The sequence below is a fragment of the Romboutsia sp. 1001216sp1 genome (assembly GCF_039841805.1).
Lineage (GTDB): Bacteria > Bacillota > Clostridia > Peptostreptococcales > Peptostreptococcaceae > Romboutsia_C > Romboutsia_C hominis.
The window spans coordinates 22,434-63,045 of sequence record NZ_JBDPHA010000014.1 but is presented as its reverse complement, the minus strand read 5'-3'; the positions used below and the strand labels follow the sequence as shown (position 1 = coordinate 63,045).

31 protein-coding genes, 2 rRNA genes and 2 other annotated features are annotated in these 40,612 nt (G+C 31.7%); all 33 genes read left to right on the top strand.

Annotated features, from left to right (window positions below; genetic code table 11):
• Positions 1-79: ribosomal RNA gene (locus ABHC41_RS12375) — 23S ribosomal RNA — on the top strand; the annotation flags it as partial.
• Between the two features lie 58 nt (positions 80-137).
• Positions 138-254: ribosomal RNA gene (gene rrf / locus ABHC41_RS12370) — 5S ribosomal RNA — on the top strand.
• 408 nt (positions 255-662) lie between these two features.
• A complete protein-coding gene (locus ABHC41_RS12365; RefSeq protein ID WP_166506175.1) occupies positions 663-4,100 on the top strand; it encodes a pyruvate carboxylase in 3,438 nt (1,145 codons plus the stop codon).
• A 564-nt stretch (positions 4,101-4,664) separates the two neighbouring features.
• Positions 4,665-6,596 carry an elongation factor G gene (locus ABHC41_RS12360; protein ID WP_271894337.1) on the top strand — a complete coding sequence of 644 codons (1,932 nt, stop codon included), beginning with the start codon at positions 4,665-4,667 and terminating at the stop codon, positions 6,594-6,596.
• A 231-nt stretch (positions 6,597-6,827) separates the two neighbouring features.
• Complete coding sequence (locus ABHC41_RS12355) at positions 6,828-9,281, top strand: ATP-dependent Clp protease ATP-binding subunit (RefSeq protein WP_195238544.1); 2,454 nt, start codon at positions 6,828-6,830, stop codon at positions 9,279-9,281.
• Positions 9,282-9,448: 167 nt separating this feature from the next.
• Positions 9,449-10,822 carry a DNA repair protein RadA gene (gene radA / locus ABHC41_RS12350; protein ID WP_092921740.1) on the top strand — a complete coding sequence of 458 codons (1,374 nt, stop codon included), beginning with the start codon at positions 9,449-9,451 and terminating at the stop codon, positions 10,820-10,822.
• A gap of 2 nt (positions 10,823-10,824) precedes the next feature.
• Positions 10,825-11,895 (top strand): DNA integrity scanning diadenylate cyclase DisA, encoded by a 1,071-nt coding sequence (gene disA / locus ABHC41_RS12345; protein WP_166506178.1) that lies wholly within the window; start codon positions 10,825-10,827, stop codon positions 11,893-11,895.
• A gap of 106 nt (positions 11,896-12,001) precedes the next feature.
• On the top strand, positions 12,002-13,087 hold the full coding sequence (locus ABHC41_RS12340) for a PIN/TRAM domain-containing protein (protein WP_166506179.1): 1,086 nt from the start codon (positions 12,002-12,004) through the stop codon (positions 13,085-13,087).
• A gap of 99 nt (positions 13,088-13,186) precedes the next feature.
• Positions 13,187-13,870 (top strand): 2-C-methyl-D-erythritol 4-phosphate cytidylyltransferase, encoded by a 684-nt coding sequence (gene ispD / locus ABHC41_RS12335; protein WP_195238542.1) that lies wholly within the window; start codon positions 13,187-13,189, stop codon positions 13,868-13,870.
• A 13-nt stretch (positions 13,871-13,883) separates the two neighbouring features.
• Complete coding sequence (gene ispF, locus ABHC41_RS12330) at positions 13,884-14,363, top strand: 2-C-methyl-D-erythritol 2,4-cyclodiphosphate synthase (RefSeq protein ID WP_092921748.1); 480 nt, start codon at positions 13,884-13,886, stop codon at positions 14,361-14,363.
• A 135-nt stretch (positions 14,364-14,498) separates the two neighbouring features.
• Positions 14,499-14,705 (top strand) — a binding site (T-box leader).
• Between the two features lie 70 nt (positions 14,706-14,775).
• Positions 14,776-16,491: a proline--tRNA ligase gene (locus tag ABHC41_RS12325; RefSeq protein ID WP_166506180.1), complete on the top strand. Its 1,716-nt coding sequence runs from the start codon at positions 14,776-14,778 to the stop codon at positions 16,489-16,491.
• 320 nt (positions 16,492-16,811) lie between these two features.
• Positions 16,812-18,293: a glutamate--tRNA ligase gene (gene gltX, locus ABHC41_RS12320; protein WP_166506181.1), complete on the top strand. Its 1,482-nt coding sequence runs from the start codon at positions 16,812-16,814 to the stop codon at positions 18,291-18,293.
• Between the two features lie 376 nt (positions 18,294-18,669).
• The gene (locus tag ABHC41_RS12315) at positions 18,670-18,825 is read left to right on the top strand and encodes a hypothetical protein (protein ID WP_166506182.1); all 156 of its coding nucleotides are present in this window, start codon (positions 18,670-18,672) and stop codon (positions 18,823-18,825) included.
• Between the two features lie 138 nt (positions 18,826-18,963).
• Entirely contained in the window at positions 18,964-20,361 is a 1,398-nt protein-coding gene (gene cysS / locus ABHC41_RS12310) for a cysteine--tRNA ligase (protein ID WP_166506183.1), read from the top strand.
• A 2-nt stretch (positions 20,362-20,363) separates the two neighbouring features.
• Positions 20,364-20,759, top strand: a complete 396-nt coding sequence (locus tag ABHC41_RS12305) for a ribonuclease III domain-containing protein (RefSeq protein ID WP_166506184.1) — start codon at positions 20,364-20,366, stop codon at positions 20,757-20,759.
• Between the two features lie 134 nt (positions 20,760-20,893).
• Entirely contained in the window at positions 20,894-21,652 is a 759-nt protein-coding gene (gene thyX / locus ABHC41_RS12300) for an FAD-dependent thymidylate synthase (protein ID WP_166506185.1), read from the top strand.
• 12 nt (positions 21,653-21,664) lie between these two features.
• Entirely contained in the window at positions 21,665-22,399 is a 735-nt protein-coding gene (rlmB, locus tag ABHC41_RS12295; protein WP_166506186.1) for a 23S rRNA (guanosine(2251)-2'-O)-methyltransferase RlmB, read from the top strand.
• Position 22,400: 1 nt separating this feature from the next.
• A complete protein-coding gene (locus ABHC41_RS12290; RefSeq protein ID WP_166506187.1) occupies positions 22,401-22,928 on the top strand; it encodes an NYN domain-containing protein in 528 nt (175 codons plus the stop codon).
• Between the two features lie 61 nt (positions 22,929-22,989).
• On the top strand, positions 22,990-23,637 hold the full coding sequence (gene sigH / locus ABHC41_RS12285) for an RNA polymerase sporulation sigma factor SigH (RefSeq protein WP_166506188.1): 648 nt from the start codon (positions 22,990-22,992) through the stop codon (positions 23,635-23,637).
• A gap of 69 nt (positions 23,638-23,706) precedes the next feature.
• Positions 23,707-24,900 carry an elongation factor Tu gene (gene tuf, locus ABHC41_RS12280; RefSeq protein WP_092921788.1) on the top strand — a complete coding sequence of 398 codons (1,194 nt, stop codon included), beginning with the start codon at positions 23,707-23,709 and terminating at the stop codon, positions 24,898-24,900.
• A 219-nt stretch (positions 24,901-25,119) separates the two neighbouring features.
• Entirely contained in the window at positions 25,120-25,269 is a 150-nt protein-coding gene (gene rpmG / locus ABHC41_RS12275; protein ID WP_092921766.1) for a 50S ribosomal protein L33, read from the top strand.
• Positions 25,270-25,291: 22 nt separating this feature from the next.
• Positions 25,292-25,516: a preprotein translocase subunit SecE gene (secE, locus tag ABHC41_RS12270; RefSeq protein ID WP_092921768.1), complete on the top strand. Its 225-nt coding sequence runs from the start codon at positions 25,292-25,294 to the stop codon at positions 25,514-25,516.
• Positions 25,517-25,531: 15 nt separating this feature from the next.
• A complete protein-coding gene (nusG, locus tag ABHC41_RS12265; protein ID WP_092921769.1) occupies positions 25,532-26,074 on the top strand; it encodes a transcription termination/antitermination protein NusG in 543 nt (180 codons plus the stop codon).
• Positions 26,075-26,110: 36 nt separating this feature from the next.
• Positions 26,111-26,536 carry a 50S ribosomal protein L11 gene (gene rplK, locus ABHC41_RS12260; RefSeq protein WP_021121982.1) on the top strand — a complete coding sequence of 142 codons (426 nt, stop codon included), beginning with the start codon at positions 26,111-26,113 and terminating at the stop codon, positions 26,534-26,536.
• Positions 26,537-26,612: 76 nt separating this feature from the next.
• Positions 26,613-27,311 (top strand): 50S ribosomal protein L1, encoded by a 699-nt coding sequence (gene rplA, locus ABHC41_RS12255; protein ID WP_092921771.1) that lies wholly within the window; start codon positions 26,613-26,615, stop codon positions 27,309-27,311.
• 52 nt (positions 27,312-27,363) lie between these two features.
• Positions 27,364-27,494: a sequence feature (ribosomal protein L10 leader region), on the top strand.
• Positions 27,495-27,540: 46 nt separating this feature from the next.
• Positions 27,541-28,044 (top strand): 50S ribosomal protein L10, encoded by a 504-nt coding sequence (gene rplJ, locus ABHC41_RS12250; protein ID WP_092921773.1) that lies wholly within the window; start codon positions 27,541-27,543, stop codon positions 28,042-28,044.
• Positions 28,045-28,122: 78 nt separating this feature from the next.
• Positions 28,123-28,485, top strand: a complete 363-nt coding sequence (gene rplL, locus ABHC41_RS12245; RefSeq protein WP_092921776.1) for a 50S ribosomal protein L7/L12 — start codon at positions 28,123-28,125, stop codon at positions 28,483-28,485.
• Between the two features lie 241 nt (positions 28,486-28,726).
• Positions 28,727-32,431, top strand: a complete 3,705-nt coding sequence (locus ABHC41_RS12240) for a DNA-directed RNA polymerase subunit beta (protein WP_092921778.1) — start codon at positions 28,727-28,729, stop codon at positions 32,429-32,431.
• Positions 32,432-32,474: 43 nt separating this feature from the next.
• Positions 32,475-35,963: a DNA-directed RNA polymerase subunit beta' gene (gene rpoC, locus ABHC41_RS12235; RefSeq protein ID WP_092921780.1), complete on the top strand. Its 3,489-nt coding sequence runs from the start codon at positions 32,475-32,477 to the stop codon at positions 35,961-35,963.
• A gap of 297 nt (positions 35,964-36,260) precedes the next feature.
• Entirely contained in the window at positions 36,261-36,683 is a 423-nt protein-coding gene (gene rpsL, locus ABHC41_RS12230; protein WP_092921782.1) for a 30S ribosomal protein S12, read from the top strand.
• 125 nt (positions 36,684-36,808) lie between these two features.
• Complete coding sequence (gene rpsG, locus ABHC41_RS12225) at positions 36,809-37,279, top strand: 30S ribosomal protein S7 (protein ID WP_092921784.1); 471 nt, start codon at positions 36,809-36,811, stop codon at positions 37,277-37,279.
• 49 nt (positions 37,280-37,328) lie between these two features.
• Positions 37,329-39,395: an elongation factor G gene (gene fusA / locus ABHC41_RS12220; RefSeq protein ID WP_092921786.1), complete on the top strand. Its 2,067-nt coding sequence runs from the start codon at positions 37,329-37,331 to the stop codon at positions 39,393-39,395.
• 81 nt (positions 39,396-39,476) lie between these two features.
• Positions 39,477-40,612: elongation factor Tu (gene tuf, locus ABHC41_RS12215; protein ID WP_195238532.1), on the top strand; the 1,136-nt coding region annotated here is incomplete at its 3' end.

Below are 40,612 nucleotides of genomic sequence, written 5' to 3'. Positions count from 1 at the left end.
TACCTGGTTGATAGGTCGAAGGTGTAAGTGCAGTAATGTATTTAGCTTATCGATACTAATAGGTCGAGGACTTGACCAAAATCATTAACTAAATGATATACAGTTTTCAGAGTATTAACTCTAAAAGATAAAGATTATGTGGTTATTATAGCAAAGAGGATACACCTGTTCCCATACCGAACACAGAAGTTAAGCTCTTTAGCGCTGATGGTACTTGGGGGGCGACCCCCTGGGAGAGTAAGACGTAGCCACGTAATCTTTTTTTTATGTGAAAAAATAGTAATATTTATATTTTAAAGCATATAATAAAAAATAAGTCTTTATAAAAATCAATACTAAGCTATACAATATTTCCAAAATCATTTATTTAATGCAAATGCGATAAATTTGCTATATTAAATGATATCTAAACAAACGATTAGTTCAAAATATGCATCAATTCCAATAAATTTCTATATTAAAAATAAAAAAATTTAAATACTTAATAATATAATCTAAACCGCCTTAACTAAAGTTAGGTATTTTTTGTTATATAAGATAAAAGTTATTTATTTAAATGTATTTATATTATTTATTAAGGACTTCAAGTAAACGTATTTAAACATTAAATAACATAGTTTATAATCTTTAATATTAAAAGAAAAAGGGAGGGGATTAGGATTATGTTTAAAAAATTTAATAAAATCTTAGTTGCTAACAGGGGAGAAATAGCTATAAGGATATTTAGAGCCTGCTCTGAATTGGGAATAAAGAGCGTGGGGATATATAGTAAAGAAGATAAATATAGTTTGTTTAGAACAAAAGCAGATGAATCTTATTTAATAGGAGAAGATAAAGGTCCAATAGACGCATACCTAGATATAGATAGTATTATAGAATTAGCTAAGAAGAAAAATGTAGATGCAATTCATCCAGGATATGGTTTCTTATCTGAAAATCCAGAGTTCGTAAAGAAGTGTGAGAAAAATGGAATAACATTCATAGGTCCATCAGCAGATATAATGAATATGATGGGAGATAAAATAAATTCAAAACGAATAGCAAAAGAGGTGGATGTAGCTACTATACCAGGAATAGATGAACCAATCAAAGATGTTAAAAGAGCCAAAGAAATAGCTAAAGAAATAGGATATCCAATAATGCTTAAAGCTTCTAACGGCGGTGGCGGTAGAGGTATGAGGGTTGTTTATAACGAATCAGATTTAAGTATAGAATATGAAACAGCATGTAGTGAATCAAAAAAAGCTTTTGGTGAAGACATGATATTCATAGAAAAGTATATAGCTAATCCTAAACATATAGAGGTACAGATATTAGGGGATAAGTATGGAAATATAGTACATTTGTATGAAAGAGATTGTTCAGTACAAAGAAGACATCAAAAGATAATAGAATATTCACCAGCATTTTCTCTAGGCGATAAATTGAGAGAAAATATATGCAATGACGCAGTTAAAATAGCTAAGCATGTAGGATATATAAATGCAGGTACTTTAGAATTTTTAGTAGATGATAGTGGAGAATACTATTTTATAGAAATGAACCCAAGGGTTCAAGTAGAACATACGGTAACTGAAATGGTAACCGGTATTGATATAGTGCAAAGTCAGATATTAATTGCTCAAGGATATAGGTTGGATAGTGATGAGATAAATATAAAATCTCAAGAAGATGTAAAACTAAGAGGATATTCTATTCAATGTAGAATAACAACAGAAGACCCTAAAAATAGATTTATGCCAGATACAGGCAAAATACAAGTATATAGAACTGGCTCAGGATTTGGTATTAGACTAGATGGAGGTAATGGATTTGCAGGGGCAAATATAAGTCCATACTATGATAGTCTACTTGTAAAGACTATATCTTGGGATAGAACATTTAAAGGTGCAATAAATAAAACTATAAGATCTATCAAAGAATTTAGGGTTAGAGGTGTTAAAACTAATATAGGATTTTTGGTAAATGTATTGAATAATCCTATATTCGTAGAGGGAAAATGTAGCACCAGATTTATAGATATTAATCCAGAATTATTTGAGATAAGAGAAAGTAAAGATAGAGGTACAAAATTACTTCAATTTATAGGGAATACAGTAGTAAATGAAAATAAATGCGAAGATAAACCTTCATTTGATTCAATATATCAGCCTAAGATAAATAAAGATATAATACTTAATGAAGGAAGTAGGGATCTGTTTAATAGATTAGGTAAAGAAAAGTATATGGAATCTATTAAAAATGAAAAGAAACTATTGCTGACAGATACAACTATGAGAGATGCACATCAATCATTACTAGCTACAAGACTTAGAACATATGACTTATTAAAAGTAGCAAAACCAACTAATGAGTATATGAAAGATTTATTTTCTATTGAGATGTGGGGCGGAGCAACCTATGATGTTGCATATAGATTCTTAAAAGAATCTCCATGGATTAGACTACAAAAACTTAGAGAAGAGATACCTAGTGTATTATTCCAAATGTTATTTAGAGCATCAAATGGAGTTGGATATAAAAATTATCCAGATAACGTAATTGAAGAATTTATAAAACAATCAGCAGAACAGGGAATAGATGTATTTAGAATATTTGACTCTCTAAATTGGGTGGAAAATATGAAGCCATCTATATCAACAGCTTTAGAAACTGGAAAAATAGTAGAGGCTAGTATATGTTACACAGGAGATATATTAGATCCAACAAAGAATAAATATAATTTAGAATATTATATAAGAATGGCTAAAGAGCTAGAAGAATTAGGTACAGATATAATATGCGTAAAAGACATGGCAGGCTTACTTAAGCCATATTCAGCATATACTCTTATAAAAGAATTAAAAAATAATGTCAATACTCCTATACATCTTCATACACATGATACAAGTGGAAATGGTATTGCAACTTGCCTTATGGCATCTGAGGCAGGGGTGGACATAGTGGATGGAGCATTAGAAACTATGGCAGGTTTAACTAGCCAACCATCACTAAACGCTATTGTAGAAGCACTTAAAAATACTGAAAGAGATACTCAGATTAATTTATATGGATATGAAGAAATAGGAAACTATTATAAAGATTTAAGAAAAATATATTCTAGATTTGAAAGTGATTTATCAAATCCTTCTGCTGAAATATATAAATATGAGATACCAGGAGGACAATATACAAATCTAAAACCACAAGCTGATAGCTTAGGACTGTCAAATAAATTTGATGAAGTAAAAGAAAAGTATAAAGAAGCAAATGAAATATTGGGAGATATTATAAAAGTAACTCCATCATCTAAAGTAGTAGGAGACCTTGCTATATTTATGGTAAAAAATAAATTAGATAAGAATAACATAATAGAAGAAGGTGAAAAATTATCATTTCCAGATTCTGTATTAGACTACTGTAAAGGAATGATAGGTCAACCAGAAGGAGGAATACCAAAAGATATTCAAAGGGTAGTATTAAAAGGAGACACTCCGATAGAAGAAAGACCTGGTAAATTAATTCCAAAGGAAGATTTTGAAAGTATAAAAGCTGATTTAGATAAGAGATTCAAAATGAATACAAATATAAGAAATATATTAAGTTATACTTTATATCCAAAGGTATATGAAGATTACCTAAAACATCTGCAACTATATAATGATATATCAAAGCTAGATAGTCATGTGTATTTCTATGGATTAAATAAAGGTGAAGAGTGTGAAGTAGAGATAGAAGAAGGTAAAATACTTACTATAAAGTTAGTAGATATAGGTGATGTTAAAGAAAATGGAAATAGAACAGTATCATTTGAATTAAATGGTATGATGAGGGATATAGATATAAAAGATAATAACTACTCTGGGAACATAAAAGATATAATAAAAGCTGATATGAATGACCCTATGCAAATAGGAGCTAGTATACCTGGAAAAGTAGTTAAAATTTTAGTTAAAGAAGATGATGAAGTAAAACAAAATCAACCAATGATTATTATAGAAGCAATGAAAATGGAAACTATAATAGTTGCTAAAGCAGATGGTATTGTAAAATCAATAAAAGTTGAAGAAGGGGAATTAGTAAGAGATAAGCAATTACTTATAACTATGAAAGATAAATAAAAAATTCGCTTAACTCATATAAAACAATACTTAAGAATTTCTAATATAAATTAAATGGATTAAAATATGAAGATATTCTTCTTTAAAGTTAGTTTGTAATAATATGATAAGCTAAAAAGAACTTATGCCTAAAAGGCATAAGTTCTTTTATTTATCGAAAAATAGAAGAAATAATTGTCAGCATAAGGACATAATCAATTGAATAAATTAAACTTCGATAAATAGATAAAATGTATATCAATAGTGAAATATGAGAAAAAATATTATTAATATACTGCATTAGAATTGTATAAATAATAAGTGGAATTATATATAGATTATTGAATATATATATATAAAATAAAATTTATTATTAAATATGAAATTACAGTAAAAGAGAGGAAAGAGGTAATAAGTATAGAATTAATGACTAAGACCTTAAGTACTAACTATTTCTTGGGAAATACTTATATCACCACCTAGAGTTAAGATGTTTACATACTTATTATCAAAAAATAAAATTTAGTTATGTAATTATAGTGAAATACTCAAAGTAATTTATAAATTATAAAGGTAGGTGCTTATATGAAAATTTACGATAGTAGTAATATAAGAAATATAGCAATACTAGGTCATAGTGGATGCGGGAAGACAAACTTAATTGAAGCCATAGCATACACATCAAAGTTAACTAGTAAAATACCGAGAATAACTGATAAAATGAATATGACATACAGTATAGGATTAACTCCAGTAGAGTATAATGACTATAAATACAATCTATTAGACACACCAGGTTACTTTGACTTCTGTGGAGAAGTAATATCATCTCTTAATGCAAGTGATGCAGCTATAATAGTTATAGATGCAACAACTGACGTCCAAGTGGGAACAGAAAAATCATTAGAATTAACTGAAAACATGCCAAAAATAATGTTCATAAATAAAATTGATAATGAAAAATCTAGATATAAAGATACACTAGCTATGCTTAGAGAGAAGTATGGCAATAAAGTAGTACCAATGATTATACCTATATATAAGAATAAAGAATTTATAAAATTACATAATGTTTTTGAAAATATGGATGGATTAGATGGAGAATTTAAGCAAGAAGCTATGAGTGTAAAAGAAGCGTTAATGGAGCTTATAGCAGAAACAGATGATGAGTTATTAGATAAGTATTTTAGTGGAGACGATTTAAGTGATGCAGATATACAAAAAGGTATAACTATAGGTATGCAAAGAGGAGATATAATTCCTGTTATATGTGGTTCAACGATAAACAATATAGGAACAGCTGAAATATTAGAAACTGTTTCAAAATATTTGCAGCCAAAGTACTCTAATATAGAGGCTAAATTTAAAGGGCAAGTATTTAAAACAATAGTAGACCCATTCATAGGAAAAATGTCTTATATAAAGGTAACTCAAGGTAAAATAAATAAAGACTGTGAATTATTTAATTTGAATAAATCAGAGAAAGAAAAAATATATAATATATATACTATGAAAAATGGAGACCTTATAGAGCTAAGTGAGGCTAGATGTGGAGATATAATAATTGTAACAAAAGTAAATTCACTTCAAACTGGCCACACTGTATCTATAAGTAAGGATGAATACGAATTAGAAGATATAAACTTACCAAAGCCACAAATATATTATGCAGTGGTTCCTAAAAATAAAGGAGATGAAGATAAGATAGGTTCTGCATTAAATAAAGTGGTTGAAGAAGACCCAACTATTAAGTGGTATAGAAATCCTGAGACAAAACAAGTATTAATAGGAGGTCAAGGGGAACTCCATATAAATACTATAAAAAATAAGATTAAGTCAAAGTTTGGTGTAGATATTGGTTTAGAAGATATAAAAGTAGCTTATAGAGAAACTATAAAAGGAAAAGCTGAAGTTCAAGGTAAGCATAAAAAGCAGTCAGGAGGTCATGGGCAATACGGAGATGTCAAAATTAAATTTGAAAGAAGTAATTTAGATTTTGAGTTTGCTGAAGAAATATTTGGTGGATCTGTACCAAAACAATATATCCCAGCAGTAGAAAAAGGTATAAAGGATTCCATGGTAAAGGGAGTTTTAGCAGGTTTTCCAGTTACAAATATAAAAGCAACTTTATATGATGGGTCATATCATGATGTAGACTCATCAGAAATGGCATTTAAATTAGCAGCAGGTATAGCATTTAAGAAGGGTATGGAAGAGGCTAAGCCAGTTTTACTAGAGCCTATAATGAAGTTTAAGATAACTGTTCCAGAAGAGTATATGGGGGATATAATGGGGGATATAAATAAGCGAAGAGGAAAAATACTTGGAATGGAATCTGATGAAAAAGGAAAACAAATAATATATGCAAATGCTCCACAAGCAGAAACTTTTAAATATGCAATAGATTTAAGGGCCATGACTCAGGGAAGAGGTTATTTTGAGATGGAATTAGAAACATATGAAGAAGTTCCAGCTCAATTAGCTCAAAAAATAATAGAGTTGGAAAATAATAAATAAAATTTAAGGCTCTAGATTGCTCATCTAGAGCCTTAAATTTTTTAGAAAGTACAAGTTAAACCTTGGAACAATAATGAAAAAAATGCATATAAATTAGATTAAATATACATTTAGTAGATGTGTATTATGAAGTAACTGAATGATATTAAAAAGGTTGACTATAATTAATTACTAAATTAATCAAATATAGATAGCATTAAGTAATTATTATAATAGAGAGGAGGGTAAAGTTTGTATTTTAACAGATTTACTCAAAGGGCAAAGAGATCAATAGATATAGGTATAGAAAGTGCACAAAGATTGGGTCATAAAGTGGTAGGTAGTGAACATATCTTATTTGGCTTAATAAAGGAAAAGGAAGGAATAGCAGGAAAAGTATTAATGCAGTTAGGACTAACAGATAGCATAATCAAATCAAAAATAATTGAAGTAAAAGGCAACGCTAATGAGCCAGTAGAAGATGTAACATTAAGTCCAAGGAGTAAACAAATATTAGAGCTCTCTGGTATGTTTGCTAATAAGTTAAGAACTAATTATATAGGAACAGAGCATATTTTGTTAGCGATAGTTCAAGAAGGCAATGGTACTGCTATGAAAATATTAAACTTAGAAGGTATTGATGAGAGAGCTATTGTGCAGTTAATAATTGATATGATGGGATTAGAGGAGTACTCAATACAACAAGAAAAAGAAGAAAAATACACAGTTAAGGTACAGGAGGAATCCCTAAAACTTTTAGATAAATATGGTAAGAATCTTGTAAATTTAGCTTCCAAAGGTAAATTAGATCCTGTAGTTGGTAGGGAAATTGAAATAGAGAGAGTTATACAAATATTAAGTAGAAGAACAAAAAATAACCCAGTTGTAATAGGAGATCCAGGGGTAGGAAAAACTTCTATAATAGAAGGGTTAGCTATAAACATAGCAGAAGGAAATGTGCCTGAAACTTTAAAAAATAAAAGCTTATATACTTTAAATATGGGTTCTATGTTAGCAGGTGCAAAATATAGAGGTGAATTTGAGGATAGAATAAAGCAAGTTATAGATGAAGTTATAAAAAATGGCAATGTAATTCTATTTATAGATGAAATACACACAATAATAGGTGCAGGTGCAACTGGAGAAAGTACAATAGATGCATCAAATATACTTAAACCGGTGCTATCAAGAGGAGAACTACAAATTATAGGAGCAACGACAATAGATGAATATAGAAAGCATATAGAAAAAGATTCAGCTCTTGAAAGAAGATTTCAACCTGTAGTGCTTAAAGAACCATCTAGAGAAGAAAGTATAAAAATTTTAGAGGGTATTAGATATAAATATGAAGATTTTCATAAAGTAAAAATAAGTAATGAATCTTTAGTTGCAGCAGTAGATTTATCTATAAGATATATAACTGATAGATTTTTACCAGATAAAGCTATAGATTTAATAGATGAAGCTGCATCAAGAGTTAGGTTAAAAATAGGTAAATCATCAGTTAAAATTTTAGGATTAGAAGAAGAAATCGAAAGCATAGATAAGGAAAAAGACAAAGCAGTAATGTATCAAGATTTTGAGAAAATTGATAAAATAAAAAAACAGCAAGAAAATTTGAAGAAAGAACTTAAAGAAGTAAAACAACAATGGAATGCTATGGGAAAATATACAGAAGTAGTTAAACCAGAAGATATTGCAGAAGTTGTAGAATTATGGACCAGTATACCTGTAAATAAAATAGTAGAATCTGAATCTAGCAAATTATTAAGGTTAGAGAAAATATTACATGAAAGAGTGGTTGGTCAAGAGCAGGCAGTGAAGTCAATTTCGAGAGCTATAAGAAGGTCAAGAGCAGGATTAAAAGATCCAAATAGACCAATTGGATCTTTCTTATTCTTAGGTCCTACAGGAGTAGGCAAGACAGAATTATCAAAAGCCTTAGCAGAAGTGCAATTTGGAGATGAAAATAAGATAATAAGACTTGATATGTCTGAGTATATGGAAAAACATGCAGTATCTAGACTAATAGGGTCACCACCAGGATATGTAGGTTATGAAGAAGGTGGCCAATTAACAGAAAAAGTAAGGAGAGATCCTTACTCTGTAATTTTACTTGATGAGATAGAAAAAGCGCATATAGATGTATTTAATATTTTATTGCAAATATTAGATGATGGAAGACTAACAGATTCCAAAGGTAGAACTGTAGACTTTAAAAATACTATAATAATAATGACTTCTAATGTAGGGGCAACAAAAATAAGCTCTCAAAGAATATTAGGATTCTCTACAAATAGAAATAAAGAGGAAAAAGTCAAGAGTGATTATGAAAATATGAAAGAATGTATAATGGAAGAAGTTAAACAAAAATTTAGACCTGAATTTTTAAATAGAATAGATGATATAATAGTATTCCATTCACTAACAGAGGAAGATTTAGATGAAATAGTAAAATTAATGACAAAAGAATTAGCATCGAGGTTGCAAGCTATGAACATAAACCTAAATATGACCGAAGAATCCATAAGATTTATATCAAAAGTTGGATTAGACTTACAGTATGGTGCAAGACCACTAAAAAGAGCCATACAAAAAGAGATAGAAAATCCACTTTCAGAAGTAATACTAAAAGGAGACATACGAGGTGGAAATGTTGTTATAGCAGAGGTAGAAAATAATAAGATAGTATTTAAGTGCAAATAGTAGTAATATATATAATAAGGGGGAGAGTATTCCCCTTTATTTTTATAAGCAAAAAATATTAGTATAATATATAGGTATATTAGCTATAAAGGATTTTAAAGATTCTACATAATATTATATAGATATGCTAAAATTATATAGACAAAAAGAATTTAAGGGTGAATTATATGGCAAAAATAAAAACAAAATATGTATGTCAAGAATGTGGGTATGAAACTTCAAAATGGTTAGGGAAATGCCCTGAATGTACAAAGTGGAATACTTTCGTAGAGGAAATTGAGCAAAAAGGAAGTAAAAAAGAAGTTTTCATTATAGATAAATCATCATCAAGACCAGTAAGTATAAATTCTATACAAACTAAAGAAGAAGAAAGATTTTCAACGTGTATAAATGAATTGGATAGAGTGTTAGGTGGAGGTGTTGTAAAGGGGTCATTAGTTCTTGTTGGAGGAGACCCAGGGATAGGTAAATCTACACTACTAATACAAGTTTCAAGCAATGTTGCAAACTCAGGAAAAAGAGTACTTTACATATCAGGAGAAGAGTCTGAATCTCAAATAAAAATGAGAGCTCAAAGGTTAGGTATAAGTTCAGATAATCTGTATATATTCGCAGAGAATAATTTAAGTATAATAGAAGCTCATTTAGAAAGTATAAATCCAGAACTTATCATATTAGATTCTATTCAAACTGTTTATAGCCCAGAAATATCATCAGCTCCAGGAACTGTTAGCCAAATTAAAGAAGGTACATCTAAATTCATGAAAATTTCTAAAAAAATGGGTATATCAACCTTCGTAGTTGGGCATGTAACAAAAGAAGGTTCATTGGCAGGTCCTAAATTATTAGAGCATATGGTGGATACAGTTTTATATTTTGAAGGAGAAAGATATAATACATATAGATTAGTAAGAGCTGTAAAGAATAGATTTGGTTCGACTAATGAACTAGGTGTCTTTGAAATGAGAGATTTAGGTTTGGTAGAGTTAGAAAATCCATCTAAGATACTTATATCAGAAAAGCCAAAAGATGTGGCTGGTTCTGTAATAATATCTACAGTAGAAGGGACCAGACCAATGCTTTTAGAACTGCAAGCATTAGTATCCCCAACTAGTTTTGGTATTCCTAAAAGGACAGCTACAGGGGTTGATTATAATAGAGTTGCTATGTTATTAGCTGTTTTAGAAAAGAGAGTAGGATTGCAAATTCAAAATCAAGATGTGTATTTAAATATTGTAGGGGGTATAAAAATAAATGAGCCTTCAATAGATTTAGGTATAATAATTGCCGTTGCATCAAGTTTTAGAAACATTGAAGTTGATGAAAAAATAGCAGTAACAGGAGAAGTAGGTTTAACAGGAGAAGTAAGAGCAGTTAGCTATATAGAAAAGAGAATAGCTGAGTGTAAAAAATTAGGATTTTCAAAAATGGTTATACCAAGAAGTAATTATGATGCAGTAAAAGATGTTAAAGGTATAGAAATATGGCCAGTTGATAATTTAAGACAAGCTATAAATATAGTACTAGGGGGTAATAAATAATAATGGAAGATATCTTAAATAATAAGAATGTATTACACGCATTAAAAATGATATCTCCTGGAAGTCCATTAAGACAAGGTTTAGAAAATGTACTAAAAGCTAAGACCGGTGGTTTGATAGTTATATCAAATGGAGAAGATACAATGAAGGTTGTAGATGGAGGATTTAATATAAATGCAGATTATTCACCTGCATATTTATATGAATTAGCAAAAATGGACGGGGCTATAGTACTTAGTCAAGATGTTAAGAAGATATTATTTGCAAATGCACAATTAATACCTGATTATTCTATTCCTACATCTGAAACAGGGACAAGACATAGAACAGCAGAGAGAGTTGCAAGGCAGACAGGTTCTATAGTTATTGCTATATCTCAAAGAAGAAATGTAATAACTGTATACAGAGGAGATCAAAAGTATGCGCTAGAAGAAATATCAAAAATATTTACAAAAGCTAATCAAGCATTACAGACTTTAGAAAAATATAAAGCAGTATTAGATCAAGCTGTAGCAAGCCTAAATGCATTAGAATTTAATGATTTAGTAACTATATACGATGTAGCAATTGTACTTCAAAAAATGGAAATGGTTATGAGAATTACAAGTATAATAGAAAAATATATTATAGAGCTTGGGCAAGAAGGAACACTAGTCAGAATGCAGTTAGAAGAATTAGTTGGAACAACTAAAATTGACCAAAAACTTATACTAAAAGATTATAGCAAAGAAGATATAGACATAAAGTTATTTAAAAAGAAAATAAAAACATTATCTCCTGAAGAATTAGTAGATTTAACTAATATGGCTAAACTTTTAGGTTATAGTGGATTCTCTGAAAATATGGATATGGAGATAAGACCAAGAGGGTATAGAGTATTAAATAAGATACATAGATTACCATCAACTATAATTGAAAATTTAGTAAATTACTTTGAAGATTTCCAAGAAATACTAGATGCATCTATTGAAGATTTAGATGATGTAGAGGGGATAGGTGAAATAAGGGCAACATATATAAGAAATGGACTAATAAAAATGAAACAATTAGTATTACTAGATAGACTTATATAATTTATTAATAAGGATTTAAGATATATTTAAGGACTTTGTTGTTGAATAAATATGGTATTATAGATTATAATAAAAAAATATTAAGTATTAATCCGGGGGTGAAGAATTGATACCAAAAGTGATAAGATTTATAACAAGCATACTGGGGTTTGCTCTAGGTATGACTACATATGCAACTTTAATGAAAGCATTTCCGGCACTTAAATTTGGTGCAGAGATATATGGTTTAATTGCATCTGTTTCAGTTGGGATAGTTGTAGGAATCATATTCTATGCAATAGAGCCGTGGTTTACTGATAAATTTAAGGATATTGCTAAGGTTATGGATAAAGAAATATCAAAATATCCTCAAACAGATATATTACTAGGATCTATAGGTCTTATAGTTGGGTTCGTAATAGCTTACTTAGTAAGTGGTATAATGAGCACAATACCTATAATCGGAGGATTCTTAGCTTTTATTACATATGGGTTTATGGGCTACTTAGGTATAAGAGTAGCATTAAAGAGTAAAGATGACTTATTTAACTTAGGAAAGTTAAGCAAAATTTCAGGATCTATGAAAGATAAAGGATCTAAGAAGGAAATAAACAGGGTTATACCACCTAAAGTATTAGATACGAGTGTAATAATAGATGGTAGAATAGCAGACATATGCAAAACTGGATTCGTTGAAGGTAAATTAGTTATACCTGAATTCGTTTTAGATGAATTAAGACATATAGCGGACTCTTCAGATGACTTAAAAAGAGTTAGAGGAAGAAGAGGATTAGATATACTTAATATAATAAAAGAAGAACTACAAATAGAAGTTGAAATTACTAAAACTGATTTTGACGATATAGCTGAAGTAGACAGTAAGCTTTTAAAGCTAGCTAAGACTCTAAATGGTAAGGTTGTAACTAACGATTACAATTTAAACAAAGTAGCACAAGTTCAAGGTGTTGAGGTATTAAACATAAATGAACTAGCTAATGCTGTTAAGCCAGTAGCAATACCAGGAGAAGCTATGGTGGTTCAAGTAGTAAAAGAAGGTAAAGAACATAGTCAAGGTATAGCATACCTAGATGATGGTACTATGATAGTTGTAGATGGAGGTAAAAAATACATGGGACAAACTATAAGTGTTTTAGTTACATCTGTATTACAAACTCCAGCTGGAAGAATGATATTTGGAAAACCTAAAGTTTAAATTTTAAAAGTCTTCGTATTTTCGAAGGCTTTTTTGATATAATTTATTAGATAAAGTAGTTAATATATAAGTGTTAATTGTATATAAAGAGGTGATTAAATGAATGGCGTTATTATAGTAGCAGCTGGTAGTGGAAGTAGAATGAAAATGGGGATAAATAAACAATTTATAAAGCTTAATAACAAAGAAATAATAGCATATACAATAGAAAAGTTTTATAAAAATGATGATATACAAGATATTGTTGTAGTTATAAAAAAAGAAGAAGAAGAATTCTTTAAGGAAGAAATTATAGAAAAGTATAATTTACATAACATAAAGATCGCCTTTGGTGGGAAGGAAAGACAAGACTCTGTATATAATGGACTTAAAAGTTTAAATAAAGATTGTGATATAGTATTAATACATGATGGGGCAAGACCATTTGTAACAAAAGAAATTATAAGAAAATCAATAGATGAAGCCAAAGAAAATAATGCAGTAGTTGTAGGTGTGCCGGTAAAAGATACTATAAAAGTGGTTAATGAAAATAAAGATATAATAGATACACCGAATAGAAGTACTTTGTGGTCAGTTCATACACCACAGACATTTAAATACGATATATTATTAAAATCATATGAAGATGCATTTAAAAATAATTTCTACGGAACAGATGATGCAATGCTAGTAGAGAAAATAGGATATAAGGTTAAAATGATAGAAGGTTCATATAATAACATTAAGATAACAACACAAGAAGATTTAAGTATAGGATCACAAATATTAAAAGATCAAATTTAACGGAGGCTATATAATGAGAGTAGGATTAGGATATGATGTTCATAAATTAGTTGAAGGTAGAAAACTTATAATGGGTGGAGTTAATGTTCCACATGAAACAGGATTATTAGGACATTCAGATGCAGATGTTTTAGTTCATGCAATAATGGATTCTATGTTAGGAGCATTAGCATTAGGAGATATAGGTAAGCATTTCCCTGATACAGATGAAAGATATAAAGGAGCAGATAGTATAGAATTACTTAGACATGTAAATAATCTAATAATAGAAAAGGGATATACTATAGGTAACATAGATGCTACAATAATAGCGCAAGCGCCAAAAATGGCACCACATATTCAAAGTATGAGAGAGAATATAGCTAATGCTTTAAATACTAACTTAGACAGAATAAATGTAAAAGCAACAACAGAAGAAGGACTTGGTTTTACAGGTACAAAGCAAGGTATAGCATCACAAAGTATTTGTTTATTAGTTAAAGTTGACAACTAATATGAAATAATATAATATTATCTCATAAGTATGGAAAAATAAAATTAATAATTAATTATTCCTTAAAATGTGCAACAATAAATGAATACAATAATATTATTATTAATAACAACATACAATAAATAAAAAACATAAATCAAAGCTATAATAAAGAAATAGTAAAAGACTAGAGTCTTCACAGAGAGGGAACATTTGGTGAAAGTTCCTAAGATATAATCTTTGAACCAATCTTTTAGCATAAAGGTGGTAACAAACCTTTACGGTAGGGACCGTTATATCCCCTAAAGAGGGCTAATGGCTAATTAGAGTGGTACCGCGGAAATTCAACCTTCCGTCTCTATACATATGTATAGAGACGGAAGGTTTTTTTTAATATTAAGACTTTCAAAATATAAAACAGGAGGAAATAACTATGAAAATGTCAAAAATGTTTATGCCAACATTAAGAGAAGTTCCAGCTGATGCAGAAATAACAAGTCATCAATTAATGATGAGAGCTGGTATGATAAGAAAGATGGCATCAGGAGTATATAATCAATTACCAATGGGTATAAGAGTTTTCAAAAAAATAGAAAACATAGTAAGAGAGGAATTAGAGAAAAAAGGATGCCAAGAAATACTATGTTCAGGATTAATACCATCTGAGTTATGGAAAGAGTCTGGAAGATGGGACGTAATGGGTGCAGAAATGATGAGAGTGAAAGATAGAAATGATAGAGATTTCTGCCTTGGACCAACTCATGAAGAAGTGTTCACAGATTTAATAAGACAAGAAATAACTTCTTACAAGCAATTACCACTTAACTTATATCAAATACAAGTTAAATATAGAGATGAGAGAAGACCTAGATTTGGGGTTATGAGAACTAGAACTTTCACTATGAAAGATGCATATAGTTTTGATATAGATGAAGCAGGATTAGATAAATCATACCAAGATATGTATGATGCTTATACAAATATATTCGCTAGATGTGGATTAGATAATAGTCCAGTTCAAGCAGATACAGGAGCAATAGGTGGATCTGTTTCAGCAGAATTCATGGTTAAATCAGAAGTAGGAGAAGATGAAATAGTATTCTGTAGTGGATGTGACTATGCAGCAAATATGGAAAAAGCTGTTTCAGTAAATACTTCTTTAGATAAAGAAGAAATGAAAGAATTAACAGAAATACACACTCCAAATGTTCACACAATAGAAGATTTAGAAAAATTCTTCAACTTACCAGCAAATAGATTTGCTAAGACTTTAGTATATGAAGTAGATGGAAAGACTGTTGTGGTTGTAGTAAGAGGAGATAGAGAAGTTAATGAAACTAAGGTTGCTAATGCTATAGGTGGAGCAGTAGAGTTTGAACTTGCTAGAGAAGAAGTTGTAAGAGCTGTAACTAAAGCAGGTATAGGATTTGCTGGACCAATAGGTGTTGAAGCTGACTATGTATTTATAGATAATGAAGTAGCTGAACAAAATAATTTAGTTATAGGTGCTAATAAAGATGAATACCACATACAAAATGCTAACTATGGAAGAGATTTCGAAGGTACAGTTGGAGATTTCAGAAATGTTACTGAAGGAGATAAATGTACTAAATGTGGTTCTGAATTAGAAATAGCTAGAGGGGTAGAAGTTGGTCATATATTCAAGTTAGGAACTAAGTACTCAGAAACTATGGGAGCTAACTATATAGATAAAGATGGAAAATCTAAGCCAATAGTAATGGGATGCTATGGTATAGGTATAGAAAGAACTGCTGCTGCTATAATAGAGCAACATCATGATGAAAATGGTATAATATGGCCATTATCAATAGCTCCATATCATGTAGTAGTTGTACCAGTGAATATCAAAAAAGCAGAGCAAATGGAAGCTGCTGAAAAGATATACAATGAGTTACAATCTATGGGTGTAGAAGTATTATTAGATGATAGGGACGAAAGAGTTGGAGTTAAGTTCAAGGATAGCGAATTAGTAGGTATACCAATGAGAATCACAGTTGGTAAAGATATAACTGACGGTAAAGTTGAATTTAAATTAAGAGATGCCCAAGATAAAGAATTAATAAGCTTAGATGAAATAAAATCTAAAATAGAAGCTGAGTTTGTTAAGAATAACGTTAAGTTAGGATAGTATAGATAATAAATAGTATATATAATTCACTAAACTATCAACAAAAAATGGTTAATATGTGGATATATATACTATTTTAATTGTGTAGAAAATCATATTATCCACAAAATTTTAATATAAAATAAGAGCTTAAAATAAGATAAATTTAAATTTTTTTAAGTTAGTACTTATAAAATAGATTTATAGGTGTATACTTGTAGGTATAAAAATATAATAATATCGCGATTTTAACATAGATTTGGGTAAAATAACATTACAATATATGTGTTATTCTGATATTATAAATTTATACATAACAACTATTAGAGGAGGCTATTCAAATGAATGTAAGAGTAAGATTTGCTCCAAGTCCAACTGGATTTGTACACATAGGTAGTTTAAGAACTGCTTTATATAACTACTTATTTGCAAAGAGAATGGGTGGAGAGTACATATTAAGAGTAGAAGACACAGACCAAACTAGATTAGTAGATGGTGCAATAGAAAATATGCTTAATGCTATGAGTTGGGCTGGAGTTAATCATAGCGAAGGTGTTATGATAGATGAAAATGGAAACATAACTCAAGTAGGTGAAAATGGGCCATATATACAATCTGAAAGATTAGATATATATAAAGATTATATAAAACAATTATTAGATAATGGACAAGCATACTACTGTTTCTGTACAAAAGAAAGATTAGACGAAGTAAGAGAAAAGCAAAAAGAAGCTGGAGAAACTCCAAGATATGATGGTCACTGTAGAGATCTTTCTAAAGAAGAAGTTGAAGCTAAGATAGCAGCAGGAGAACCTTACGTTATAAGATTAAAATTACCTGAAAATCATGTTATAAAATTCACTGACTTAGTTAGAGGTGAAACAGAATTTAACACTAATGATTTAGATGACCAAGTTTTAATAAAGACTGATGGATTCCCAACTTACCACTTTGCAGTTGTAGTTGATGACCACTTAATGAAAATAACTCATGTTATAAGAGGAGAAGAATGGGTTTCTTCAACTCCAAAGCATGTTTACTTATATGAAGCATTTGGATGGGAAGCACCAACATTTGTACATTTACCAAATATACTTAACAAAGAAAAGAAAAAGTTAAGTAAGAGACATGGTGATGTTGCAGTTGAAGACTTCAAGAAAAAAGGATATTTACCACAAGGATTAGTTAATTATGTTGCATTAGTTGGTTGGTCTCCAGAAGATAACCAAGAAATATTCACTATGGAAGAATTAGAGAAAGCTTTCTCTGTAGAAAGAGTATCTAAGAGTGGTGGAGTATTTGATACAGAAAAACTAAACTGGGTTAACCAACATTATATAAAGGAAGCAGATGATAGCTACTTAACAGACTTAGCTATACCTTTCTTAGTTGAAGCTGGTCTTATAACAGAAGAAGAAGCTACTACTAAGTATGATTTTATAAAAGGAATGGTATCAGTTGTTAAAGAAAAATTACAATATGTAAAAGAAATAACTGAACATGCTAATATATTCTTCTCAAATGAAGTTAAATTAGAAACTGAAGAATGTAGAGAATTCTTAAACTTAGAACATATACCAACTTTAATAGATGCATTACAAACTAAGATAGAAAATGCAGAAGTTGTAGATGAAGCATTTGTAAAAGCTATGTTTAAAGAAATACAAAAAGAACACGGTATAAAAGGTAAAAACTTATTCATGGGTTCTAGAGTAATATTAACAGGACAAATGCATGGACCAGATTTACCAAAGACTATGGAAGTTCTAGGAAAAGAAAATTGTTTAGAGAGAATAGCATACGTTAAAAACAACATATTATAAATATGAAAAGAGCTCACCTAGTTAGGTGAGTTTTTTTATTAATTTCAACATAGATTATATAAATAGCATTAAATAATAATTATATTTATTTTAAAATTTTACTAAATATATTATATTCAAAAAATGTAGCATATCTAGGAGTTTTATATATAATAAGAGAAATAAACAAAATAGAAAGAAAGAAATATATGTTAATTTTTAGTACTATGAAGAGTAAAAAATTATTTGTGTAGTATTTTGATGAAAAGATTTATGGGTATAACTAAAGGGATTATTTAAAACAAAGTTAATATATAAAAAGCATAAGAAAATAAATTATTTGAAAAGTTATTTTTAAAATACAATATAGTTTTACTTTATACCAGGGAGGGTAACTATGTATAGTAATAATAAAGATGATATAAAAAAAGAATTGAAAAGTTTATGTGCAGATTATGTTAACATACTAGAGAAGTTAAAAAAAGAAAAAATTATAAGTGAAGAAACTTATAATACTTGTTCCTTAAAAAAAATTTCATTTTTAGAAGAATAAACCTATAATTTTTTTGCAATCAGATTTTTTTAAAATCATAAGGACATAATAGTAGTACTATTAATTGTAAAGAATTTAAACTATAATATAATATATAGATAGTTAAGAAATAATATAACAATCAGTGAGGTGATAAGAGTGAAGTTATACAATACATTAACAAGAACAAAAGAAGAATTTGTTCCATTAGAAGAAGGAAAGGTAAAAATGTATGTGTGTGGACCTACAGTTTACAACTATATACATATAGGTAATGCTAGACCTTTCATAATGTTTGATACACTTAGAAGATATTTAGAATATAGAGGTTTTGATGTAACTTACGTTCAAAACTTTACAGATGTAGATGATAAAATAATAAAAAGAGGTCATGAAGAAAACATAGCACCAGAAGAAGTGGCTAATAAATACATAAATGAGTATTTTGTTGATGCTGATGGATTAGGAATAAAAAGAGCAGATGTTCATCCTAGAGTAACAGATAACATACAACAAATAATAGATTTTGTTAAGGAATTAGAAGAAAAAGGATATGCTTATGAATCTAACGGAGATGTATACTTTGACACTAAAAAATTTGAAGGATACGGAAAACTTTCTAAACAAAATCAAGACGATTTAGAAGCTGGAGCAAGAATAGAAGTTAATAGTCAAAAGAGACATCCAATGGATTTCGTTCTTTGGAAAGCAAAAAAAGAAGGAGAACCAGGATGGGAAAGTCCATGGGGAGAAGGTAGACCAGGATGGCATATAGAATGTTCAGTTATGTCTAAGAGATACTTAGGTGAAACTATAGATATACATGCTGGAGGTCAAGATTTAACATTCCCTCACCATGAAAATGAAATAGCTCAAAGTGAAGCTAGAAGTGGAAAAACTTTCTCTAATTATTGGGTACACAATGGATACATAAACATAAACAATGAAAAAATGAGTAAATCTCTAGGAAACTTCTTTACAGTAAGAGAGATATCTGAAAAATATGATTTAGAAATAGTAAGATTCTTCATGTTATCTGCACATTACAGAAATCCAGTTAACTTCAGTGATGAAATGTTAGCACAAGCTAAAGCAGGGCTTGAAAGACTTTACAATGCTAAAGAAAAATTAGAATTCACAATAGAAAACTTAAAAGAAAGTTCTTTAACTGAAGGAGAAAAAGATTTAGTATCTGAATTAAATAGTTACAGAGAAAAGTTTATAAACGCTATGGAAGATGACTTAAATACAGCAGATGCAATAAGTGCTATATTTGAATTATCTAAGTTTATAAACACTAATGTAAATGAAAATTCTTCTTTAGAATTTGCTAAATTATGTCTAGATGAATTTAATGAATTAACTTCTGTATTAAATATAGTTAATAAGAAAAATGATGATATATTAGATGAAGAAATAGAAAATCTTATACAAAAAAGAGTAGATGCTAAGAAAAATAAAGATTATAAATTAGCAGATGATATAAGACAAGAGTTATTAGAAAAAGGCATAATACTAGAAGATACTAGACAAGGAACTAAGTGGAAGAGAGCATAATTATGAATAGAACGGAATTAATAACAATGTCTCCATTAGTATTAGCCTATATAGGTGATACAATATATGAGTCATATATAAGAGAGTATCTAATAAGAAAGAACATCAACAAAAAGGTCAATGACCTTCACAAGTCAGCTATAAAGTATGTTAATGCTAAGGCACAGGCGACAGTAATGCATGAAATAGAAGATGAGTTAAGTGAAGATGAATTAAGAATCTACAAAAGAGGTAGAAATCAAAAATCTCATACTTCTCCTAAAAATGCAGATATTATAGACTATAAATGTGCAACTGGGTTCGAAGCTTTAGTGGGATATCTACATTTAGGCGGAGAGAAAGATAGGCTTGACTACATAGTTGAAAAAGGCATAAATATCATAGAAAAAAATATGTAAAGGTATTGTTAAAAACAATACCTTTTTATATACGAGTATATATACTTTTTTATGATAGACAAAATAAATAAAAAAATATAATTTTAATATTGTATAATAAAAAATATGAATATTTTAAGGAAGAGGTTTTAGAGATGAAAGTAAAATTATTAGCACATACACCAGAACCAGAAAAGGTAATATCAATGGCTGCAAAACTATGTTATTCAGCAGTAGGGGTGGATCAAATAGAAGAAAATCTAACAGATGAATCGGTAGATAGATTTCTAAATATGTTAATAAATATAGGGCATGAATCTCCATTAGAGCATGTATCATTTACATTTGCAGTTGAAGGAATATCAAGAGCTTGTTCTCACCAATTAGTTAGACATCGTATAGCAAGCTATTCACAACAAAGTCAAAGGTATGTAAAGTTAGATCAATTTGAGTATATAGTACCACCAGAGATAGAAGCAGTAAAAGAAGCTAAAGAAGTATTTATACAAGCTATGGAAGAAGATCAAAAATCATATGATAAATTAGTGGATATATTATTTGATAAACATTATAATAATATGATAAAAGATGGAAAAAATGAAAAAGAAGCTAAAAGACAAGCTGAAAAGAAAGCAATAGAAGATGCTAGATATGTATTTCCTAATGCATGTGAAACAAAAGTAGTATTTACTATGAATACAAGAAGTTTATATAATTTCTTAAATCATAGATGCTGTGAGAGGGCACAATGGGAAATAAGAGAGCTATCAATAGAAATGCTAAGACAATTAAAGCAAGTAGCTCCAATCTTATTTAAAAATATAGGACCTAAATGTGTAAAAGGACCTTGCCCAGAAGGTAACATGACATGTGGGAATATAGTTCAGATAAGAGACAAGTTTAAAAATTTATAGGCGGTGAAAGAATTGGCAAGTATAGAAGGTAGAAATCCTGTAATAGAAGCAATAAAAAATGGTAGAGAAATAGATAAGATAATGGTATCTAACTCTGCAAAAGAAGGATCAATAAAAAAAATAATAGCAATGGCTAAAGAAAAGAACATAATAGTTCAATATGTTGATAAGCATAAATTAGATGAAATTAGTACAAGTCACTCTCATCAAGGTGTAATAGCTCAAGTAAGTGAACTTAAGTATTGGGAATTAGATGATTTAATAGATAGTGTTAAAGAAAAAGGAGAAGATCCATTTTTTATAATACTAGATGAAATAACAGACCCTCACAATTTAGGTTCAATAATTAGAACAGCAGATGCAGTTGGAGCTCATGGGGTTATAATACCAAAAAGAAGATCAGTTCACGTTACCCCAGTAGTTGCTAAAGCATCAGCAGGAGCTGTAGAATATGTACCTATATGTAAGGTAACTAATATAGTTAATACGATAAAGAGACTAAAAGAAGAAGGACTATGGATAGCAGCAGCTGATATGGATGGACAAGTATTTTATGAGCAAAACCTTACAGGTTCAATAGGTCTTGTAATAGGAAGTGAAGGTTTTGGTATATCTAGATTAGTTAAACAAAACTGCGACTTCACTATAAAAATGCCTATGATAGGTAATGTTACATCGCTAAATGCATCTGTAGCAGGTGGAATACTTCTTTATGAGATATTTAAACAAAGATCAGGTGTAAAATAAATTGAGAAGAAATGTAAAAAGTTATCTAATAATAGATGGTTACAATATAATAAACGCATGGGATGAATTAAAGGACATTGCTCAAACAAGTCTAGAAAGTGCTAGGGAAAAATTAATAGACATAATAATCGAATATGCTGAATTTACAGGAAGAAAAGCTATAATAGTGTTTGATGCATATAATGTAAAGCATAGTAGAGAAACTGTAGAAGACAGGAAATATATAACTGTGGTATACACTAGAGAGCATCAAACTGCAGATAGCTACATAGAAAAATTTATAAGTACTCTTTCCAGATACGACGATATAAAAGTTGCTACAAATGATTATGCAGAACAGCAAATTATTTTAGGAAAAGGAGCAACAAGAATATCTGCCAGAGAGTTAAAGTTAGACTTAGACAAAGCTAAGTCGAATATAAGGGAAAAAAACAGTAGTAACCAAAAAAAGATACAGCGAAATTGGTTAGAAGAAAGATTAGATAAAGAGACATTGTCGAAACTTGAGAACATTCGTAGAATGCATTGAAATTACTAAAATTATTCGCTTATAATATAGCTATGAAAATGTTTTATTGGGGGAGATTTACATGTTCGTAGCTAATGACGAAAAATATGGGTTAATAGATAATTCGCAACAAGATGAGTATGAAATAGTATTAAAAGCGAGTAAGGGGGATACAATAGCATTAGAATATATTATAAAAAAATATAAAAATTTCGTTAAAGCAAAAGCGAAATCATATTTTTTAATAGGGGCAGACAAAGAAGATATAATACAAGAAGGTATGATAGGTTTATACAAAGCAGTTAGAGATTTTGATGCTACTAAAACAAATTCTTTTAGAGGATTTGCTGAAATATGCATAACTAGACAAATAATAACTGCTATAAAAACAGCAACTAGGCAAAAACATATACCGTTAAATTCCTACATATCATTAAATAAACCGATATATGATGAGGAGTCTGATAGAACTCTTTTAGATATAATAGCAACAAGCATAGTTAGTGATCCAGAAGAGCTTATAATAAGTAAAGAGGAGCTAAAACACATTCAAAGTAAGATGGATGAGCTTTTAAGTGATCTAGAACAAGAAGTATTAGAACTATACTTAAATGGTAAGTCTTATCAGTATATAGCAGACAAGCTTGGAAGAGATGTAAAATCAATAGATAATGCTCTTCAAAGAGTCAAGAGAAAATTAGAAAAACATCTTGAAAACAGGAATAATTAATAGTAAAATACTTATCATAAGCTTAATGTAAGCTATAACTAATAATATAAAAACAGGAGGTATTTCAAAATGGCTAAAGCTAAATTTGAAAGAAATAAACCACATGTTAATATAGGAACTATAGGTCACGTTGACCACGGTAAAACTACATTAACAGCTGCAATAACAAAAACTTTATTCGATAGATATCAATTAGGAGAAGCAGTAGATTTCGCTAACATAGATAAAGCTCCAGAAGAAAGAGAAAGAGGAATCACAATATCAACTGCTCACGTTGAATACGAAACTCCAAACAGACACTACGCACACGTTGACTGTCCAGGACATGCTGACTACGTTAAGAACATGATAACAGGAGCAGCTCAAATGGATGGTGCTATATTAGTTTGTTCAGCAACTGATGGACCAATGCCTCAAACAAGAGAGCATATATTATTATCAAGACAAGTTGGTGTACCATACATAGTAGTATTCTTAAACAAGTGTGATATGGTAGACGACGAAGAATTATTAGAATTAGTTGAAATGGAAGTTAGAGACTTATTAAATGAGTACGAATTCCCAGGAGATGACACTCCAATAGTAAGAGGATCTGCTTTAATGGCATTACAAGATTCTTCTTCAGAGTGGGGAGACAAAATAGTTGAATTATTCGAGCAAATAGACGAATATATACCAGCTCCAGAAAGAGATGTTGATAAAGACTTCTTAATGCCAGTAGAAGACGTATTCTCTATAACAGGTAGAGGAACAGTTGCTACAGGTAGAGTTGAAAGAGGAGTATTAAAGGTTCAAGACGAAGTTGAAATAGTAGGACTTGCTGACGAGCCAAGAAAAGTTGTAGTAACAGGAGTAGAAATGTTCAGAAAGTTATTAGACCAAGCACAAGCTGGAGATAACATAGGAGCATTAATAAGAGGTGTACAAAGAAATGAAATAGAAAGAGGACAAGTTATGGCTAAGCCAGGAACAGTTAAGCCTCACACTAAGTTCAATGCAGAAGTATACGTTCTTAAAAAAGAAGAAGGTGGAAGACATACTCCATTCTTCGATGGATACAGACCACAATTCTACTTCAGAACAACTGACGTAACAGGAACTTGTAAGTTACCAGAAGGTACAGAAATGGTTATGCCTGGAGATAACATACAAATGACTATAGAGTTAATAAACTCAATAGCAATAGAAGAAGGATTAAGATTCGCGATAAGAGAAGGTGGAAGAACAGTAGCATCAGGTGTTGTTGCTTCTATAATAGAGTAATCTTTTCTTAGGTGATTAATCTATAGATAAAAGAGGGGTTTTAACCCCCTCTTTTTTTAAAGAGAGAAACCACAAAAACATTGACACCACTATAATTTTGTGATAACTTATACAAGGTAATGATTCAGGAAGGTAATAATACCTCAATAAATAATTAAGGTGTTATATTATTATATATATATTAATTATTATTGCATAAAAAAGTTGGAGGTGTAGCAGATGAGAGTTAAAGTAACTTTAGCATGTACAGAGTGTAATCAAAGAAACTACAACACTACTAAGAACAAGAAAAACAACCCAGACAGAATAGAATTACAAAAATACTGTAGATTCTGTAAGAAGCACACTACTCACAAAGAAACAAAATAGTTTTTTATAAGGAGTGGATTAAATGGCTGCCCAAGCAAATCAAGGCGCAGGAACTAAGAAAAAGAGAACTGGTTTAGTATCTTATATAAAAGAAACAAAACAAGAACTTAGTAGAGTTTCATGGCCAAGTAGGAAAGAATTACTTAAAAATACAGGGGTAGTTTTAACTGTAGTTATTTCATCTACTATATTAGTGTGGGTTTTAGATAGTGTATTATCTGGTGCACTAGGGCTGATACTAAAATAGAAAAGGAGAATCAAAATGTCGGAATTACAAGAAGCAAGATGGTATGTTGCACATACTTATTCAGGACATGAGAATAAGGTTAAAGCTACGATAGAAAAAGCTGTAAAAACTAGAGGTATGGAAGACTACATAAAGCAAGTAGTTGTACCTACTGAAGATGTAGTTGAAACTACTAAAACAGGGAAAGAAAAAACTAGACAACGTAAGATATTTCCAGGTTATGTTCTAGTAAAAATGATAATCACTGATGAATCTTGGTATGTCGTAAGAAATACTAAGGGAGTTACTGGATTTGTTGGACCAGGGTCTAAGCCAGTACCATTAAGTGAAGATGAAGTACTAGCTATGGGCATAGAATTAACTGAACCTAAAATAGGTAACAGCGATATCGACTTAGAAATAGGAGATGCTGTTGAAGTTTCAAACGGGCCATTCGCTGGACAAGTAGGTACAGTTGAAGCGATAGACGTAGAAACTAAAGAAGTTAAAGTGTGCATAGATGCATTTGGAAAGAAGACTCTATTTGTTGTAGAGTCAGATAGTATAGAGAAATTATAATAGTTACTCAAATATAAAAATAAGGAGGTACGAAAAATGGCTAAAAAAGTTATAGGTCAAATAAAATTACAAATACCTGCAGGAAAGGCTACTCCAGCACCACCAGTTGGTCCAGCATTAGGACAACACGGTGTTAACATAATGGGATTCACAAAAGAATTCAATGCTAAGACTGCAGATCAAGCTGGAATGATAATACCAGTTGTTATAACTGTATACCAAGATAGATCATTCTCATTCATAACAAAAACTCCACCAGCTGCAGTATTATTAAAGAAAGCTGCTGGTTTAGATACTGCATCAGGAGAACCAAACAAGAAGAAGGTTGCTACTTTATCTTCAGCTAAGATAAGAGAAATAGCTGAATTAAAGATGCCTGACTTAAACGCTGCTTCAGTAGAATCTGCTATGAGAATGATAGCTGGTACTGCAAGAAGTATGGGAATCGTTGTAGAAGACTAATTTCAAATAAATTAGACACTTCTTTAAGAAGTGGGAGGTTTAAAAACCGAATATAACCACAAGGAGGAAAATAAAAATGGCTAAAAAAGCAAAGAAATATGTAGAAGCATTAAGCAAAGTAGACAGAGCTAAATTCTACGATGCTACAGAAGCTTTAGCATTAGTTAGTGAAATAGCTACTGCTAAGTTCGATGAGACTGTTGAAGCTCATATAAAATTAGGTGTTGACTCAAGACACGCTGATCAACAAGTTAGAGGTGCTGTAGTATTACCTCACGGAACTGGTAAAACTAAGAAAGTTTTAGTTTTCGCTAAAGGTGAAAAAGCTAAGGAAGCTGAACAAGCTGGAGCTGACTTTGTAGGAGCTGAAGAATTAGTTCAAAAAATACAAGGTGAAAACTGGTTTGATTTCGATATAGTTGTTGCTACTCCAGACATGATGGGTGTAGTTGGTAGATTAGGTAGAGTATTAGGACCTAAAGGTTTAATGCCAAACCCTAAATCAGGAACAGTTACATTTGATGTAGCTAAAGCTATAGATGAAATAAAAGCAGGTAAAGTTGAGTACAGATTAGACAAAACTAACATAATACACGTTCCAGTAGGAAAAGTATCATTTGGTGGAGAAAAGTTAGCTGAAAACTTTGCAACTTTAATGGAAGCAATAGTTAAAGCTAAGCCAGCTGCTGCTAAAGGACAATACTTAAGAAGTATAACAGTTGCATCTACTATGGGACCTGGAGTTAAAATAAACCCAGCTAAAATAGCAGAATAATAAAAACTGTTGACATGGCTAAACAAAAATGTTAATATAACATTTGTTGATATAAAAAAGAATAGATTTGCCGTAGACAGTAGGTGCTTAAGGGCTTAATATCCTACCGAGGTTTTAGATAAATTGAAATTACTAAAGCTTTTGTTGTCTACTTTTAGACACGAAAGCTTTTTTAAATGAGATTGCGGCGAATACTAAACCTAATCAGGTGAAGGAGGTGCACATCTAGATGAGAAAAGCTATAGAACTTAAATCACAAGTTGTGGCTGAAATAGTTGAAAAATTAGAAAAGTCATCTGCTGCTGTTGTTGTTGATTACAAAGGATTAACAGTTGAAGAGGTTACTGAACTAAGAAAGAAAATGAGAGAAGCTGGTGTTGAATACAAAGTATACAAAAACACTTTAGTTAGAAAAGCTGCTAAAGAAGTTGGTATAGAACAATTCAACGATGAATTATTAGTTGGAACTAATGCAATAGCTTTCGGATACGAAGACCCTGTTGCTCCAGCTAGAATATTAAAAGAATTCATGGATTCTCATCCAAAAATGCAATTAAAGATGGGTATAGTAGAAGGAGAATTCTACAACGAGTCTCAAATAGTTGAGTTCGCTAACATACCATCAAGAGAAGTTCTTCTTGCAAAATTACTTGGAAGCTTAAAAGCTCCAATGTCAAACTTCGCATACTTATTAGATGCAATGATAAAGAAACAAGAAGGTCAAGAAGCTTAATAAACATTAACCAAGAAAAAATTGGATTGGTTATATAATTAATTAAAAATTAACGAAAATAATTCGGAGGTGCTAAAAATGACAATAGAACAAATATTAGAAGCTATAGAAAATATGAAAGTTTTAGAATTAAATGAATTAGTTAAAGCTGCTGAAGAAAAATTCGGTGTATCTGCTTCAGCTCCAGTTATGATGGCTGGTGCAGTTGCTGGTGGAGCTGCTGAAGAAAAGACAGAATTCGACGTAGTATTAGCTAACGCTGGTTCTTCAAAAGTTGGAGTTATAAAAGCTGTTAGAGAAATAACTGGATTAGGATTAAAAGAAGCTAAGGAATTAGTTGACAACGCTCCTAAGACATTAAAAGAAGGAGTTTCTAAAGAAGAAGCTGACCAAATGAAAGAAAAATTAGAAGCTGCTGGAGCTTCAGTAGAAGTTAAGTAGTTTTCTTTTAAGAGGTGTCCTGTTTGGGGCACCTTTTTTGTTTTCTAAAAAAATATGTAAAAAATGAGAATTTTAGTTTAATATTTTGCGCATAATAAATAATGCATATTTTGTAGGATAAATTAAATGTAAAGAATAGAATAATATACATATTGAAAAATGCTTGACATTATGATAAAATTATTAGATGCGTTAGAATAAACTATGGTTTTATTTTTTATTATTGAGAGGTGAAAAGTGAATGCCACATCCTGTCACGATAGGTAAAAGAACTAGAATGAGCTTTTCTAAGATAAAAGAAATAGCTGATGTGCCAAATCTTATAGAATTACAAGTTGATTCTTATAAGTGGTTTATCGAAGATGGATTAAAAGAAGTTTTCGAAGACATATCTCCAATAGAAGATTACACAGGTAATCTTATATTAGAATTTGTTGATTACTCTTTAGACGATAAGCCTAAGTATGACATAGAAGAATGTAAAGATAGAGATGCCACATACTGTGCACCTCTAAAAGTTAAGGTTAGACTTATAAATAAGGAAACTGGGGAAATAAAAGAGCAAGAAGTATTTATGGGAGATTTCCCTTTAATGACAGAAAAAGGAACTTTCATAATAAATGGTGCTGAGAGAGTTATAGTAAGTCAGTTAGTTAGATCTCCTGGCGTTTACTATGCTTTAGAGAGAGATAAAACAGGTAAGAAGTTAATATCATCTACTGTAATCCCTAACAGAGGAGCATGGTTAGAATACGAAACAGATTCTAATGATGTAATATCTGTAAGAGTTGACAGAACTAGAAAGCAACCAGTAACAGTATTATTAAGAGCTCTAGGAATAGGTACGGATGCAGAAATAATCGAACTTCTTGGAGAAGATGAGAGATTAGCTGCAACATTAGAAAAAGATAATACTACTTCTGTTGAAGAAGGTTTAATTGAGATATACAAGAAGTTAAGACCGGGTGAACCACCAACAGTAGAAAGTGCATCATCATTATTAAATGCATTATTCTTTGATGCTAAGAGATATGACTTAGCAAAAGTAGGTAGATATAAGTTTAACAAAAAGCTTGCTCTATGCTACAGAATAATGAACAGAGTTTCAGCTGAAGATATAGTTAATCCAGAAACTGGAGAAGTATTTGTAAAAGCTGGAGAAAAAATAAGCTACGAAGTAGCTAAGGATATTCAAAATTCTGGAATAAACGTAGTTAGTTTATTACTAGATGATGAAAAGACTGCTAAGGTTATAGGTAATAACTTTGTTGATATAAAATCACATATAGAATTCAATATAGATGATTTAAATATAAAAGAAAAAGTTCATTACCCAACTTTAAAAGAGATAATGGATGAATATAGTGACGAAGAAGAAATAAAAGAAGCTATAAAATCTAGAATAAAAGAGCTTATACCAAAGCATATACTATTAGATGACATAATAGCATCTATAAACTACCAATTCAACTTATTCCATGAAATAGGTTACATAGATGATATAGATCATTTAGGTAACAGAAGAATAAGATCAGTTGGTGAGTTATTACAAAACCAAGTTAGAATAGGTTTATCTAGAATGGAAAGAGTTATAAAGGAAAGAATGACTGTTCAAGACATGGAAGCAATAACTCCTCAAGCTCTAGTTAACATAAGACCTGTTTCTGCTGCTATAAAAGAATTCTTCGGTAGTTCACAGTTATCTCAGTTCATGGATCAAACTAACCCATTATCTGAGTTAACACACAAGAGAAGATTATCTGCACTAGGACCAGGGGGTCTTTCAAGAGAAAGAGCTGGGTTCGAAGTTCGTGACGTTCATCATTCTCACTACGGAAGAATGTGTCCTATAGAGACACCAGAAGGACCAAACATCGGTCTTATAAACTCATTAGGTACTTATGCTAAGATAAATGAATTTGGTTTCATAGAATCTCCTTATAGAAAAGTAGATAAGGAAAATGGTAGAGTAACTGATGAGATACATTACTTAACAGCTGATGAAGAAGATTTATTCATAAGAGCTCAGGCTAATGAACCATTAGAAGAAGATGGAACATTCATAAATAAGAGATTAGTATGTAGAACTAAAAATGGTGCTGTTGAACTAGTTCCAGTATCAAGAGTTGACTACATGGATATATCTCCAAAGCAAGTTGTTTCTATAGCAACTGCAATGATACCATTCTTAGAAAATGACGATGCCAACCGTGCGCTGATGGGATCGAACATGCAACGTCAAGCAGTACCTCTAGTGAGAAGAGAAGCTCCAATCATAGGTACAGGGGTTGAGTACAGAGCTGCTAAAGACTCTGGAGCAGTTGTTGTTGCTAAGAACTCTGGTATAGCTGATAGAGTTACAGCTGATGAAATAATAATTAAAAGAGAAGATGGAAACAAAGATAGATATAAATTACTTAAGTTTAAGCGTTCAAACCAAGGTACTTGTATAAATCAAACTCCTATAATAAATAAAGGAGATAAGATAGAAAAAGGTGATGTTATAGCTGACGGACCTTCAACAGATCTTGGAGAAGTAGCATTAGGAAGAAACTGCTTCATAGCGTTCATGACTTGGGAAGGTTATAACTACGAAGATGCCATCTTAATAAATGAAAGATTAGTTAAAGAAGATAGATTATCAACAATTCATATAGAAGAATATGAATGTGAAGCTAGAGATACTAAGTTAGGACCTGAAGAAATAACTAGAGATATACCTAACGTTGGAGAAAGTGCTATAAAGAACTTAGACGAAAGAGGTATAATCAGAATAGGTGCTGAAGTAGATTCTGGAGATATATTAGTTGGTAAAGTAACTCCAAAAGGAGAAACTGAGCTTACTGCAGAAGAAAGATTACTTCGTGCTATATTCGGAGAAAAAGCTAGAGAAGTTAGAGATACTTCACTTAAGGTTCCTCATGGAGAATCTGGTATAATAGTTGATGTTAAAGTGTTCACTAGAGAAAATGGTGACGATTTATCTCCAGGTGTTAATGAATTAGTTAGATGTTATATAGCTAAGAAGAGAAAGATAACTGTTGGGGATAAAATGGCCGGACGTCATGGTAATAAAGGGGTTATATCTAGAATCTTACCAGAAGAAGATATGCCATTCATGCCAGACGGAACACCATTAGATATAGTTCTTAACCCACAAGGTATACCATCTCGTATGAACATCGGACAGGTTCTTGAAGTTCATTTAGGTCTTGCTGCTAAGGCTTTAGGATGGCATGTTGCTACATCAGTATTTGATGGTGCAAAAGAGCCAGATATAAGAAAAGCATTAGTTGAAGCTGGATACCCAGAAGATGGAAAGATAACTTTATATGATGGTAGAACAGGTGATACTTTCGATAACCCAATAACAGTTGGATACATGTACATGTTAAAACTACATCACTTAGTTGATGATAAGTTACATGCTAGAAGTACAGGACCATACTCATTAGTAACTCAACAACCACTAGGTGGTAAAGCACAATTCGGTGGACAAAGATTCGGTGAGATGGAGGTTTGGGCTCTAGAAGCATACGGAGCTGCTCATATACTTCAAGAAATACTTACTGTTAAATCTGACGACGTTGTAGGACGTGTTAGAGCATACGAAGCAATCGTAAAAGGTGAAAATATACCTGAACCAGGAATACCAGAATCATTCAAGGTTCTTATAAAAGAACTTCAAAGTTTATGCTTAGATGTAAAGGTATTAACTGATGAAGATCAAGAAATAGAAGTCAGAGAATCACTAGATGTAGAAGAAACTACTGGTGAATTTGAATTAGATATAATAGAAAATGTTAAAGAAATGGAAGATGACCATATAATAGAAGAAATCGAAGAAGAAGATTTCGAGAATGGTGATATGGATAACATTGAATTTGAAGAAGACATAGTTTATGATGAAATAGACTATGATGATACAGAAGACTTTGATGTATAATATTTTTATTAATGTAAATATCAAATAGAAGGGAGAGAACTCCTTGTTTGAATTAAACAATTTTGAGTCGATAAAGATAGCACTAGCTTCTCCAGAGAAAATAAGACAATGGTCTAGAGGAGAAGTAAAAAAGCCTGAAACTATAAACTACCGTACACTAAAACCAGAAAAAGATGGTCTTTTCTGTGAAAGAATATTTGGACCTCAAAAAGACTGGGAATGTCACTGTGGTAAATATAGAAGAGTAAGATACAAAGGTGTAGTTTGTGATAGATGTGGAGTAGAAGTTACTAAAGCTAAAGTAAGAAGAGAAAGAATGGGACATATAGAGCTAGCAGCTCCTATGTCTCATATCTGGTACTTCAAAGGGATACCAAGTAGAATGGGACTTTTACTTGATATGTCTCCTAGATCTTTAGAGAAGATACTATACTTTGCTTCATACGTAGTAGTTGATCCAGGAGAAACTGGATTAAATGCTAAGCAATTATTAACAGAAAAAGAATACAGAACTGCAGTTGATAAGTATGGATACAATACTTTCACAGTAGGTATGGGTGCTGAAGCTGTAAAACAATTATTACAAAATATTGATTTAGAGCAAGAAAGCAAAGAGTTAAGAGCTGACCTTAAGGACAGCACTGGACAAAAGAGAGTTAGAACTATAAGAAGATTAGAAGTTGTGGAAGCATTCAGAAAGTCAGGAAACAAGCCTGAGTGGATGATATTAGATGCTATTCCAGTAATACCACCAGATTTAAGACCAATGGTACAACTTGATGGTGGAAGATTTGCAACTTCTGACCTAAATGATTTATACAGAAGAGTTATAAATAGAAATAACAGATTAAAGAGATTATTAGAACTTGGAGCTCCTGACATAATCGTTAGAAATGAAAAGAGAATGCTTCAAGAAGCTGTAGATGCTTTAATCGACAATGGTAGAAGAGGTAGACCTGTAACAGGACCTGGTAATAGACCACTTAAGTCTTTATCAGACATGCTAAAAGGTAAGCAAGGACGTTTCCGTCAAAACTTACTTGGTAAGCGTGTTGACTACTCAGGACGTTCAGTTATAGTTGTTGGACCAGAACTTAAATTCTATCAATGTGGTCTTCCAAAGAAAATGGCCCTTGAATTATTCAAGCCATTCGTTATGGATAGATTAGTTAAAGAAGGTTATGCACACAACATAAAGAGTGCAAAAACTATAGTAGAAAAAGTTAAGCCAGAAGTTTGGGATGTTTTAGAAGAAGTTATAAAGAGTCATCCAGTTCTACTTAACCGTGCTCCTACTCTACACAGACTTGGTATACAAGCATTTGAACCTGTATTAGTAGAAGGTAAAGCAATAAAACTACATCCACTAGTATGTACAGCGTACAACGCTGACTTCGACGGTGACCAGATGGCGGTTCACGTTCCTTTATCAGTAGAAGCACAAGCAGAAGCAAGATTCTTAATGCTATCTGTAAACAACATACTTGCACCTAAAGATGGTACACCAATAACTACTCCTTCTCAGGATATGGTTCTAGGTTGTTACTACTTAACAATAGAAGACCAAGGTGGAGAAAAAGGAACAGGTACAATATTTAAAGATTACAATGAAATGTTACTTGCTTATGAGAATAAAGCGGTTGAATTACATTCATTAGTAAAGATGAGAGTTGTACTTGAAGATGGAAGAAGTTCTTTAGTTGAAAGTACAGTAGGTAGATTTATATTCAATGAAAATATACCTCAAGACTTAGGATTTGTTGATAGAGAGAAAGATCCATTTGGATTAGAAGTTGATTTCTTAGTTGACAAAAAATCTCTAGGTAAAATAATAGATAAGTGTTTCAGAAGACATGGAAACACTAGAACAGCTATGATGTTAGACCACATAAAATCTTTAGGATTTAAATTCTCTACTAGAGGTGGTATAACAGTTGCCGTTGCAGATATGAAGATACCTGAAGAGAAGAAGGATCATATAGCAGCTGCAGAAGAAAAAGTTGATAAATATGAAAAAGCATATAGAAGAGGTCTTATATCTGACGAAGAAAGATATGAAAGAGTTATAGAAACTTGGACAGAGACTACTGAAAAAGTTACAGATGCTCTTATGTCAGGTCTAGAAAGGCTTAATAATATATTCATAATGGCTCACTCTGGAGCCAGAGGTTCTAAGAACCAGATAAGACAGTTAGCTGGTATGCGTGGTCTGATGGCCAATGCATCTGGTAAAACAGTTGAAGTTCCAGTTAAATCTAACTTCCGTGAAGGGTTAACAGTAATGGAATACTTCACATCATCACATGGTGCTAGAAAAGGTCTTGCCGATACAGCGCTTCGTACAGCCGATTCAGGTTACTTAACAAGAAGACTTGTTGATGTCAGTCAAGATGTTATAGTAAGAGAAATAGACTGTGGAACTAGTGATGTAACAGAAGTTACTGCAATAAAAGATGGAAACGAAGTAATAGAAGAACTATACGATAGAATTGTTGGAAGATATACTATAGCTCCTATAGTAAATCCTACAACTGGTGAAGTTATAGTTGAAGCTGATGCTATGATACAAGAAGCTGATGCTGATAGAATAGTTGAAGCTGGAATAGAAAAAGTTGAAATAAGAACAGTTCTTAACTGTAAGACAAACCACGGAGTTTGTTCTAAGTGTTATGGTAGAAACCTTGCAACAGGTAAGGAAGTAAACATAGGTGAAGCTGTAGGTATAATAGCTGCTCAATCAATCGGGGAGCCAGGAACACAGCTTACAATGCGTACATTCCATACAGGTGGGGTTGCCGGTGGAGATATAACTCAAGGTCTTCCAAGGGTTGAGGAATTATTCGAAGCCAGAAAACCAAAAGGTTTAGCAGTTATAACAGAAGTTGCTGGTAGAGTTGAAATAGATGAAACTGGTAAGAGAAAAGAAGTAGCTGTAATACCACAAGAAGGAGAAACTCAAGTATATGCAATACCTTACGGATCAAGAATAAGAGTTAAGCAAGGTCAAATGGTTGAAGCAGGAGATCCATTAACTCAAGGTTCTATAAATCCACATGATATAGTAAGAGTACAAGGTATAAGTGGAGTTCAAAACTATATAGTTAAAGAAGTTCAAAGAGTTTATAGAATGCAAGGGGTTGACGTTAACGATAAGCATATAGAAGTTATAGTTAGACAAATGCTATCTAAAGTTAAGGTTGAAGATCCAGGAGATACAGAATTATTACCAGGTGGTTATGAAGATGTATTAACATTCAATAAATGTAATGAAGAAGCTATTGCTAACGGTTTAAGACCAGCAGTTGCTAAGAGAACTTTACTTGGTATAACTAAAGCTTCTCTTGCTACAGAATCATTCTTATCTGCAGCTTCATTCCAAGAAACAACAAGAGTTCTTACTGAAGCAGCTATAAAAGGTAAGGAAGATCACTTAATAGGTCTTAAAGAGAATGTTATAATAGGTAAATTAATACCAGCAGGAACAGGTATGAAGAGATACAAGAACATAGCTGTTGAAAAAATTGAAGAGTAAGCTTGAACTAGCCGATTAATAGCTAGAAAGTAACTTGACAGTAATTATGTCTGGTGATAAAATGTTAAAGTGTGCAATTGAAAGTTATCTAAGAGCTTATGGCTCTTAGAGTTTTCAATTGGACTTTATATAATTAAAGAACTAGCAGCACCAAACTGCAAAGAGCTAAAACCACAGGAATGTGAGTTAATAGACATTTAATTGTGAGTAACGTAAGTTACTATGAATCAATATGCTTTCATATTGATGTAGTTGGCGGTCATTAAGATCGAAAATTTGGAAAAGGAGGTGCAGATGATGCCAACAATTAACCAATTAGTTCGTAAAAGAAGACAAGCAATAGAAAAGAAATCTACTGCTCCAGCATTACAAAAAGGGTACGATTCTTTACACAAGAAATCTACTAACACAAGTTCACCACAAAAAAGAGGAGTTTGTACTTCAGTTAAAACAGTAACTCCTAAGAAACCTAACTCAGCTTTAAGAAAAGTTGCCAGAGTTAGATTAACAAACGGAATAGAAGTTTCTGCTTATATACCAGGTGAAGGACACAACTTACAAGAGCATAGTGTTGTTCTTATAAGAGGAGGAAGAGTAAAAGACCTTCCAGGGGTTAGATACCACATATTAAGAGGTACATTAGATACTGCAGGTGTTGATAAGAGAATGCAAGCAAGATCTAAGTACGGTGCTAAGAGACCTAAAGCTGCAAAGAAATAGTAAAAATTAACAATTGATTATAGTGCGGTGCTTTAAATATATATAGATATTTATGGCATCACGGCATATTATGATGTCGAGTACCTATGATTTAATAATATCAAATAATTAAGGAGGGAAGCAAAATGCCAAGAAAAGGTAATGTTCCAAAGAGAGAAGTATTAGCTGATCCAATGTATGGAAGTAAAGTTGTTACTAAGTTAATAAACAATTTAATGATAGATGGAAAAAAAGGAAAAGCTCAAACAATAGTATATGATGCTTTTGCTTTAGTAGCTGAAAGAACAGGAGAAGAAGCCATAGAAGTATTCAACAGAGCTATGGATAACATAATGCCTGTTTTAGAAGTTAAAGCTAGAAGAGTTGGTGGAGCTAACTACCAAGTTCCAGTTGAAGTTAGACCAGAAAGAAGACAAACTTTAGGTTTAAGATGGTTAGTAAACTACACTAGAGCTCGTGGAGAAAAAGGAATGGTTGAAAAGTTAGCGAAAGAAATAATGGACGCTGCAAACAACACAGGAGCTTCAGTTAAGAAGAAAGAAGATACTCATAAGATGGCAGAGGCTAATAAAGCATTTGCTCACTACAGATTCTAATAGTAGGATATAAAGATACCTTTTAAGGGATATCGTAAGGAGGAGAACCATGGCTAGAAAGTTTCCTTTAGAAAGAACTAGAAATATAGGAATCATGGCTCATATAGATGCAGGAAAAACTACTACTACAGAAAGAATCCTATTCTATACAGGGCAAACACATAAAATAGGAGAAACTCACGAAGGAGCTTCTCAAATGGACTGGATGGAGCAAGAGAAGGAAAGAGGTATAACAATAACTTCTGCCGCTACTACTGCTGCATGGAGAGACCATAGAATAAACATAATAGATACACCAGGACACGTCGACTTCACAGTTGAGGTTGAAAGATCTCTAAGAGTTCTTGACGGTTCAGTTGCTGTATTCTGTGCTAAAGGTGGGGTTGAACCTCAATCTGAGAACGTATGGAGACAAGCTGATAACTACGGTGTACCTAGAATAGCATTCGTAAATAAAATGGACATCATGGGTGCAGACTTCTTTAACGTTGTATCAATGATGAGAGAAAGATTAAATGCAAATGCTGTACCAATGCAATTACCAATAGGTAAAGAAGATTGGTTAGAAGGTGAAGTTGACTTATTAGAAATGAAAGCTCATATCTATAAAGACGACTTAGGAAAAGAAATAGAAATAACTGAAATACCAGAAGATATGAAAGAATTAGCTCAAGAGTGGAGAGAAAAAATGGTTGAAGCAGTAGCTGAAACTGATGAAGATCTAATGATGAAATATCTTGAAGGTGAAGAGCCAACTATAGAAGAGTTAAAAACTGCTATAAGAAAGGCTACTATAGCTTGTGAAATGAACCCAGTATTCTGTGGATCTGCTTACAAGAACAAAGGTGTTCAGTTATTATTAGATGCAGTTGTTGATTATTTACCAGCTCCAACTGATATAGCTGCTATAAAAGGTATATTAGAAAATGGTGAAGAAGCAGAAAGACACTCATCTGATGAAGAACCATTCTCAGCTTTAGCATTCAAAATAATGACTGACCCATTCGTTGGTAAGTTAGCATTCTTCAGAGTTTACTCTGGAATAATGCAAGGTGGATCATACGTACTAAACTCTACTAAAGGTAAGAGAGAAAGAATAGGACGTATACTACAAATGCATGCTAATACAAGAGAAGAAATAACAGAAGTATACGCAGGAGACATAGCTGCAGCAGTAGGATTAAAAGATACTACTACTGGAGATACTTTATGTGATCCAGCTAATCCAATAATACTTGAATCTATGGAATTCCCTGAGCCAGTTATATCTGTTGCTATAGAGCCTAAGTCTAAAGCAGCTCAAGAAAAGATGGGTATAGCTCTTCAAAAATTAGCTGAAGAGGATCCAACTTTCAGAGTTAAGACTGATGAAGAAACAGGACAAACTATAATATCTGGTATGGGTGAATTACACTTAGAGATAATAGTTGATAGATTATTAAGAGAATTCAAAGTTGAAGCTAACGTTGGTGCTCCACAAGTTGCTTACAGAGAAACTATAACTCAACCAGTAGATGTTGAATACAAGTACTCTAAGCAATCAGGAGGTAGAGGACAATACGGACACGTTAAGATCAGAGTTAATCCTCAAGAGCCAGGTGCTGGTTACAAGTTTGAAAACAAAACTGTTGGTGGATCTGTTCCTAAGGAATATGTTGGACCAACTGATGCAGGTATACAAGGTGCAATGCAATCTGGTATAGTTGCTGGATACCCAGTTGTTGACGTTGCTGTTGAATTATACGATGGTTCTTACCATGAAGTCGATTCATCAGAAATGGCATTCAAGATGGCTGGTTCTATGGCTATGAAGGAAGCTATGAAGAAAGGTAATGCAGTATTACTTGAGCCTTACTTCAAAGTTGAAGTTGTTACTCCAGAAGAGTACATGGGAGATGTTATGGGTGGATTAAACTCTAAGAGAGGTTTAATACAAGGTATGGAAGCTAGATCTGGTGCACAAGTTATAAATGCATTCGTTCCACTTTCAGAAATGTTTGGATACTCTACTGAGTTAAGATCATCTACTCAAGGTCGTGCAACATACACAATGATATTCGACCACTACGAGCAAGTTCCAGCTTCAGTTGCTAAGAAAATAGCTGAAGGAAAATAATAATTTTTTTAAAAATAAGTATAATAAGTAAGACGAGGTTACCTCGTCTTACATAAAATATATATAGGGAGGTATTTCAAAATGGCTAAAGCTAAATTTGAAAGAAATAAGCCGCACGTTAATATAGGAACTATAGGACACGTTGACCACGGTAAAACTACATTAACAGCTGCAATAACAAAAACTTTATTCGATAGATATCAATTAGGAGAAGCAGTAGATTTCGCTAACATAGATAAAGCTCCAGAAGAAAGAGAAAGAGGAATCACAATATCAACTGCTCACGTTGAATACGAAACTCCAAACAGACACTACGCACACGTTGACTGTCCAGGACATGCTGACTACGTTAAGAACATGATAACAGGAGCAGCTCAAATGGATGGTGCTATATTAGTTTGTTCAGCAACTGATGGACCAATGCCTCAAACAAGAGAGCATATATTATTATCAAGACAAGTTGGTGTACCATACATAGTAGTATTCTTAAACAAGTGTGATATGGTAGACGACGAAGAATTATTAGAGTTAGTTGAAATGGAAGTTAGAGACTTATTAAATGAGTACGAATTCCCAGGAGATGACACTCCAATAGTAAGAGGATCTGCTTTAATGGCATTACAAGATTCTTCTTCAGAGTGGGGAGACAAAATAGTTGAATTATTCGAGCAAATAGACGAATATATACCAGCTCCAGAAAGAGATGTTGATAAAGACTTCTTAATGCCAGTAGAAGACGTATTCTCTATAACAGGTAGAGGAACAGTTGCTACAGGTAGAGTTGAAAGAGGAGTATTAAAGGTTCAAGACGAAGTTGAAATAGTAGGACTTGCTGACGAGCCAAGAAAAGTTGTAGTAACAGGAGTAGAAATGTTCAGAAAGTTATTAGACCAAGCACAAGCTGGAGATAACATAGGAGCATTAATAAGAGGTGTACAAAGAAATGAAATAGAAAGAGGACAAGTTATGGCTAAGCCAGGAACAGTTAAGCCTCACACTAAGTTCAATGCAGAAGTATACGTTCTTAAAAAAGAAGAAGGTGGAAGACATACTCCATTCTTCGATGGATACAGACCACAATTCTACTTCAGAACAACTGACGTAACAGGAACTTGTAAGTTACCAGAAGGTACAGAAATGGTTATGCCTGGAGATAACATACAAATGACTATAGAGTTAATAAACTCAATAGCAATAGAAGAAGGATTAAGATTCGC

Bases quoted from the DNA above. Each gene is read 5' to 3' on its own strand.
- ABHC41_RS12315 (WP_166506182.1), top strand. From the start codon at position 18,670: ATGTATAGTAATAATAAAGATGATATAAAAAAAGAATTGAAAAGTTTA.
- rpmG (WP_092921766.1), top strand. From the start codon at position 25,120: ATGAGAGTTAAAGTAACTTTAGCATGTACAGAGTGTAATCAAAGAAAC.
- rpsG (WP_092921784.1), top strand. From the start codon at position 36,809: ATGCCAAGAAAAGGTAATGTTCCAAAGAGAGAAGTATTAGCTGATCCA.
- nusG (WP_092921769.1), top strand. From the start codon at position 25,532: ATGTCGGAATTACAAGAAGCAAGATGGTATGTTGCACATACTTATTCA.
- sigH (WP_166506188.1), top strand. From the start codon at position 22,990: ATGTTCGTAGCTAATGACGAAAAATATGGGTTAATAGATAATTCGCAA.
- ABHC41_RS12325 (WP_166506180.1), top strand. From the start codon at position 14,776: ATGAAAATGTCAAAAATGTTTATGCCAACATTAAGAGAAGTTCCAGCT.
- ABHC41_RS12305 (WP_166506184.1), top strand. From the start codon at position 20,364: ATGAATAGAACGGAATTAATAACAATGTCTCCATTAGTATTAGCCTAT.
- rplA (WP_092921771.1), top strand. From the start codon at position 26,613: ATGGCTAAAAAAGCAAAGAAATATGTAGAAGCATTAAGCAAAGTAGAC.
- ABHC41_RS12240 (WP_092921778.1), top strand. From the start codon at position 28,727: ATGCCACATCCTGTCACGATAGGTAAAAGAACTAGAATGAGCTTTTCT.
- ABHC41_RS12365 (WP_166506175.1), top strand. From the start codon at position 663: ATGTTTAAAAAATTTAATAAAATCTTAGTTGCTAACAGGGGAGAAATA.
- gltX (WP_166506181.1), top strand. From the start codon at position 16,812: ATGAATGTAAGAGTAAGATTTGCTCCAAGTCCAACTGGATTTGTACAC.
- ispF (WP_092921748.1), top strand. From the start codon at position 13,884: ATGAGAGTAGGATTAGGATATGATGTTCATAAATTAGTTGAAGGTAGA.
- secE (WP_092921768.1), top strand. From the start codon at position 25,292: ATGGCTGCCCAAGCAAATCAAGGCGCAGGAACTAAGAAAAAGAGAACT.
- ispD (WP_195238542.1), top strand. From the start codon at position 13,187: ATGAATGGCGTTATTATAGTAGCAGCTGGTAGTGGAAGTAGAATGAAA.
- tuf (WP_092921788.1), top strand. From the start codon at position 23,707: ATGGCTAAAGCTAAATTTGAAAGAAATAAACCACATGTTAATATAGGA.
- rplK (WP_021121982.1), top strand. From the start codon at position 26,111: ATGGCTAAAAAAGTTATAGGTCAAATAAAATTACAAATACCTGCAGGA.
- thyX (WP_166506185.1), top strand. From the start codon at position 20,894: ATGAAAGTAAAATTATTAGCACATACACCAGAACCAGAAAAGGTAATA.
- rplJ (WP_092921773.1), top strand. From the start codon at position 27,541: ATGAGAAAAGCTATAGAACTTAAATCACAAGTTGTGGCTGAAATAGTT.
- fusA (WP_092921786.1), top strand. From the start codon at position 37,329: ATGGCTAGAAAGTTTCCTTTAGAAAGAACTAGAAATATAGGAATCATG.
- ABHC41_RS12360 (WP_271894337.1), top strand. From the start codon at position 4,665: ATGAAAATTTACGATAGTAGTAATATAAGAAATATAGCAATACTAGGT.
- rplL (WP_092921776.1), top strand. From the start codon at position 28,123: ATGACAATAGAACAAATATTAGAAGCTATAGAAAATATGAAAGTTTTA.
- rpsL (WP_092921782.1), top strand. From the start codon at position 36,261: ATGCCAACAATTAACCAATTAGTTCGTAAAAGAAGACAAGCAATAGAA.
- disA (WP_166506178.1), top strand. From the start codon at position 10,825: ATGGAAGATATCTTAAATAATAAGAATGTATTACACGCATTAAAAATG.
- radA (WP_092921740.1), top strand. From the start codon at position 9,449: ATGGCAAAAATAAAAACAAAATATGTATGTCAAGAATGTGGGTATGAA.